This window comes from Pseudomonas sp. 21615526 (assembly GCF_013386245.1).
GTDB lineage: Bacteria > Pseudomonadota > Gammaproteobacteria > Pseudomonadales > Pseudomonadaceae > Aquipseudomonas.
In genome coordinates this window covers 1-57,671 of sequence record NZ_JACAOM010000106.1, presented here as the reverse complement: position 1 = coordinate 57,671, position 57,671 = coordinate 1, and the positions used below count along the sequence as shown (strand labels likewise).

Annotated in this window: 50 protein-coding genes and 3 pseudogenes; 13 read left to right on the top strand and 40 right to left on the bottom strand. The window is 60.0% G+C overall.

Annotation, left to right across the window (positions count from 1 at the left end; genetic code table 11):
* Positions 1-64 precede the first annotated feature (64 nt).
* Positions 65-1,165 (bottom strand): P1 family peptidase, encoded by a 1,101-nt coding sequence (locus HX786_RS26020; protein WP_178912793.1) that lies wholly within the window; start codon positions 1,163-1,165, stop codon positions 65-67.
* 9 nt (positions 1,166-1,174) lie between these two features.
* Positions 1,175-2,539: an APC family permease gene (locus HX786_RS26015; RefSeq protein ID WP_003217116.1), complete on the bottom strand. Its 1,365-nt coding sequence runs from the start codon at positions 2,537-2,539 to the stop codon at positions 1,175-1,177.
* A 197-nt stretch (positions 2,540-2,736) separates the two neighbouring features.
* On the opposite strand from HX786_RS26015, the gene HX786_RS26010 reads away from it, so the two are divergent.
* Positions 2,737-3,531, top strand: a complete 795-nt coding sequence (locus tag HX786_RS26010) for a response regulator transcription factor (RefSeq protein WP_371132459.1) — start codon at positions 2,737-2,739, stop codon at positions 3,529-3,531.
* A 104-nt stretch (positions 3,532-3,635) separates the two neighbouring features.
* On the opposite strand, the gene HX786_RS26005 is transcribed toward HX786_RS26010, so the two are convergent.
* The 4 genes from HX786_RS26005 to HX786_RS25990 are packed head-to-tail and all read right to left on the bottom strand — an operon-like array spanning position 3,636 to position 7,416.
* The gene (locus HX786_RS26005; protein ID WP_177020827.1) at positions 3,636-4,715 is read right to left on the bottom strand and encodes a polyamine ABC transporter substrate-binding protein; all 1,080 of its coding nucleotides are present in this window, start codon (positions 4,713-4,715) and stop codon (positions 3,636-3,638) included.
* A 60-nt stretch (positions 4,716-4,775) separates the two neighbouring features.
* Positions 4,776-5,117, bottom strand: coding sequence for a cupin domain-containing protein (locus HX786_RS26000; protein WP_003217122.1), 342 nt, complete (start codon positions 5,115-5,117; stop codon positions 4,776-4,778).
* Positions 5,118-5,144: 27 nt separating this feature from the next.
* Complete coding sequence (locus tag HX786_RS25995; protein WP_178912792.1) at positions 5,145-6,551, bottom strand: FAD-binding oxidoreductase; 1,407 nt, start codon at positions 6,549-6,551, stop codon at positions 5,145-5,147.
* Between the two features lie 49 nt (positions 6,552-6,600).
* Entirely contained in the window at positions 6,601-7,416 is an 816-nt protein-coding gene (locus tag HX786_RS25990; protein WP_003217127.1) for an AraC family transcriptional regulator, read from the bottom strand.
* A 261-nt stretch (positions 7,417-7,677) separates the two neighbouring features.
* Between HX786_RS25990 and HX786_RS25985 the strand changes: the two genes are divergently transcribed.
* Entirely contained in the window at positions 7,678-7,950 is a 273-nt protein-coding gene (locus HX786_RS25985) for a DUF1652 domain-containing protein (RefSeq protein WP_003217129.1), read from the top strand.
* Between the two features lie 148 nt (positions 7,951-8,098).
* On the opposite strand, the gene HX786_RS25980 is transcribed toward HX786_RS25985, so the two are convergent.
* The gene (locus HX786_RS25980) at positions 8,099-10,567 is read right to left on the bottom strand and encodes a UvrD-helicase domain-containing protein (RefSeq protein WP_178912791.1); all 2,469 of its coding nucleotides are present in this window, start codon (positions 10,565-10,567) and stop codon (positions 8,099-8,101) included.
* 218 nt (positions 10,568-10,785) lie between these two features.
* Here HX786_RS25980 and HX786_RS25975 point away from each other — a divergent pair, with 218 nt between their 5' ends.
* Positions 10,786-11,481, top strand: a complete 696-nt coding sequence (locus tag HX786_RS25975) for a pirin family protein (RefSeq protein WP_003217133.1) — start codon at positions 10,786-10,788, stop codon at positions 11,479-11,481.
* A gap of 127 nt (positions 11,482-11,608) precedes the next feature.
* Here HX786_RS25975 and pgm read toward each other — a convergent pair whose 3' ends face one another.
* The 4 genes from pgm to HX786_RS25955 form a co-directional block, all read right to left on the bottom strand.
* Entirely contained in the window at positions 11,609-13,255 is a 1,647-nt protein-coding gene (gene pgm / locus HX786_RS25970) for a phosphoglucomutase (alpha-D-glucose-1,6-bisphosphate-dependent) (protein WP_087694418.1), read from the bottom strand.
* A 99-nt stretch (positions 13,256-13,354) separates the two neighbouring features.
* A complete protein-coding gene (locus HX786_RS25965; protein WP_178912790.1) occupies positions 13,355-14,767 on the bottom strand; it encodes a PLP-dependent aminotransferase family protein in 1,413 nt (470 codons plus the stop codon).
* Positions 14,768-14,791: 24 nt separating this feature from the next.
* Positions 14,792-16,213, bottom strand: coding sequence for a hypothetical protein (locus tag HX786_RS25960; protein WP_178912789.1), 1,422 nt, complete (start codon positions 16,211-16,213; stop codon positions 14,792-14,794).
* Positions 16,214-16,864: 651 nt separating this feature from the next.
* Positions 16,865-17,887, bottom strand: coding sequence for a zinc-dependent alcohol dehydrogenase family protein (locus tag HX786_RS25955; protein WP_003217140.1), 1,023 nt, complete (start codon positions 17,885-17,887; stop codon positions 16,865-16,867).
* Positions 17,888-18,135: 248 nt separating this feature from the next.
* Here HX786_RS25955 and HX786_RS25950 point away from each other — a divergent pair, with 248 nt between their 5' ends.
* Positions 18,136-19,050 carry a LysR family transcriptional regulator gene (locus tag HX786_RS25950; protein ID WP_008433801.1) on the top strand — a complete coding sequence of 305 codons (915 nt, stop codon included), beginning with the start codon at positions 18,136-18,138 and terminating at the stop codon, positions 19,048-19,050.
* Between the two features lie 263 nt (positions 19,051-19,313).
* On the opposite strand, the gene HX786_RS25945 is transcribed toward HX786_RS25950, so the two are convergent.
* From HX786_RS25945 to HX786_RS32400, 8 genes and pseudogenes are all read right to left on the bottom strand, one after another.
* Positions 19,314-20,366 (bottom strand): hypothetical protein, encoded by a 1,053-nt coding sequence (locus HX786_RS25945; RefSeq protein ID WP_008433803.1) that lies wholly within the window; start codon positions 20,364-20,366, stop codon positions 19,314-19,316.
* The gene (locus HX786_RS25940) at positions 20,366-21,856 is read right to left on the bottom strand and encodes a hypothetical protein (RefSeq protein WP_008433805.1); all 1,491 of its coding nucleotides are present in this window, start codon (positions 21,854-21,856) and stop codon (positions 20,366-20,368) included. Before HX786_RS25940 ends, HX786_RS25945 begins: the two co-directional genes overlap by 1 nt.
* Positions 21,857-22,663, bottom strand: a complete 807-nt coding sequence (locus HX786_RS25935) for a hypothetical protein (protein WP_008433807.1) — start codon at positions 22,661-22,663, stop codon at positions 21,857-21,859. It abuts the gene before it with no gap.
* Positions 22,663-24,108, bottom strand: coding sequence for a hypothetical protein (locus HX786_RS25930; protein ID WP_178912788.1), 1,446 nt, complete (start codon positions 24,106-24,108; stop codon positions 22,663-22,665). The genes HX786_RS25935 and HX786_RS25930 overlap by 1 nt, the downstream gene beginning before the upstream one ends.
* A gap of 541 nt (positions 24,109-24,649) precedes the next feature.
* Positions 24,650-24,945: pseudogene (locus tag HX786_RS32015) on the bottom strand (type II toxin-antitoxin system HipA family toxin); the annotation flags it as partial.
* 14 nt (positions 24,946-24,959) lie between these two features.
* A protein-coding gene (locus HX786_RS25925; RefSeq protein WP_178912787.1) for an IS3 family transposase occupies positions 24,960-26,014 on the bottom strand; the annotation gives its coding sequence in 2 pieces (ribosomal slippage) (positions 24,960-25,768 and positions 25,768-26,014; 1,056 coding nt in all).
* A gap of 699 nt (positions 26,015-26,713) precedes the next feature.
* On the bottom strand, positions 26,714-28,516 hold the full coding sequence (locus HX786_RS25920) for a P-loop NTPase fold protein (protein WP_178912786.1): 1,803 nt from the start codon (positions 28,514-28,516) through the stop codon (positions 26,714-26,716).
* Positions 28,517-28,833: 317 nt separating this feature from the next.
* A pseudogene (locus tag HX786_RS32400) lies at positions 28,834-29,018 on the bottom strand (IS5/IS1182 family transposase); the annotation flags it as partial.
* A gap of 101 nt (positions 29,019-29,119) precedes the next feature.
* Here HX786_RS32400 and HX786_RS32210 point away from each other — a divergent pair.
* Positions 29,120-29,337, top strand: a pseudogene (locus tag HX786_RS32210) (type II toxin-antitoxin system RelE/ParE family toxin); the annotation flags it as partial.
* 372 nt (positions 29,338-29,709) lie between these two features.
* Here the strand turns inward: HX786_RS32210 and HX786_RS25910 are convergent.
* Genes HX786_RS25910 through HX786_RS32395 form a run of 4 tightly spaced genes read right to left on the bottom strand, consistent with a single transcriptional unit; the run spans position 29,710 to position 32,891 of the window.
* A complete protein-coding gene (locus tag HX786_RS25910; RefSeq protein ID WP_134326668.1) occupies positions 29,710-29,895 on the bottom strand; it encodes a hypothetical protein in 186 nt (61 codons plus the stop codon).
* A 20-nt stretch (positions 29,896-29,915) separates the two neighbouring features.
* Positions 29,916-31,784, bottom strand: coding sequence for an FUSC family protein (locus HX786_RS25905; RefSeq protein ID WP_178912784.1), 1,869 nt, complete (start codon positions 31,782-31,784; stop codon positions 29,916-29,918).
* Entirely contained in the window at positions 31,784-32,692 is a 909-nt protein-coding gene (locus HX786_RS25900) for an HlyD family secretion protein (RefSeq protein WP_177020820.1), read from the bottom strand. Before HX786_RS25900 ends, HX786_RS25905 begins: the two co-directional genes overlap by 1 nt.
* 10 nt (positions 32,693-32,702) lie before the next feature.
* Positions 32,703-32,891: a DUF1656 domain-containing protein gene (locus HX786_RS32395; RefSeq protein ID WP_032899212.1), complete on the bottom strand. Its 189-nt coding sequence runs from the start codon at positions 32,889-32,891 to the stop codon at positions 32,703-32,705.
* A 127-nt stretch (positions 32,892-33,018) separates the two neighbouring features.
* Between HX786_RS32395 and HX786_RS25890 the strand changes: the two genes are divergently transcribed.
* Positions 33,019-33,813, top strand: coding sequence for a helix-turn-helix domain-containing protein (locus HX786_RS25890; protein ID WP_178912782.1), 795 nt, complete (start codon positions 33,019-33,021; stop codon positions 33,811-33,813).
* A gap of 2 nt (positions 33,814-33,815) precedes the next feature.
* On the opposite strand, the gene HX786_RS25885 is transcribed toward HX786_RS25890, so the two are convergent.
* The gene (locus tag HX786_RS25885) at positions 33,816-34,733 is read right to left on the bottom strand and encodes a LysR family transcriptional regulator (protein ID WP_178912781.1); all 918 of its coding nucleotides are present in this window, start codon (positions 34,731-34,733) and stop codon (positions 33,816-33,818) included.
* 110 nt (positions 34,734-34,843) lie between these two features.
* On the opposite strand from HX786_RS25885, the gene HX786_RS25880 reads away from it, so the two are divergent.
* Positions 34,844-35,062 (top strand): DUF2790 domain-containing protein, encoded by a 219-nt coding sequence (locus HX786_RS25880; protein WP_178912780.1) that lies wholly within the window; start codon positions 34,844-34,846, stop codon positions 35,060-35,062.
* Here HX786_RS25880 and HX786_RS25875 read toward each other — a convergent pair.
* The 8 genes from HX786_RS25875 to HX786_RS25840 all read right to left on the bottom strand — a co-directional run bounded on the left by HX786_RS25875 (position 35,059) and on the right by HX786_RS25840 (position 43,956).
* The gene (locus HX786_RS25875) at positions 35,059-36,306 is read right to left on the bottom strand and encodes an OprD family porin (RefSeq protein WP_178912779.1); all 1,248 of its coding nucleotides are present in this window, start codon (positions 36,304-36,306) and stop codon (positions 35,059-35,061) included. The genes HX786_RS25880 and HX786_RS25875 overlap by 4 nt on opposite strands.
* 30 nt (positions 36,307-36,336) lie before the next feature.
* Positions 36,337-37,671, bottom strand: coding sequence for an MFS transporter (locus HX786_RS25870; RefSeq protein WP_102369133.1), 1,335 nt, complete (start codon positions 37,669-37,671; stop codon positions 36,337-36,339).
* Between the two features lie 54 nt (positions 37,672-37,725).
* Positions 37,726-38,487, bottom strand: a complete 762-nt coding sequence (locus tag HX786_RS25865) for a 1,6-dihydroxycyclohexa-2,4-diene-1-carboxylate dehydrogenase (protein WP_178912778.1) — start codon at positions 38,485-38,487, stop codon at positions 37,726-37,728.
* Positions 38,488-38,497: 10 nt separating this feature from the next.
* Positions 38,498-39,520: a benzoate 1,2-dioxygenase electron transfer component BenC gene (benC, locus tag HX786_RS25860; protein ID WP_003210837.1), complete on the bottom strand. Its 1,023-nt coding sequence runs from the start codon at positions 39,518-39,520 to the stop codon at positions 38,498-38,500.
* Between the two features lie 10 nt (positions 39,521-39,530).
* Positions 39,531-40,019: a benzoate 1,2-dioxygenase small subunit gene (gene benB / locus HX786_RS25855; protein ID WP_008433833.1), complete on the bottom strand. Its 489-nt coding sequence runs from the start codon at positions 40,017-40,019 to the stop codon at positions 39,531-39,533.
* Positions 40,016-41,392 carry a Rieske 2Fe-2S domain-containing protein gene (locus HX786_RS25850; RefSeq protein WP_003210841.1) on the bottom strand — a complete coding sequence of 459 codons (1,377 nt, stop codon included), beginning with the start codon at positions 41,390-41,392 and terminating at the stop codon, positions 40,016-40,018. The genes benB and HX786_RS25850 overlap by 4 nt, the downstream gene beginning before the upstream one ends.
* An 85-nt stretch (positions 41,393-41,477) precedes the next feature.
* Positions 41,478-42,437, bottom strand: a complete 960-nt coding sequence (locus tag HX786_RS25845; protein ID WP_008433834.1) for an AraC family transcriptional regulator — start codon at positions 42,435-42,437, stop codon at positions 41,478-41,480.
* Positions 42,438-42,555: 118 nt separating this feature from the next.
* Positions 42,556-43,956: a DHA2 family efflux MFS transporter permease subunit gene (locus tag HX786_RS25840; RefSeq protein ID WP_177054032.1), complete on the bottom strand. Its 1,401-nt coding sequence runs from the start codon at positions 43,954-43,956 to the stop codon at positions 42,556-42,558.
* 263 nt (positions 43,957-44,219) lie between these two features.
* On the opposite strand from HX786_RS25840, the gene HX786_RS25835 reads away from it, so the two are divergent.
* Genes HX786_RS25835 through HX786_RS25820 form a run of 4 tightly spaced genes read left to right on the top strand, consistent with a single transcriptional unit; the run spans position 44,220 to position 48,139 of the window.
* Positions 44,220-45,065 carry an ABC transporter substrate-binding protein gene (locus tag HX786_RS25835; protein WP_177067826.1) on the top strand — a complete coding sequence of 282 codons (846 nt, stop codon included), beginning with the start codon at positions 44,220-44,222 and terminating at the stop codon, positions 45,063-45,065.
* Positions 45,066-45,081: 16 nt separating this feature from the next.
* A complete protein-coding gene (locus HX786_RS32205; protein WP_178912777.1) occupies positions 45,082-46,611 on the top strand; it encodes an amino acid ABC transporter permease/ATP-binding protein in 1,530 nt (509 codons plus the stop codon).
* Entirely contained in the window at positions 46,608-47,273 is a 666-nt protein-coding gene (locus tag HX786_RS25825) for a GntR family transcriptional regulator (RefSeq protein WP_178912776.1), read from the top strand. The genes HX786_RS32205 and HX786_RS25825 overlap by 4 nt, the downstream gene beginning before the upstream one ends.
* Before the next feature lie 14 nt (positions 47,274-47,287).
* Entirely contained in the window at positions 47,288-48,139 is an 852-nt protein-coding gene (locus tag HX786_RS25820; protein WP_008433843.1) for a DUF1989 domain-containing protein, read from the top strand.
* 30 nt (positions 48,140-48,169) lie between these two features.
* Here the strand turns inward: HX786_RS25820 and HX786_RS25815 are convergent, their stop codons facing one another.
* The 8 genes from HX786_RS25815 to HX786_RS25780 all read right to left on the bottom strand — a co-directional run bounded on the left by HX786_RS25815 (position 48,170) and on the right by HX786_RS25780 (position 56,056).
* A complete protein-coding gene (locus HX786_RS25815; protein ID WP_178912775.1) occupies positions 48,170-49,147 on the bottom strand; it encodes an ABC transporter permease in 978 nt (325 codons plus the stop codon).
* Positions 49,144-50,136: an ABC transporter permease gene (locus tag HX786_RS25810; RefSeq protein ID WP_178912774.1), complete on the bottom strand. Its 993-nt coding sequence runs from the start codon at positions 50,134-50,136 to the stop codon at positions 49,144-49,146. The genes HX786_RS25815 and HX786_RS25810 overlap by 4 nt, the downstream gene beginning before the upstream one ends.
* Positions 50,123-51,658: a sugar ABC transporter ATP-binding protein gene (locus HX786_RS25805; RefSeq protein WP_178912773.1), complete on the bottom strand. Its 1,536-nt coding sequence runs from the start codon at positions 51,656-51,658 to the stop codon at positions 50,123-50,125. Before HX786_RS25805 ends, HX786_RS25810 begins: the two co-directional genes overlap by 14 nt.
* The gene (locus HX786_RS25800; protein WP_177021730.1) at positions 51,658-52,644 is read right to left on the bottom strand and encodes a sugar ABC transporter substrate-binding protein; all 987 of its coding nucleotides are present in this window, start codon (positions 52,642-52,644) and stop codon (positions 51,658-51,660) included. The genes HX786_RS25805 and HX786_RS25800 overlap by 1 nt, the downstream gene beginning before the upstream one ends.
* A gap of 188 nt (positions 52,645-52,832) precedes the next feature.
* A complete protein-coding gene (locus HX786_RS25795; RefSeq protein ID WP_177021731.1) occupies positions 52,833-53,243 on the bottom strand; it encodes a VOC family protein in 411 nt (136 codons plus the stop codon).
* 16 nt (positions 53,244-53,259) lie between these two features.
* Positions 53,260-53,790, bottom strand: coding sequence for an ester cyclase (locus tag HX786_RS25790; protein WP_177021732.1), 531 nt, complete (start codon positions 53,788-53,790; stop codon positions 53,260-53,262).
* Between the two features lie 34 nt (positions 53,791-53,824).
* Positions 53,825-54,841, bottom strand: coding sequence for a polysaccharide deacetylase family protein (locus HX786_RS25785; RefSeq protein ID WP_177021733.1), 1,017 nt, complete (start codon positions 54,839-54,841; stop codon positions 53,825-53,827).
* 30 nt (positions 54,842-54,871) lie between these two features.
* Positions 54,872-56,056 (bottom strand): MFS transporter, encoded by a 1,185-nt coding sequence (locus HX786_RS25780; protein ID WP_178912772.1) that lies wholly within the window; start codon positions 56,054-56,056, stop codon positions 54,872-54,874.
* Between the two features lie 101 nt (positions 56,057-56,157).
* Between HX786_RS25780 and HX786_RS25775 the strand changes: the two genes are divergently transcribed.
* Positions 56,158-57,081: a LysR family transcriptional regulator gene (locus HX786_RS25775; protein ID WP_178912771.1), complete on the top strand. Its 924-nt coding sequence runs from the start codon at positions 56,158-56,160 to the stop codon at positions 57,079-57,081.
* A 32-nt stretch (positions 57,082-57,113) separates the two neighbouring features.
* Positions 57,114-57,500 carry a cupin domain-containing protein gene (locus tag HX786_RS25770; protein WP_003210863.1) on the top strand — a complete coding sequence of 129 codons (387 nt, stop codon included), beginning with the start codon at positions 57,114-57,116 and terminating at the stop codon, positions 57,498-57,500.
* The last annotated feature ends 171 nt before the right edge of the window (positions 57,501-57,671 follow it).

Genomic DNA, 57,671 nt, shown 5'->3' with positions numbered 1-57,671 from the left:
GTTAGTATTGATTGGCCACTATTTAAGTGTTTGTCCCGTATTACCGGGACAAGACTTAGTTTACTTACTGGCCGCGCCAGCCGGTTTGGCGCAATGCCTGCAGGAGCGTGTGGGCATCCAGCGCGGGCACCCGCACACCCTGGTCGGTGGTCATGTCTTCGCCGGCCACTATGGCATTAATGATCGCCTCTTCCACGGCCTCCGCCGCCGCGCTGAACAGCGGTGAAATGTGGTCGTTATTGACCATTTGCAGGGCTGTGCTGAGGGGCGAGCCCTTGCGCCCGTAGTCGGCCACCGGCAAATCCTGATTGCCGGTGGCGAACGCCAGGAACAGGTCCCCGCTGGAGTCCTCGGTACCGCCACCCGTGCGCGCAATCCCGATGGACGCGCGTTGTGCCAGGCGCTGGCATTGATGGGGCAACAACGGCGCATCGGTGGCGATGATCACCACGATGGAGCCCATGCCGGGTGTGCCGCGATCGGCAAAGGGTGACGGGATGTCCATCAATTGCCGGCCTACCGGGTAACCATCCACGCGCAGTTCCTGGCGCTTGCCATGGTTGGCCTGCACCAGCACACCGACGGTCCAGCCACCCTGCTCCGCCGGCAAGCGCCGTGACGCGGTACCGATGCCCCCCTTGAACTCATGGCAGATCATCCCGGTGCCGCCGCCCACGGCGCCCTCCGCCACCGGCCCGGATTCGGCGTTGGCCAGCGCCTCGCGCACATGCTCCGGGCCGACGTGCTGGCCCCAGATATCGTTGAGCAAGCCGTCGTAGGTTTCCATCACCACCGGCATGCACCAGTACACGGCGGGGTCTTCGAGGCTTTCGCGCTCCAGGGCGATCAGCGTGTCGCGCACAATCCCGATGCTGTGGGTGTTGGTGATCGCCAGCGGCGTGGTCAGCAACCCCGATTCGCTGATCCACTCAAGGCCCGTGGCGTCGCCATTGCCGTTGAGCACGTGGTAGCCGGCAAAACACGGCTGATACCGCGCGGCACCGGCCCGGGGCTGGATCGCCGTCACGCCGGTACGTACGTGTTTGCCGTCGATGCGGGTCTTGATCGTACTGTGGCCGACCCGAACCCCTGGAACGTCGGTGATGGCATTCAACTCACCGGGCGTACCCAGTCCCAAGGTGATGCCCAATTGACGTGCACGCATAACCACTCCTTACAATTTTTGAAACGCCGGACTCAACCGGCCACTGATGCAATACAGGATCACCGACAGTGCCAACAGGCCGATGATAATCATGATGTCGCGAACCGAGGCGGCAATCGCCAGGGTCACCAACAGGTAGCCGGCGCCCAGCACCGCCAGCAAGGCCGGCACCGGCCACAACGGCATGCGATACGGGTGCTCGCGGTCACGCAGCAACACCCGGCTCATCAACGCGCTCAACGCCACGATCAGGTACACCAGCATGATCAGCAGTACGCTGAAAGACGTCAGGTCCGCCAGGTTGGAGCTGAAGCTGAGCAATGCCGAAGGGACCGCCAGGAACAGCGTAGCCAACCACGGGGAATCCCAGCGTGGATGAATCCGGGTGAAGAGTTTGTTGATGGTGGGTGTCCACAGCGCATCTCGGCCGCTGCTGAACACCACCCGGCCAATCTGGATGACGATGGCGACGATGGCGTTGAATACCGACAGGAAGATCCCGGCGCTGACCAGCCGCGACAGGGTTTCGTTACCGTGGCTGGTCAGCAGGTAGCCGATCGGGTCGGGGCTGCTGATCATCGCACTGAGGGATGGCGCACCGATCAGCAAGGCGGTGATCGGCACCAGCTCGATGACCACCACCAGGCCCAGGGACCACAACACCGCCTTGTGCACGCCCCTGCCGCCGCACTTCATGTCTTCGGCCAGCAAGACGGCGGGACCGTAGCCATTGAACGAGAACAGGCCGATGCCCACCGCGCCGATGACCAGCGCCCAGGGCGCCAGGTGCAGCACGCCGTTCTCGACGATTTGCGGTTGCAACAGCACGCTGACCGGCTGCACCGGATTGCCGAAGCCGATAAACACGATCACCAGCAACGCCGCCACTTCCAGCAGCAGGCAGGTGCCGGTGATCCAGGCATTCAGCTTGATATTGAGGATGCCCAGGGCGTAGCTGCACACCACAATCACCAGGGCCACGGTTTGCGAATCGAATTGGGTGCCGAGGGCGTTATTCAGGTAAGTCGCCGCCCCGGTGGCCAGTACCGGCGGGATAAACAGCAGCATCACCAGTACCGTGAGGAACGTCGCGTAGCCGGCCATGCCGCCGAACACCCGCTTGGCATACACGTATTCGCCGCCGGCGCTGTTGTGGGCACGCCCGAGTTCGGCGTAGCAAAAGGCGAACATCAGCGCCAGCAAGGCGGCCATCACAAAGGCCAGGAACACCCCGCTGCCGGCCTGCTGGATGGCAAACGGCGCAATCACGAACACTGAACTGGCCGGGGTGACCGCCGAGACGGTGATGGCCACTACATCGAATACGCTCAGGGTGGGTTTCAGCACGCCGTCGGGCGTGGAAGGAGCACTCATATCGTTATCCTCTTGATTGTTCTTGGTTTGAGGCAGAAACGAAAAGGTGAAGCGGCGCAGGGTATGTTCCCCGCTGACTGACGGCCAACTTAAACACTCTGTGTAGATCGGCCAATTCCCCTATTGGAGTACTCCCCTTGACGCCGCCGGGCAAAAGTCGAACCCTTGCGGCCTGAATCCTTAGCGTGGAGCTGCACATGAGCCTGTTCAGGGAAGTCGGCATGCACGCGGGCCTGGGGCGTACCGTCGCACAGATCGGCACCGGGCGTTTCTGGAAGCAACTGGTGCTGTTGCTGCACCAATGCCTGCCCTTCGACAATGCCCTGGCGATCTTCTACCCCGCCGATGGCCCGCCCGAAGCGCTGGAAGAATACGACGCACAACCGAGCAGCAAACCGGCGTCGATGCTGGTTTATCTGAATGGCTTGTACCTGTTGGACCCGTTTTTCCAGGCGTGTCGCGAGGGGTATGCCAGTGGCGTCTACCGCCTTGAGGAAGTGGCGCCGGATCATTTTCGCCAGAGTGAATACTTCCTCAATTACTTCCACGACAACGTGCTGGAAGACGAGGTGCAATTCATCCTGCAATTGCCGGGTGCGGGGACGTTATCGCTGTCGTTGGGAATGCAGCGGTTGTTTACCGGCGAGGAAACGGGGTTGATGACCACGCTCGCGGCCTGGGTGTTGCCATTGATGCAGCAGCATTGGCAGCAAAGCACCCAGCGAGTGGCCGCGCCGGCGGAAATGGCCAGCCAGATACGGGACGCGTTGAGTCATTTCGGCTGTGGCGTGTTGTCGGAACGGGAGCTGGAAATAGCGCGATTGGTGTTGCGCGGGTTTTCGTCAAAAGCCATGGCCGAACGGCTGAATATCTCGCCGGATACGGTCAAGGTTCACCGCCGGCACCTGTATGCCAAGCTGGATATCTCATCGCAGCCGGAGCTGTTTTCGTTGTTTATCCAGTCGTTGGGGCATGACTTGGAGAATCCTTGATTCCGCGGCGCGGGAACGCCGCCCTGGACGCTCCGCATGCGCTTTTGAAGTCGTGACGCGGAGCGTCACAGGATGCATTCCCACGCGGAGCGTGGGAACGATCATCAACGCCCGGTACGAATGGTGTTCCACACCCGCGTACGAATCCGGTCGATGTTCAGCGGCATTGCTTCCAGTGCGAACAACTTGCCCATCATTTCCGGACTTGGGTACACCTTGGTGTCGCTCTTGATTGCCGGGTCCACCAGGCTGTCCGCCGCGGCATTGCCGTTGGCGTAGTGCACGTAGTTGGTGATGCTGGCCATCACTTCCGGGCGTAGCAGGTAGTTCATGAAGGCATAGCCGGCTTTTTCATCCGGGGCATCGGCGGGCATGGCGACCATGTCGAACCAGATGGCGGCGCCTTCCTTGGGAATGTTGTAGCCGATGTTCACGCCATTCCTGGCTTCCTTGGCGCGGCTTTCGGCCTGGAGGATGTCGCCGGAGAAGCCGACGGCCACGCAGATGTCGCCGTTGGCCAGGTCGGCGGTGTATTTCGAGGAGTGGAAATACGCCACGTACGGCCGCACTTTCATCAGCAGGTCCTCGGCCTTTTTGTAGTCTTCCGCCTTTTTGCTGTGGTGCGGCAGGCCCAGGTAGTTGAGGGCCGCGGGCAGCAGTTCCGGGCCGTTGTCGAGGATGGCGACGCCACACTTCTGCAGTTTTTGCATGTTCTCGGGCTTGAAGATCAGGTCCCAGGAATCCACTGGGGCGTTGTCGCCGAGTACCGCCTTGACCTTGTCGATGTTGTAGCCGATACCGGTGCTGCCCCACAGGTACGGGAAGCCGTGGGCGTTGCCCGGGTCGTTGTTTTCCAGGGCCTTGAGCAGCACCGGGTTGAGATTCTTCCAGTTGGGCAACTGGCTCTTGTCGAGTTTCTTCAGCGCCCCGCCCTGGATCTGCCGGGCCATGAAGTGGTTGGAGGGGAACACCACGTCATAGCCGGATTTGCCGGTCATCAACTTGCCGTCGAGGGTTTCGTTGCTGTCGTACACGTCGTAGGTGAAACCGATGCCGGTTTCTTTCTGGAAGTTCCTGGTGGTGTCGGGGGCGATATAGTCCGACCAGTTGTAGATCTTCACCGTCTCGGCGGCTTGGCTGAGGGTGGCGACGAATACCAGCGGCAACAGGGCAATGGGTCTCATGGTTCGATTTCCTGGCGGTTTTAGGGCTGTTTTTATGGCAGGCGATCAAAGATCAAAGAATCAGAGAATCAGTACATAGGTCTTGCGCACGGTTTCCTGGATGTCCCAGATACCGGTGCTGTTGGCCGGCAACATCAGTGCGTCGCCGGCTTCTATGTGGAGCATTTCCCCGTTGTCGGGGGTGAAGGTGCAGCGTCCCTGGATAAAGTGGCAAAACTCCTGGGCTTTGATCTGCCGGCGCCAGCGCCCGGGCGTGCATTCCCAGATGCCGGTTTCGACGCCGTCGCTACGTTCCACGCTCAAGGTCGAGGCCACCGCCACCGGTGTGCCCAGTGGCACGGCGACGGGCGAGGAGTCCGGCAAATGGGCGCTGAGTGTGTCTTTGAACTGGGTAATGCTCATGTTCATACCTGTGGTGATTGAAACGACTTAGTGCATGAAACCTTCCATGAACCCGGCAACCCCGCTGGCCAGTTTGCGGCGCCACGGGGCGGTATTGGGGTTGGCCAACACCTGGTCCTCATGCACAAAACTGCGGATGATCGCGTTGTAGCCCAGCCAGCGGCAGGGTTCCGGTTCCCAGGCCTTGAGCCCGTCCAGCCGGCCCGGCTGAATCACCCATGGCTGGCGAACCAACGGCGTATCGAGCCCCAGGATCAGGTCCGCCAGGGTGCGGCCACCGAGGTTGCTGGCGCCTACGCCCTCGCCGCCGTAACCACCGGCCAGGGCGATGCCTGCCGCGTGATCGCAGAGCATGTGCGGCTTGAAGCGCCGGGACATGCCCAGGTTGCCGCCCCAGGCGTGGGTGATCCGGACTTTCTTGAGCTGCGGGAACAGTTCGCCGAACAGGTAGCGACGCAGCTCGACTTCGCTGTCGGTGAGATCGAAGTTGTGCCGCAACTTGCCGGCAAACTGATAACCCCCGCGAGCGCCGAACACCAGGCGGTTGTCCGCCGAACGCTGGCCGTAAGTCACTTGCCGGCTGCTCTCGCCGAACGCCTGGCCACGATTCAGGCCGATCTCGTCCCAAGTGCTGGCCGGCAACGGCTCGGTGGCAACGATCAGGCTTTGCACCGGCAACTGATAGCGCCCCAGCGGAGCCAGCGTGGTGGCATACCCTTCCACTGCCGGCACCACCCAGGAGGCGCGCACCGAGGCTTTGTCCGTGCGCAGGCTGCCGGACTGCCAATGGGTGACGGGACTGTTTTCGTAGATCTTGACGCCCATCCGCTCCACCAACCGCGCCAGGCCGCGCACCAGCTTGGCCGGGTGAATCGTGGCAACGTGGGGTGCATAGATGCCGCCATAAGGCTTGGCGATACGGATCTGCTCGGCCAGTTGTTGCGGGCCAAGCCAACGGTAATCGTCGTCGGTCAGGCCCTGGCTGTGAAGTTTGGCCAGGTACGCACGCAGGGTGGCTTCCTGTTCGGGGTAGCGCGCGGCGCAATACAGCACACCACCCTTGCGGTAGTCGCAGTCGATGCCTTCGCGCTCGATCACTTGCGCGACTTCGTCGGGGATGGCGTGCAGCAGGTCGAACGAGGCCCGGCGCTGTTCCGGGGTCAGGCCGGCCAACAGGCGGTCCTCTCCCAGCAGGTTGCCCATCAGCCAGCCGCCGTTACGGCCCGAGGCACCGAACCCGGCGGTTTGCGCCTCGATGATTGCGATTTTCAGCTCGGGCGCCTGGCGCTTCAGGTAATACGCGGTCCAGAGCCCGGTGTAGCCGGCGCCGATGATGGCCACGTTGACGTCCAGGTCCTGCTCCAGGGACGCGCGTGCCAGCAGCGACTCGTCCAACTGGTCCATCCATAAACTGATATTGCGCCATGCAGGCATGCCAGGCTCCACCACCACACTTCGATGGCAGTGATCCTAGAGCCTGGCCTCAGGGGCTGTCTTGCGCGCGTGCACGCAGGGAAATTTGTTTGACGTAGGCCTTTGGCGACTGGCCGGTGTGCTGGCGGAAGCTGCTGTAGAACGCCGACGTCGAATTGAAGCCGGCGGCAAACGCCAGTTCGTCGATGCGGATCGGCGGCGCGGCCATTTCCAGTGCAGCCAGCAAATGCTGGAGGCGTGCCTGGTTGACGTAGCGATAAAAACTTTGCCCCAGCACCTGGTTCAACAGGTAGGAAATCTGGTTGCGGCTGTACCCGCACTCCTTCGCCACCCGTTGCAGGTCCAGTTCGGGGTCCAGATAGGGTTGCTGGCGCTCGAAGTACTGTTGCAGGTCGTTGGCCATGTAGCTCAGTTGCTGCGGCGACAGGCCCAGGCGGCTGACGGTCGGGCGTGTGGTCTCGCGGCGGCTGGCAGACTGCTCGTGGACCAGGGAGGCGTACTCGTTGACCCGCCAGATCAAGCCATCGCGCACGGTAATCGCTTCGCTGGTGCGAAACGACACCAGGCCCTGGCCGCCACGCAAGGTGATGCGGTATTGGATGAACGCGGTGTCGCCGTCGGCGCGGATGCGGTCGGTGTGTTCGATCGCTTCGTCGGCGCCACGGGGCATGCTGGCTTGCAGGTATTCGCGCAGCTCGCCGGCACCCACCACGCGGTTCTGGAAGAAATCGTGGTACTGGATGTCCGGATGGTAGTACGACATCACTCCATCCAGGTCCCGATCCCGCCAGCACAGATGGTGACGCAGTACCAGCTTGGCCGTAGCTTGGGTTTTCTGGGAGTCATCCGGAATGATGTCTTGCATTGAGCGCTCTACGCCGGTGAAAAAAGAGGCAGCTTGCCCAACTGCCCGTACCCGCTCAACGGCCATTTGATATTTCCGACTAATGGCCTTTCGCTTGATACCACGCAGCACGTGACCCATATCAACGTTATTGAAAACAACTGCCGGACGGGACGAAAAAACTCCCATGCCCGATGCGAACGAATGCTATTTTTAATGCTCACGACGGCCAGGACCAGTGACGGTCATGGCGCCCCTGCAGCGAGCTAAAGGAAGCGCTCAATGAACAAGGTGGGCAACATGAACAAAGTGACATTCCCCAATGCCTGCCAGTTGATGCGCTGGCACTTTCATCCCATGGGCTTTGAGGCGAGCATGGATGCTCCCGGCAGTATGATCGCCCGCCTGTTCGACCGCGCCAGCGGGGAAACCCTGATTGCAATTGCCGGTATCCCTTGCGCCACGGTGATGAACGCTGCTGACGTGGAGCGGATCATCGAGGCGGTTGAGGATGAACTGGAGTCGTTTGTGCCGCCGCTGTCGCTGCGGGCTTGATCTGGCAACGCAGGTATCCTGTGGCGAGGGAGCTTGCTCCCGCTGGGTTGCGTAGCAGCCCCAAAATCCTGGGAGCGCTGCGCACTCCAGCGGGAGCAAGCTCCCTCGCCACAGCAAGCTCCCTCGCCACAGGATTCAACGTCATCCCTTATGATTTGCTGATGCGCTGGTCGTCAAAAAACGGTTTGTCCCCGGCAACCCGGTCCGAAGCCTTTGGCACATTCACCCCTTGGCCATCCTGGGCGTCGACATACCAATAGCAATGGCTCACCGCCCGGGTAATGCCCACGTAGGCCAGGCGCAGCACTTCGTCTTTCTGCGCGCTGTCGTAAGCTTCGGTATCGCCGTCCTTGCCCAGTCCTGCCATGCGGTAGACCTGGTTCTTGTACGGCGAACTGGTCAAGTGCTGGCAGTCGCCCAGCAGGAATACCGCATCCGCTTGCAGGCCCTTGGCGCTGTGATAAGTCAGTTGCTTGAGCCGGCGGCTGCCGTACGGCAAACTAGAATCCACATTAACTACCGACTGAATATGCTCTTGCATCAATGACTTATCGCTGCTTTTTCGATACAGCATTAATACCGAGTCACCCTTTTGATAGTGCGCCAGCAGTTGTTGGCCCAGCGCCGCATCGTCACGGTCACGCACCGTGACCGGCACCAACTCCTTCGCGGTTCCACTGGCCTTGGCTTTCTTACCGCTGATGGCCGGGGCCGCCCGCACAATGTGCTCGGCAGCATCGATCACGTGCTGATGGCTGCGGTAGTTCTCGCCCAGCATCACCCGGGTGGTCGTGGGTGACGGGAACTCCTTGTTGAACTCCATGAAATACTTGGGCGAACTGCCACGCCAGCCATAGATCGACTGCCAGTCATCGCCCACGCACAACAGCGAAGAGCGCTGGGCCCCACGCCCCACGTGCATGGCCGGCCCGCGGCTGCGGATCTCCCGCAAGCTGGCCCGGATCCACGAGACGATCTGCGGCGATACGTCCTGGAATTCGTCGATCATCAGGTGCGACATCGGCCGTAGCAGCGGGTCGCTGAGCAACTTCAGGTTCTCCGGGGTGTTTTCGCCAAAAAGCGAGAACATCCGGTTGTAGGTCATGACCGGTGGCGACTGGTCCAGCAAGTGATCTTCGAGGGCCTTCCAGAAAATGCTCAGTGCCTCGAAGTAAAAACGGTCTGGATCATCCTTGGCAAAACTCATCTTGCCCACGGCGGTGGGCACATCCAGCCCGAGGTTCTCGATGAACCCGGCGGCGGCAACAAAGCTGTCCAGCAACGGTGCCGAACCCAGCTCGCCCTTGACCTTGTAATCGAAGCCCGGACCCGCTGTTGCGTCACCTGCCAGGCTGCTTAAAAGCCGCCTGGAAGACTCGTAGCTTTCTAACCATATCAATGGTTTACGGCAGAAAGCTTGAAACAGGGTTCGCTTTACCGCCCATTCGGCGCGTACTGACAGCTTGGACCCGGGTCGACTGACCTGGGCATTTTCCCGCGGGTCGAAGCCCAGTACGATCCAGGCATCCAGTTCGGCAATGTAGCCATGGCAGTGAAACTTCGCGCCGTTGATATCGAACGTCTGGCGATTGGGCTCGATGCCCTTGATCGGCCAGGCGCCGGCACGAAACCACAGGTCTTCGATCACATCGCAGAGTTCTTCATCGCGCTTGGCCGCCAGTTCGGTCACCGCGACGCGTTTTTGCACGTCCGGGTGATCGCGCTCCAGCTCCTTGAGTTGCAGGGCATGGCGCGCCAGCGGGGCGATCAGTTCGCGGAAGCGTTCATGGCGGCCATGCAGCCGGTGATAGCAGGCATTCAGTTGCTGGCGCTGGGCGTCGTTGATCCGCAATTCGAAGGGGTTGCTGTCGGCCTCATCAAAGCCCGCTTCGGTCCGCGCATTGAGGTTCTCGAACGCCTGCAGCCGTTCAAGGCCCGGCAGGCTGCGCACTATTGGCAGGATGCGTGAGTGAAAGGTCCGCACCACCGCTTGCGCGTCTTTCATACCAAGGGGTTGGCCCCACAAGGCGAGAATTTCCATGAGCTTGTTGATAAAGTCCTTGCGCGACTCACGGGTGAAGGTCACCACCGTCATCGAGCTCAGCTCGAAGCCCAGGTAATGGGTCAGCAGCAGGATACGCAGCACCAGCGAGGTGGATTTACCCGCGCCGGCGCCGGCGATCACCGAGGTGGACGGCGTGTCGCTGAAGATCATCTTCCATTGCGCCGCACTCGGCTGGGCATGGGCCGGCAGCAGGCGCGCCACATCAGCCTTGATGCGTTTTTTCAACTCGGCGGTCAGCGGCAGGCGCCAATCATCGAACAGATTGTCGTCAACACCCGGCGCAGTGTGCTCATCCGGCCGGAAGTCACGAATCAGCAGGACCTGGCGGCCTTCTTCGATACCATCCGCCTTGCCTTCCTTATAGCCATACTCCACGCCGGCCGTGTGGCCACTGCGAAAGCCGTCGGCCTGGCCATGCAGCCATGAGAAACGGTGCTGTGCCCGCAGGCGCGTCAGGCCGTGACCGAATAATCGGGCGGCGAGCCGTTTCAACAGGGGCATTTCGGCCAGTGGCCGCAGTTCGGGAGGCAGATCGGGGGTGTGTTGCGGCACGCGGACTCCTGCGATGCTTTAACTCGGACAAGAGCCCTATGGTCGCCGCAAATGCCCCACAGTTCCAGCCAATTGCTTTGCGCTCATGCAGTTAGGCGATGAAGTGAAGACAAGTCCTGAGCATCGGCATCGAAGCATTCGATAGGAATCCAGCATTTTTTACGCTTTTTATCGATCTGGCGCTGCTGGATGATAGCTCCCATCCACAGGAGACGATCATGCTTGAACTTCGACCTTTCAACACCCTGGGCGGCGCCAATCACGGTTGGCTGGACGCTCACCACCACTTCTCGTTTGCCGAATACCATGACCCCAAGCGCATGCACTGGGGCAACCTGCGGGTGTGGAACGATGACCTCATCGCACCGGGCACCGGCTTCCCGCAGCACCCGCACCGGGACATGGAAATCATCACCTATGTGCGTGAAGGCGCCATCAGCCATGCCGATAACCTGGGCAACCAGGGCCGCACCGAGGCCGGCGACGTCCAGGTAATGAGCGCCGGCACCGGGATCGCCCACAGCGAGTACAACCTGGAAGCTACGCCGACCAAGATTTTCCAGATCTGGATCATTCCCAATGAGGCCGGTTTGCCACCGTCGTGGGGCGCTAAGCCGTTTCCGAAGGGTGACCGCGAAGGGTTTGTGACCCTGGCCAGTGGCAAGGCCGGAGACAGCGAAAGCCTGCGGATTCGGGCCGATGCACGCTTGGTAGCGGCAAACCTGAAAGCCGGTGAAAGTGCCGAGTATCGGCTGGACAACGGACGCCGGGCGTACCTGGTACCGGCCACCGGGGTGATTGAAGTCAATGGCTTGCGTGCACAAGCTCGAGACGGTGTGGCGGTTGAGGATGAGCAGGTACTGCGGGTGACAGCGGTTGAGGACAGCGAGATCGTGTTGGTCGACCTCGCCTGACCGAGCTTGAATGTGGCAAGGGAGCTTGCTCCCGCTGGGGTGCGAAGCGCGCCCAAAAATGGGACTGCTGCGCAGTCCGGCGGGAGCAAGCTCCCTCGCCACAGGTTAATCAGTCATAGGCTGGGTATCAGTTAGCCGAGATCGCCCCGTCTACCAACACCTGGGCCTCTTCCACCAGTTGCTTGAGGTGATCTTCGCCGATAAAGCTCTCGGCGTAGATCTTGTAGATGTCCTCGGTGCCCGATGGCCGTGCGGCAAACCAACCGTTTTCAGTCATGACTTTCAGCCCGCCGATCGCCTGGTCATTGCCCGGCGCGTGGCTGAGGATCTGCTGGATGCTTTCCCCCGCCAACTGCGTGGACGTCACCTGGTCTGGCGACAGCTTGCCCAACAAGGCCTTCTGCGCCGGAGTCGCCTTGGCATCCACCCGAATGGCGAACGGCTCGCCCAGTGCATCGGTCAGCCCGCGATAAATCTGGCTTGGGTCCTGGCCTTTGCGCGAGGTCATTTCCGCCGCCAGCAGCGCCGGGATCAAACCGTCCTTGTCAGTGCTCCACACGCTGCCGTCCTTGCGCAGGAACGAGGCGCCGGCACTTTCTTCGCCACCAAAACCCAGCGAACCGTCAAACAGGCCATCGGCAAACCACTTGAAGCCCACCGGCACTTCGTACAGGCGACGGCCAATGCGCTTGGCCACGCGATCAATCAAGCCACTGCTGACCACGGTCTTGCCCACCGCAGCATCAGCGCGCCACTCGGGGCGGTTCTGGAACAGGTAGTCGATGGACACGGCCAGGTAGTTGTTCGGCGCCAGCAAGCCACCGGACGGCGTCACGATGCCATGGCGGTCGTGGTCCGGGTCGCAGGCGAAGGCCACGTCATAACGGTCCTTGAGGCCGATCAACCCCTGCATGGCGTAGCTGGAGGACGGGTCCATGCGGATCTGGCCGTCCCAGTCGACGCTCATGAAGCGGAAGGTCGAATCCACTTCGGTGTTCACCACGTCGAGGTTCAGGCGGTGATGCTCGGCGATGGCCGACCAGTAGCGCACCCCTGCTCCGCCCAGCGGATCGACGCCCAGGCGCAAGCCAGCGTTGCGGATGGCATCGAAGTCGATGACGTTGACCAGATCGGCCACGTAGGTGTTGAGGTAGTCGTGGCGATGAGTGGTGTCGGCCTTCAGCGCCTGGGCATGGGTGATGCGCTTGACCCCGGCCAGCTTATTGGCCAGCAGTTCGTTAGCCTTGGCTTCGATCCACTTGGTGATGTGGGTGTCGGCCGGGCCGCCGTTGGGCGGGTTGTACTTGTAGCCGCCGCTTTGTGGCGGGTTGTGGGACGGCGTGATCACGATGCCGTCGGCCAAACCACTGGTGCGGCCGCGGTTGTAGCAAATGATGGCGTGGGAAATCGCCGGTGTCGGGGTGTACTCATCGCCTTCGGCGAGCATCACGTGCACGCCATTGGCGGCCAGCACTTCCAGGGCGCTGGCGCCGGCAGGCGTCGACAGGGCGTGGGTGTCCAGGCCGACAAACAGCGGGCCGTTGATGCCTTGGGCTTCACGGTAAAGGCAAATGGCCTGGCTGATGGCAAGCACGTGCCATTCGTTGAAGCTGAGGTCGAACGAGCTGCCGCGGTGCCCGGAGGTACCAAAGGCGACGCGCTGGGTGGAGATCGCTGCATCAGGCTGGCCGGTGTAATAGGCCGTTACCAGTCGCGGGATGTCTACCAGCAATTGAGCTGGTGCCGGCTTGCCCGCAAAAGGACTGAGAGTCATGCATAAACCTCTGAAAGAGAAGGATTCGGAAAGAAGTGCAGTTTACTGGGACTTGGACTGCTCCGCGACGTTATAAATCCTACAGCAATCAGCGAAATTTCATTCAGCGCCGGTCTGTGCCTGCCTGAGCGCCAGAGCCAGCTCATCCAGGGCATTCTCCAGGTTATGGGCGCCGTCAACGGCATGGCTCAGCCGCAGATGCTGGCAGTGCAGGCCACTGAGGCTGAACAACTCCCCCGGCGCAATCACCACCTGCCGGGTGAGCAGGCGCTGGAACACCTGGCGCATATCCACCGGGGCCTCTGAGCGCAACCAGAAGGTCGCGCCAGCGGCAGGCATTCGGTAGCTCACCTGGTTGCCCAGATGCGTGTCCAGCCGCAGGCCCATGAGCCGGGCCTGCTCTTTGAGTTGCGGGCGCAACTCCCGCAGATGCTGGTCTATGCGCCCGCTTTGATAGAGCCGCGCAATCGCGCGCTGGCGGATAGAGGACAACCGGAATGCGCGCAACAGGAACTGGCGCTGCAGCTCGCCGCTGAGGTCGCGCGACAGCAAATAGCCAAACGGCGCTTCCGGCCCGAGCATCTTCTCGAACGTGGAAAACACCATCAGCCGCTCGGGATTGGCCAGGTCCCGTAACGCGGTGATTGGCTGCCCGAAGCCGAGGTCACCATGGCTGTCATTTTCTAACAACCAACAGCCATGCTGGTCCAGCAATCGCACTAGCTGCAGGCGATCATGGGTGGACAGGACTACGCCGGACGGCAGGCTGACACCGGATGACAGCAACGCCAGCTGCACCGGCTCGGTGCTGAGCAAGTGCTCGAACAACGCCAGGTCCAGGCCGTCGTCCGCCGTGAATGGCAATTCGAGAACCCTCACGCCTGCCCCCTGCAACAACCGCAGGATCAGCCAGTCACACGGGGATTCGACGATGATCGCAGCGCCCTTGAGACCCAGCACCTCAATCAGGATCTCCAGTACCCCGCGCAAGTCGGCGCCGATGTATACCTCGTCCGCCTGCCAGCAACGGGTCGGCGACGATGTATAGCGCGCCGCGAGCGTCGCCCGCAGTTCCCACACACCACAGGGCTGCGACCATGGCTGCAGATGATGCGGGTAATGCCGCAACAGTTCGCGCTCGAGCAGCAACAGCGCTGCGTCCAGTGACGCCGCAAGTGCCGGCTCATCGGCGCTGAGCACGCGCATTCCCGGGCGTCGCGCACTGGCATAGAGGCGCTCCAGCAGGTCGCCACCGCTGCTGCCTGGCGGTCTATTCAATACCGGCCAGGCGTAGTAGCCCGACTTGGGCACCGAGTACACCCGGCCCTCCTTCTCGAGCAACGAGTAAGCGTATTGAATGGTCGAGATCGACACATTCAGGCGCTCCGCCAGCTGCCGCAATGATGGCAGTTTTACCCGGGCATCCGTGCCCACCTCGCCGATGAGGTTGATCATGTAGCGATACACCGCCTGGTAGGCGAAGTCGGTTTGCCGGTCGTCCCTGAGGTTCATCGCTGGTCACCCGCCGCCACCCGCTTAACGCCCCGCCAGTTGGTAGGCTGCCAGGGCGGGAGCATCTTGCTGTGGCGTCTCGGCCATGCCCGGCACGCCGGTGGCTGGCCGCTTGCGATAGAGATGTTGCAGCAGGTCGATCGGCAACCCGCTGATGTCGATGGCCCATTGCACCAGCATCTCGGCCACCGGCTTGCCTTGCAGCGCCTTGTGCAGCTCGGGAAGTGCCACCAGCATGCCGGGGTGGCATTGGCGCAAAAAGCTTTCGAGGCGCTCGCCGTGACGGATAAACGGCGAAAACATCAGGCAGTTCAGTTGGCTTTCATCCAATCCGAACAGCGCCTGGGCGTAGTCGGCCGCCAGCGCTCGACCATCCTGGGTCGCTGCCTGGGCAATCAGGTGTTCGGGAATCTGCTTGCGCCGCATGAACAGCGCGGCCTGCTGCATGAAGCCCTGTGCGCCCTCCTCGTAATCCAGTTCCCGCAGGCACTCGGCCTGCAGGCCCCGCAGATGGGCCATCAGCAACGGGTTCGCATCGCTCGCGTGGCTGAAATGAAAGCCAAACTCGTCCGGTTCATAGCCCATGAACTGACGCAACAGCGGCCCGGAGGAGTATTCGGCCGCGTCCTTAAGGTCGGCAGCGCCGATATAGGCCAAGTGGCGATGGTTGTCCGTGTCGGACTTATCGGCGACGGCGTAACGCTCGCCGTAAAGGTCGCAGTAATAGGCGTTGCTCCACTCATCCATGCGCGCGAACAGCCCGCTGAGCACCAGGGGCTGGCGCGGCGGGATCTCTGCACCGCTCGCCAGCGCAGCCTTCTTCAGCCACGCCAGGTACTCCCGCTGCTTGCGCGCGGAGTCACCGCTGACCAGCGCGTGCACGCCGCCATTGCAGGTGGTGACGCGCTGGTAAAAGTCACCGAGGGCCAGGTAGGCGTCGTTGCACAGGGTTTGGCGAAGATCTCCCGAAGTCAGGTGCCCCACCATCAGCATATTGCGCCGGCTGGTGTCGCGCGCCGCACTGGAGGCCGGCCGCAGGTGGTTGAACGGCAAGACTTCCTGATTCTCGACCATCAGCAATTCGACACGCGCATCGTCATGCAGGAACAGCGCGCTGTAGCCGCGATGCAGCGTGTCCAGGGCATTTTGCGACATGCCGGCATGGCGCAAGGTCGCGACCCGCAGTTGAAACGTCCGCGGCGCCCGGCCTGCAAGCGTCAGCTGGGCTGCCCGCAACAACGCCAGGACATAGCTGCTGCCGGCGCCTGCGCCGTGAGCGACCAGCACCTTGTATTCACCGATCCGCTCCATGCCGCCTGCCGCTACCACGATTCGTTGAATCAATAACTGGAGCGAGGTACGTTCTGTTCGAGAGAAATGCCCTATCAAGCGTTGCAATACTTGTTGATAGACATAGTTCATGGCTTGTTCGTGAATAGCGCTCATAGTTCTACTACCTGAGTTGAAATATCAGTTTCGGGCAATCGTTGACGGCATTTGCCTGACCTGTTGTTTCTGTAGGGGCGTTACAACATGTGACATTCAATGGAGATTAGCACCGGGCCCTACCTGCCAAGCCTGCCTTTGGGGGCTTCCAGTCCCGAAAAGGCGCCAAGCCAAGGGGCACGCAGCCCAAACCGAAAGTCTTAGGAACGCTCTGACAACTTCCTACGCTGCTTTAACTTACAAACTAGAGAAGCATCCGACATAACCCACTTCAATATTGATGTTCCGGCAAAACAGCCATGGGAAACATTATTGGGCTTGACGGATGTACGGGGTGATTTCATATATTCAATCATTGCTCAATCCTTGAGATAAAAGTGACGGGGCAATTATCGGCACTTGAATAATGATTAACAGATACAGAACGCCGGCTAAAACCGGTTCAGATGGGGGCTTGCATGGGGTATCGAGTGTGCAGACACGACAACGCCGCGCTGGGATTCAGGGCGGCGTCAGGGGCATACATCTGGTTTATCGGGCTGAAGTGCTGAAATCCCGATTCAAGCGGTGGGCAGGTTAAGTCCTGTCAAATGGCGCATTTGCCCCATGCGCCCGGGGGCAGGAATACTCGCTTGAGAATATTCCCACAGATCAAACAGTTTCTACCTGCAAGGCAACCCGTTCACGGCACGGACATTCGTCCATATAGCGGTGCGCTTCAACGAACTGGCTGAACGGAAATACCGTGGTTTTCAGCGGTACCAGCACCTTGTCGGCGGTCAGTTGGTTGATGTCACGCAAGGCTCGCTGCAAGGCCACCTGGTCCTGGATGATGCCCAGTTCCGGTTTGCCGGTGAAGTTGCCGATGCAGTGCACAAAGAACTGAATGTTCTTCTGGAACGCCGCACAGGCCGGGAATGGCGTCTGGTTGCCACCTTGCAGGCCGTACAGCACCAGGCTGCCACGCGGCGCCAGCACATCACCCAGCAACGACATCTGCGGGCCACCCAAGCCATCGAACACCACGTCTACGCCGCGGTTGTCGGTGAACTTGTTGACTTGCATCAGCAGGTCCTGCTCTTCGGTGACGATGACCTTCTCGGCCCCGAGGGACAGTAGGTATTCGCGCTCATCACTGGTCTTGGTCGCAGCAATCACCCGCACACCCAGGGCTTTGCCCAGTTGCACGAACGATGGGCCGGCACAGTGGCTGGCGTCCGTTACCAGGGCGAATTGCCCGGGTTTGACCCGCGCCAGGTCCATGTACGCAAAGTAGGCAATCAGCAGCGGCGTGTAGTGCACGCTGGCTTCGATCGGGCTCAGGACATCCGGGTAGCGGGTCAGCGCCGAGCGCGGCAGGACGATCTGTTCGCCGTACACCGGGTAGTCATTCGGGCTCTCGGCCGGGAAGCTGGCGACCTTGTCACCCACCGCCAGGTCGTCGACACCCTCGCCAACGGCCACAACCACGCCGGCCATTTCATGGCCAAGGCCGGAAGGCAAGCGGGCATGGGACGACGCCAGGTTCTGGCGCCACAGAATGTCGTACCAGCTGATGCCAATCGCCTCGACGCGCACCTGCACTTCGCCCGGTGCGGGCTTAGCGGCTGCATGCTCTTCGCATTTGAGCACCTCGGCCGGACCAAACTTGTGAAAACGGATCGTGCGGGACATCGCAAACCTCGTCAAAGTAACCTCTATTGCCATGAACTCTATCTGGGCTTTCGGGGCAAGACCACCGGTCGCCGTTAATAGTCGACATGCCTGTCATTGATTCCGCACATACGGAAAAGGTGCCAAGCCATGTAGGAAAACTGAATTAGCCGGTGCAGAGTACCAGCCTTTCCCCGTAAGATTCATGCCGGTCATTGTTCTTATATGACCGCTCCCGTCAAGTTTACTGACGCCGCCTGGGACACAAGATGAACCGTAACGACCTGCGTCGTGTCGACCTCAACCTGTTGATCGTATTCGAAACCTTGATGCATGAGCGCAGTGTGACCCGCGCTGCCGAGAAACTGTTCCTTGGCCAGCCGGCCATCAGCGCAGCCCTGTCACGCCTGCGCGGCCTGTTCGACGACCCGTTGTTCGTGCGTACCGGACGCAGCATGGAGCCCTCGGCCCGTGCGGTAGAAATCTTCGCCCTGCTCTCCCCGGCCCTGGACTCGATTTCCACGGCCGTCAGCCGCGCCTCCGAATTCGACCCGGCCACCAGCACCGCGGTATTCCGCATCGGCCTGTCGGACGACGTCGAATTCGCCCTGCTGCCGCTGCTGCTCAAGCGCCTGCGGGCCGAAGCCCCCGGCATCGTGCTGGTAGTGCGCCGCGTCAACTACATCCTGATGCCCGGCCTGCTGGCCTCCGGCGAAATCTCCATCGGCGTGAGCTACACCACCGATTTGCCGGCCAACGCCAAGCGCAAGGTATTGCGCCGCAGCAAGCCGATGCTGTTGCGGGCCGACAGCATGCCGGGCTCCATGAGCCTGGATGACTTCTGCGCGCGGCCCCATGCCCTGGTGTCATTCGCCGGGGATTTGAGCGGGTTTCTGGATGAAGAACTGGAAAAACTGGGCCGCAAGCGCCATGTCGTGCTGGCTGTGCCGCAGTTCAATGGGCTGGGGACATTGCTGGCGGGCACCGATATTGTCGCGACCGTGCCGGACTATGCCGCTGAAGCGTTGACTTCAGCGGGTGGCTTGCGGGCTGAGGAGCCGCCACTGCCGGTGCGCACCTTTGAATTGCACATGGCGTGGCGTGGGTCACAGGACAATGATCCGGGGGAACGGTGGTTAAGGTCGCGGATTCAGATGTTCTTTGGCGACCCTGAGAGCCTTTAGGCGTCGTCGGGAAGCTGTTCAGCCTGATCATTTCCGGCTTTTCATAGGCCATGGAAATCTACCCATTGCCAGAGTACGAGGCATTTGGGGGCATATCTGAGGGCATGCTATGGATGGTTTGAAAAGGATGCCCCCAGGTCTAAAACAGGCGGACACCATCGACCTTAATTCTGGCGTTCAGTAGGCGTATCTACCGTTTGCTCAGGTAACGCCTACGTAGATACCTGCGCGGACGCACACCCCCTTACTTCGCCAACACGCCCCTATCGCCTGACTTCAACCTTGTAAAACAAATTCTCAACCATAAGTCGGCGCCGATCAGAGGTAACGGCATCTTGAATCTGGCTCACCAATCGCACGTAGTACTTGCACTCTTTTTGTGTGCCCAAATCGGACACCGGCTTGGCCGCTTGAGAAAAGCTTTCATACGTACGCGTGGTATTGGCCATCAGTTCTGTAATACCTGGCAACGCCATCGCATCCTCCTGACGCGCTGGCGGCCATGCGGGTTCGAATGAGAGATTGTTTTCACTCAGTTTTACCGTGAGAAACATCTCCGCTTTACCGGTGACTTCATTCACCCAACACGGCGGAAGGTCACCTCCCCGGCCCTTATTCAAGCGGTTCTGCAAGAACTGAACCTGGCCTCGTAAGTCTTTATTGGCCTTCTGTAATTCAATTGGACTCGTACCGCTTTTTTCCGCCTGTGCGATGGCAACGGCGTGCTTGATCGCCTCTTGGAGCTGGTCCTTCGTTTGGTCGACGTTTGTCCCGAATGCAGCCGCTAGCATGTCGTCCTGAGCCTTGAGCGCCGCGACGCGTTTCACCACATCCGTAGGCTGTACGTCGCTTTCATCAGCAGGATCGACGACCAGCTTTTTTAGCTGCTCAAACGACATCATCGTTTCTAAAATGAGCTGTTTGGCGTCGGCGCCTTTTTTCTGCCCAGCAACCTCTATCAAGGCCTTTTCGATTGCCGCGAGTGCAGTCAGCTCCTGATCTTTTTGGGTCATGAGTACTTTCAAGCGATCCAGCTCTGCAGTTGCTTTCGATGCGTCCACCAGCTTGCTGATGATCTCATCGGGCTTACGCACGCCTAACGCAGTCATCCGCGCTTTCAGTGCCTCGGCCGCCTTGTTGATCGCATTCTCACGTACATCCAGATCCTGGAAGGCCAACATTTTTTCATTCAACGCCTGATTTTTATGGGTTAACTTAAAAATCTGGTACCCCATCAGCAGCAGCAATATGAAGCAGACGATGATAAAGATCTCGGTAAGCGAGAGCTGAAACACTTGATCATTCTTTCCGCTCATCAGGCGGATCTCGCTTCAGCCAGGCTCTCTGGCTCAACGTAGTGAGTGGATGAGCCCTGCTCTACCGCAGTGAGATCATCAATCTTGTTAATCAGCGCATCCAACTGGCTGTGAGCGGCTTGGACTGAACGATTACTCTCCTCCATCCTCGCTGCAACCCCCTGGTGTTTCTCGTTACTTTCAACCAGAGCCCGAACCAGCGGCGCCAAACTCTGCTCAAGACTCTCCGCCAAAATCTCCCGATTGGTTTGACTGACTTCGCGCACACCTTTCAGAGCATCGGCGATGTCCCTGCCCAGGCGCTCTACAGTATCGGCGCTTTCAATACGGATATTCAAAGCATCCAGCTTATCTGCAATGCGTTCTACCGATTGCTGACGAACCTTGATTTCGTTGAGGTAATCCTCTTGCTGGTCGTCCAGCGAGTCCAGGTACTCTTTCTGTACGCGCTCAACACTTTCCATAACCTCTTTGCTCTGTAGTCTCATCGCATCCACCAGGCGCTCCTGGCTCGTCACAATGGCACCGACGGCTACCAGGTTCTCATCGAGTGTTTGAGTCTTAGCATTCAAGCTACGAATGGCGGTGGTGACTTGACGCGTAGCGGTTTTAACATCTTCTGCCAAGGACGCAACGCCTTCATTCACGCTGTCCGTTGTGCCTGCCAATGTTTCGATTGAACCACCCAGTTTGCGGGTGAACAGGTCATCAGGAAAGATCATTTGCTCCACACGATCACGTGCCATCGTGCCAAAATCCAATGCGTTATCTTCCATCTGCCGTAGCGTAATCGCGCTCTTTTCGGTCAGCTCATTGATCGTGCTCAACAAGTTGTCGCTGGATTGCCGGGTGTTTTCAAGTATCAGAGCAAAGGCTTCATTGCTCTGCTGCGTAGCATTGGCAAAGTAAGCGTCGGTGGCACTGATGTTGTGTTCGTAAAGTGCCTTGACCTGCTCCTTCACACTCTGCGCTGCTTCGCGAGAAGCGACGTCTACCTTGTCCCGGAAGACTTCAAGCTGTTGAAAAGTGTTGTCAAAGGAGATAGCCAGGTTTTCGGCCGCGTGAATCGCACGTTCTTCGACACTTCGGACCGCATCATTAGCGTCGATACGAAACCCTGTGTGAATAATCCGCGCCAGCATACCCAACGCGGTACTAACCATCGCCGCACCGAATCGCGTTGCCATACCATTCAGGTTGTCACCCATGCTCTCAATGTCGAGCAAGCAGATAATGATGCTGGCGACAGTGAACAGGAAGCCCAAGTAGTAAACCGAATCGGCAAACTTAGCTACGGTGAGTTGCTTGTCCCATTTTTCTCGAACGAGATAGCCGACAATCCAATATGCAATCATTACCGCCAGAGGAAAGACCAACCCTAGCCAAAAGGGGTCATTTAACTTCAGGCTGGCGACGGACAAACTGATTTTCAGCAGCACCGCGAGCGCAAAGTAGGTGCTGACGCGCTTGATCGATTTATTGACGTCCACTTATAGCCCCTCGACCCGGGAAAAACCTTCCACAGATACGCCGTTATCTTGAAAGTATTGCTCCCAGAACATGGAGAGCTTGGTGTTCTGTAGGGCTTTCTGATCAGCTGCCAGCAGGTTGATGGCTACACTGCTGCCTTGCAGGCCCGGTGCCACTGCATTTTGCCCATAAGCGGTCTTACGAAAATCCGCGTACGGCGGCAGGTTGGCCTTATACATGCTGAACTCCGGCATGTTCGCCAGCATGTCAGAGTAAATCACCAGCCTGCGCTCGCCCGACACATGCGCGCGCTCAAACCCATTGATGCCAACTAGCTGCAGCATCTGGAAAATGGGGGAGTTCTTGCTACGTTCTTCGAGCGAGATTTTGTGCACGATGTCGTCAAACGGCTTTACGAATTTCTGGTTGAAGTCGCGCTCGACAAATTTCTTGTTGCTCATCTGCTGATTCCTGTCCTTCCACTGACCAGGATTGCAGCGCTCAAATAACGGCTTCTCATTGCTCTTAAAATCTTCACCGAGAAGAAACACGGAGAGCAGGTAGCCTTCGGGGAGTTCCTCATTGACCATCGTTTTAAGCCGTTGGCCTAAAGCGATTTTCTGAGTAAACGGGAAAGGTGAGGTGTTATCAATAAGCACCACGTATTGCCCTTTGGGACCTGTGGACGGGCAAAGCGTCTCCTTATCGAAGGTTTCACGCGTGGCATTGAAATAAAACATCAAGGCAGCCGCAGCTACAGCGACACCACCAACCAGCAACCCGAAAGTTTTACCGGAAAGCCCTTTTTTCTGGGCATAAATTGCCATCATGCTCTCCCTAAAACGATTTGCTGCAGCGGCTGTACTTGATCGTATTTCTGATTAAACGACGATTGAATTCGCGCCCTTATCGTCTCCAGGCTGGCGATCATTTCGTTCATTAAGCGTTCCTGCTCAGCGAGCTTGATCTCATCCTTCTCGGTGCCGAAGTCAGGCATGGTGACCTCAACAAATGTCACCGGCTCGTCGAAATAGGCCGGCGGCGGATTATCGCGAGGGCGGGCCATTTCGTTTTCAATCCGATACTTACGGACCAAGTTAGTGAGCGTTTCGTCGGCCAGTACCATCCGCTCATCCACGACTTTCTTGATGACCGTTTTCTGGCTCATGCTGCGCTTGAAATTCTGGATGGCTGCCGCTGCACGATCAACGTTCTGATCGATCAGGAGCAGGGATTCAAGCTTGCGCTGTTCCAGCACATGCCGCAGCGCCTCAATAGCAAAGACATAGCGGCGTTGAGCGTCTTCGTAAGCCAGGTAAACCCTCGCGTACCCTGGATAACGATCAGTCCAGGTGTAGCCCTTATAGACTGCTGCCACTCCAAAAATGACCGTCAGCGCAAATAAGCCGCATGAGCTGATGTCCTGAAATGGAAGGATCGAATCATGTAAATAAGCACGAATCAACTCGACAGCTGATTGCGATTCATCTTCAAGTTGAGGCAGGACAAAACGGAAATAGGCAGTTCCTAAGCCAACAGTGACCATGCTGAGAACAGCCGCACTGAACGCAAAATAGCCTGCGAACATCCGGGACGGTTTGACATGGTTTTTATAGGCGCTGGCTCTGCCCAGAAAGAAGCATACAAGCACGTTGAGCGCTGACAGCATTAATGCGGTGACAAACCCACCCACATATCCGCTGGCCATACCCTCAGAAAACAAAAAGGCGTTTCCAAAGCCTTCGGCCACCGTCATCGCAAACAGCAAGCCACCGCTCTTCCATTTGGCATCCCCATCAGCAGCATCAGCAGTCCTGTGCTGCAACTTGTTTTGCTCACGAAAGGTTTCGAGCGCATGGGCCTTGTCTTCGGCGGCTTGCTGAAGCTCCGTCAACTCGCCATCCATTTTGGAAATGTCCTGATCGGCGTTTCGCTCAAACTCCTCGCCAAGTGCGATAGTGCGTTTGATGTCGCGGGTCACGTCAATGGAGTCCAAGCGGTTGTCGGCGCTTTTTAGGGATCGCTCACCGTACTTGAGTATCTGTTCACGCATTCCGCCCAATTTGCCCCGAATGCTGTGCTCGACATCTGAAAGCTGCGTCGCAGTACTGGAGGGGACTCCGGCAGCTCCGCGAAGCCGCGCCAGCTCGACGACGCGCAGCTCTTTTTGGATTTTCTCAGGATCAATTTTCGGCAATACATCGCTATCAGGCTCATCCTTCCGACTAAATAGTTGGACAATGAAAGCCAAGAGCTTTCGAAAGAAACTCATTTATAGAACCGCAAAAGGTTAGACATTGGGGGGTATGCAGAGATAGATGAGCACTAGGCTGGCGCCAAATTAGGCGCACAGAAATAGGCAGCGTGTCGCGGCCATCCCTGCGCCGGCATCGAGTGATGGCTAAATAATGCCAATGCGCACAGGTAAGGGCAACAAGTCAGTACAAAATTGTATTATTTTGGACAAATGGTCAGCGCCGCGATTGGCACATTGGGATAGCCACCCTAGCGTGGCTACCCAAAGATGCAGGAACATACTATGTCGCAAGGCGTGTTTGAGGTTCGCTTCCGATCCAACATTCGTGACTTCGGATCAGAGCTGGTGTTAGCCAAGGAATGAAGCGTCAACGGTAGCGGCGACGCTCACTGTGTGTACCAAGGCGATATCCCAACCCAATCAGGTGAGTTTAATGCTCAAATCAATACCAAGCCTTGGTCATCCGGCAACACCCACGTCTTCGGCGGCACAGGACCCTAGGTGCTTGAAGCACACGGCAGCATTGATTATGGGAGTCGCCCGTTCCTCCCGATCTTCAGCGGCGACTGCTGCCCGCATGACCGTGGTGTAACTGAGCTACGTTCTGATCGATGCGGCCTTGGATCGTGCGCAAGGTGTCTCGAGTAATAACCTGTGGGTATAGGTTCTCGGCGATGCTTGCAAGCGGCTCGCCACATCGCAAATGCCGTCAATCATTCTGCCGGCAACGTCCGGGGGCACCTCGGCTTCCTCGGCAAGCCGAAACATTTGCGCGCGAGAAATCGACAGGGCTTCCCCCACCACATCCATCTGGTGATATCCACTCGGCCCGTCGCAGAAGGTCACGTTGAATCGCCCCGGATTCTCTAGACACCTTGCAAGCTCATTGCGTAACGCTTTTCAAACTCTACCGGTGACAGCTGATTGTTGAAACCATGGCGGCGTTTTACGTTGTAGAACATCTCGATGTAATCAAACACATCACTCCGAGCATCTTCCCGCGTGGTGTAGATTTTTCGCTTGATCCGTTCCCGTTTCAGAAGCTGGAAAAAACTCTCGGCCACGGCGTTGTCATGACAGTTGCCTCGGCGACTCATGCTGGCAACCAAATTGTTTGCCTTCAAAAAGCTGCGCCAATCGGAGCTGCTGTACTGGCTGCCTTGGTCGGAATGAACCATCACCTCTTGCTTCGGTTTACGCCTCCAAACCGCCATCAATAACGCATCAATGGCCAAATCACTGGTCATTTGCGACTTCATTGACCAGCCAATGACCTGACGAAAAAACAGATCCAGCACCACGGCCAAATACAGCCAGCCTTCATACGTACGAATGTAGGTGATGTCGGTGACCCAAACCTTGTTGGGTTCCACAACATCGAGACGCATCAGCCTCGCAACACGATGACGACCACAATCCTCACCGACCTCGCGCAGATCGTCATGAATTTTGCGATAGCCATAAACGCCGCCGCTCTCCAGCCACGAATGCTTGATCAAGCCCAGCAATCGCTGGTCGTCTTTAGCGCGTGCAGATTGCGGTTCAGACAGCCAGGCGTAATAACCGCTGGGATGGACTTTAAGCGTCAGGCAAAGCCGTCGAATCGAATAGTCGCCCGCGCGCTGCTTGATAAATGCGTACTTCAGCCGCACTCCTTGGCAAAGTACGCGGCGGCCTTTTTTAATATGTCTCGCTCTTCAGTGACGCGCTTGAGTTCCGCTGGCAGACGACGCAGTTCAGCATGCTGATCTTCATCCTGCTGCCGTTCTTCTTGAGGTTTGCTGTAGCGCCTTATCCAGGCATAGAGGCTATGCGTCGACACGCCAAGACGGGCCGCTACCTCAGCGACAGGCAGCTTCTTTTCGGTCACTTGATTGACTGCTTGAATTTTAAATTCTTCGGGGTAACGCGGGTTGCTCATAGCACCTCCTAATTGGCTTCAGTTTAAGGCAAAGAGGTGTCTACGAAACCCGGGGCGATTCACCCGATTAGCGTTGCGGCTATGCAGGTGGCCGCACCAAATCTTCAACTGCGCTTAGCATTACTAAACACGTGCTTCTCTGGTTCAAGGTCATCGCGCAATTTCTAAAAGAGGTTTCGTACGAGTGACTCTGCTGCATTACCTAACCTCTTTTTGCTCAATCGAAAAGCCATCGCGCTGGCTGGAACCTGGAAGATATCTGACACTGCATGTTTCACACTTACATACCTGGTAGGCGAAGGGCTCAAGCTCGGGCTTGAGCCCTCCATTGCGGTGGCGAGGGCGGTTGCGAAAGTTCGTATGAGCACGCTTACATCTGTGACCAGTATCCTAATAAATAACCTCCCTGCATCGCTTCATGCTGAGGCTCTCAAGCGGATATCAGGCGCTCCAGAGGTTGGAATGCTCTCCAGCCCTTATGTCACAGCAGGTTTCACCATACACGGCCTCCTATGACAGCGTTCACGGTTGCCGAGCGCATGCTTGTCGTTTGGAAGCATCCAGCCGTTAGACATCGGATACCAACGCCAACCGGGTACACTAGACACCGTCAAAAAAGAACGTATTTCCGGGACAGGCCACTAGTGAGAACTGGCTGTAACCGCGGCCTGCCATGGATATTTCAGAGTGTGTATAGGGTTACTTCAGGTCCTCAAGCAGATTGATCAGGCGGGAAAGTGTTTGCCTGCTGAACTCATGGCGAATATATTTCTGGAAGCGACAGTCGATCGACTCTAAGTGAGCTTCAAATGCCACAGAAACGTCGATCCAAAGAGGCAATTCGCCGATCAAGTTTTCTGCGTAGCTTTGCCTGTCAATAAAATGATTGAGTGCGTACCGCTCGAACAGAATGGTTGAAACGTCTTGCAGCGTGGCGTTTTTTGAGGACAGCAGTGCATTGGCTAAGTCTTCGGGGTTGAAAGTTGTAAAGAAATGCTTGTGCGCGTGCTTTTTATGAAGCTCATGCCGGACGTAGGGGATGTCGCCTTCTATCAATGCGTTGTAGAAATCGCGCTCGCGGGTTTGTATTAGCTCGGCGGCTCGGTCTTGCTGTGCACGCTCGTACACGACTTGATTGGCTTGGATCAACTGGCTTTTGATTTTGTTGAACATCTCGCTTTTCAGGTCAAGCCGTGAGCCGTAGTAACTGCTATCCGAAGTGAGGTGAGTTTTCCAGTATTCGGAGTTTTTGTGAGTCTCTGTGTACTCATTTGCAAAATTCGTGATCTGGCTGTTTCTGATGCTTATGATGTTTTTTTCAGCCAGGAAGCAAAGCAGCAGCAGTTTGTCTAGGTAAACGGGAAGTCGTTTTTCATGGTGGTTTGTAATGTCGTCAATGAGCTTTGGGAGCTCTGCGTTGAGCTGTGTATGTTCCAGCCTTTTAAAGTCGCTAAGCCTTTCCCAGTAATCTGGGGTATCGTCAGATGAGTCTCGGAAGTAATTAAGTTCCAATGTGCGCTCATTGAGATTCGCGGTGATATTCCTGAACAAGATGTCTGCCCAAAGCGCACCATCAAAGATGAGGCTGTGTTTAACGAAGTATTTTTTCTCGAGCCAAGACTCCTTGCCCTTGCTGTACAGCGTTTCGGAGCGAAGCTGCTCTTCTTTTAGGTTGCCTGAAAGTTGTTCCAGGCTAAGGGCAAAGTAGCTACGAATAAATATAGGAATAAACTGTGAGTTGTTTAGTATCCTGTTTTCTAAAGTGCGACTCAGAGGTTCGAAGCTCTCGATGGCGGATCGTATGTTTCGAATATTCTGCTGGCCGGAGGTCAGGTATACATCATGAACATGCTGGTGGTGATCGCGGAGTTGACTTGCAGAGGTTTTGCCCAGTAATTCTTGGACGATGGTGTCGCTGTCGTGGGTAATGTCAAATGTCTTGCCAATTACCTTTTCCTTGAAGGTTATATACGTTTCTTTTTCGGTCAGTTTTTCTTCGTTGGCAATGACGATCGTTTTGATCTTTGAAATTTCAACAGCATGGCTGATATAGCCAAGAATATCCTCGAGTGGTATGCGTGTTCGTTCAAGGTCATCCAGTATCAGGCAGATGTCATTGTCGTTTTTGAAAAGAAATTCCTGAAGACTGAAGCCATTCGCGCTGATCTTGAATTCGGTTTCTCGGTCGCCGTCTCCGAAAATATCAACTTTCAGAGTGGAGCTAAGTGCGCCTTTGACTGTTGCAGTCAATAGCCTGGCGGCTTTCGAACCGAGCACTGGATGAAGCTCCTGAAAGATGGATTCTTCAATGTCCGAGACTTTTGAAAGGCCAAAAAGGCTGACTTTTACGAGTGTGCGACCCTTGCCGGAACGATGTTCAATGTACTGGTTGATAAAGTGTGTTTTCCCACAACCCCACCTCCCTCTCAGTAGTACAGCGTAGTCGGGCTCCGAACGTTTCAGGTAAAGGTCCAGGTTTTGGGTGACGTGTCCGTTTGTCATACTCTCAACTTACAGATGTGATGATTTTTTTGGGGGGGGGGACAGCCTCAATGGCGTCGCAATTTAGTGTCCTGTCTAGGAAATACGTTCTCTCTTGGCTAGTGGCTTGGGTGTTCGGCCAGGGCGACACGACGAGTCATAGCAGGGCTATGGCGAGAAGTGGCGACGCTGGCCGGGCCCCCAAGAGGCCAACAAAATTGAACAGCTTATTTCCGAGACAGGATACTAGAAACTACAGGCCGATACATGAATGCATCAAGTGATGCGAGACGAGCCTGCCCTGTTTCGCTGGTTGATAGAGGTTTACAGACTGATGTCTAGGCTCTGTACGAAAAGTAATGTCGTAAACACCGCATAGCACAGCCAGCGAAACCATCGCCCCGTAAATTTTCGCGAGCTTGTCTAAGCACGTTACGATGCGGCGGTTCTCCTTTAGCCGGCCAAACATACGTTCGATGTTATTGCGCTGCCGGTACTTGGGACGGCCAAACAGCCTCGGCACCAGAAGAGACTCGGGTTGCTCTTACGGCAGTGGAATCAGTCATCCAGGTTTCCAGATCGTATAACCCTTGCCCGTTGAGCTTGCTGTGAAGGCGCTTAAGCATCGGCAGCCACGACCGTGATGACCTCAAACCTCGTCTTCGCAGCTATCACCTCATCTATTCACGTCAGCAAGCGAGCCCCCCCCTGGAATGGTCAAAAGCCCACGCCATATCGTGTTTTATCGCGTGGCAAGCGACGACGTGATTGAGGTCATCAGACTCCCTCATGACGCAATGGACGTGCATCGGCACTTGCCAAACGACTGGCCAGCGACCTAGCCAAAACGCTAACTGACCAGCGAAAGCAAAGGTAATACGCCTCCTCGCCTACGGTATCGACACATACCCATGCCCTTTTCTGAACGGCTAAGGATTTGCCAGATACGGGTTGTCTCTAGCATGAGGAGGCTCGCTGAATACCAGCCACCCCCCCCCAAAAAAAATCGCCATCCGCGATCGCTCGTCTAAGGCGCGCGAGTGGGGACAAAACTGGGGGCACATTTGAATTTTCTGCGCTTGAAAACACGGTGCTAGAGCCAAGTCAAAATGTTCTTCGGCGACCCGGACAGCCTATAAAGCAACAGCACCGCCGGGCATCACACCGAACTCGTCACTTCGCTCCGAATAGATTGCAATCGACCGGGAACCGGCTCATCGCTGGCGATCGGCCTTGGGCCTTGAATCGCGGCCAGCCGCCCGGTGCTCAGCGAGCTTTTTTTGCTCTTGTTTGAATTGCTGTTGCCAGCGGGCCAGCGCCTCAGCCCCGTCCGATGCCTGCACCGCCATTGGCACAGACACAATCATCCCGAAAAGCGTCCAGATAAGGAGTTGCTTCATTTCATCTCACCTTCGTTGTTTTAGCTGAAACGGGTTCGGATATCGGCACGCTGGTATTGGTCGAGCAACCCCGCCAAATCCCGGTAACAAGCAGCCAGGTCGCGGGCACCAAGGCGGATCAGTGATCTCGACGTACGCCGGGCCTGGGCCGCGCTGATCGCTGAATCGAAGGCATATCTGGCAATACGCCGATCGCCCGCTTGCACACACCTGGCGATTGACGAATCAGGCTCCAGGTCGCGTGTCTTGCGGTGCAGCAACCTTAACTGTCGACCCAGTTGAAGCGAGACGGCACCGGCCTCATCGGCGCCCGACAGCGCTTGCAGGGCAACCATCCGGTGCTGTTGCGTGGCCTGCCACTTCAGAAGATCCATGCGGTGCCCGTGACGCAGTAACCGGCGTGTGTCCTTGTGCAGCGCGGTCCTCAGGACGTCGGCGTGGCTGGCGGGTTTCCCCGGCAGCAACTGGAAGGCCAGCAGGCAGATAGCAGGCGTCACCATCCAGGCCAGGGCTTGATTCGCGAAGTCAGCGAAGTCGTATTGGGCGGTCCCGGCGGTGCCGACCAGGGTATTGAACGTAATTAGGTAGGCGACGCCTTGCAGGGCATGGCGCGGCCGGGTCGTGGCATGAATCCCGACCGCCCAGAACGCAACCAGCACCACCGTGAGCAACCCGAACCCGCTGATGTGCGGCAACAGCAGGAACTTGCACCCCGCCGCTGCCAGGATTGCGTAGAAGGTTCCCCTGGCAAGGCTCGCAATGCCTTGCTCGGGCGCCGCGCTGGTGGCCAACAAGGTGCAGAACGGACCCAGTACGGCCAGCAAGGTTGGCCCCTGGTCCCAGCCGGTGAGGTACCAGACAGCACCGGTCGCCAGCGTGGCCAGCAACGCTCGCACACCGTTACGCAGTGCAGCGCCGTAGTGTCGGTGAAACCCCACGGCGCGGGCCGGCGGCAGGGGCGCGCGCTCAAGGCAGGCAAAACTCGACAAGGCGCTGGCCAGTTCGGCCAATGGTTCATTCAGACGCCGCTGGCTCGCGCCTGGTTCAAGGCTGGCTTGCAGCTCCCGGACACGATCGGCCGCCACGCAAAACCCGGGCATGGCTTCAGCCAGCTGGCGCAACTGTGCGCCGATTCCAGCGTGCGAAGGTATCGCGCATTCGTCGAGCACCACGGCATGCAGATACGCAAGTCCTGCCTGCAGGGTCGCCAGCCTGGCGCGGATCAGCACCGACTCGCCCCGACCAATCCCGAGAAGGTCGTCCACTTTGCTGATATCGATGGCCAGCGGGTCCTGCGCACGCGCCGGCCCGCCGTCAAACCGCACGGCCAATAACCGCAGGGTGCGCGACGAGACGTCGCGAAGTGCCATGGTCAGTGTGCGCTCGACGGTCTTGCGGCTGAATAATGTGGCCACCAGGCTCAGGCTCAACACCCCCAGAACAACGGCCGTGCCCCGCCCGACGATATGTTCGAAACCTTGCTGTGGCGCGACGATGGCGGGCCCCAGGGCCAGGCAAACGGTGTAGCCGGCGACCACCGCCGCCGTGGCCTGGTAGTGCCGAAGCACGGTCATGGCGCCGACACAAAGGCCCAGCCATACCCCGATCCCGAGGATAAACAGCAGCATTTGCTGGGCGAACAGGCTGGTCAGGACCAATGCCACAGCCAACCCCACCAGGGTGCCCAGTGCCCGGTGGAAGCCCTTGCCAACCACTGCCCCCTGCAGCGGATGGATCAGCAACAACACGGTTGAGGCGGCCGAGAACGGCGAATCCAGGTGTAATTGGAACCCCAGCCACAGGGCCAATGAGGCCGCCAAAAGACTACGCAGCACATAGCCCGAGGTAGCAGCTTCCCATGCCCCCAGCATGCGCAGTGCACGGAGCATCACATGAACGCCTGAAGCCATTGCACCAGCCTCCAGCGCGGCGCCGTGCCCTCCTCGGCAACCTCGATGCTGGCGGTCATCCCCGCCGCCAACTCCACACCGGGCGGCACCTTGTCCAGTTCAATCCGCACGGGCACGCGCTGGGCCAGGCGTATCCAGCTGAACGTAGGCGCCACCTGGGGCAAACCACTGTTACTGCGCAGCTCGTTACCGTCGGCAATGCCCCGACCAATGCTCGCCACATGCCCTTCGAGCAGCGGTGAAAAACCCATCAGCTTGATGGACGTCACAGCCCCCACCCGAACACCAGCCAGCTTGGTCTCCTCGAAGTAACCGGTGACCCAGAAGCTATGGCTATCGACCACAAAGATATTGGTCTCGCCCGCTGCCGCGTAGTCACCCGGCTGCAGCCGCAACTGGGTCACATAGCCGTCGACCGGCGAACGAATCGTCGTGCGATCCAGATCCAGCCGCGCATGGGCCAGTTGGCTGCGGGCCGCATCCAGGCGCGCCCTGGCCACCGCCAGGTCCCGGGCTGCATTGTCGGTTTCCTCCCGCGCAATCGCATCGCCGAGCTGGTTGCGGCGTTTGAGCTGTGCACTGCGCTGCTCGAAAACACTGCGCGCCTCGGCAAGCTCGGCCGTGCGCTGTTGCTGGGCAAGCAAGTAGCTGCTGCGATCGATCTGGTACAGCAACGCGCCCTTGGCGACCCACTGGTTGTCACCCACCAGCAGGTGTTCGACCTGGCCGGACACCTCGGGGGCAATACGGATGACTTGCGCGCTGACACGCCCGTCCCGCGTCCAGGGGGCCAACTCATAGGCACGCCACAGTTGCGTGCAGAACAGCAATGCGGCCAGCCCGAGCACCAGGGTGACGAGGGTCTTGAGGATGTGTTTGATGATCATCGCGCTGCCCTCAAAAGCTCAGAACCAAGGTCGAGAGCACGATCAGCGACACAAAGAAACGCGCCAGGCTGGGGTGCCAGGCCCAATCCAGCCAGCGCCGCAGGGCCCGCTCCAGTAGCCCGTACACCAGGGCTGCAACGCCGACGTAGAGCAAGAACGGAGGAATGTAGAGGTGGGCAATCGTGATTTCGCTGAGCATCGGTTGAATCTCGCAGTCGGCAATCACCTTGATCGCCTTGATGAAGATGGTAGGGACTGCAAGGTCGTGCCGATATTGAGTATGCTGCCAGGATATAATCAATTTCAGACAATTGAGGCGGTGCAACATGGGCGAGATGAAGCTCCAGGGCGTTGATCAATTCGAACTGGACAGTTTTGATCAGCCCGCCGTCGCGTTGATGCTCGGCAGCCAGCGCAACGACACCGAATTCCCCGTGCACAGCCACCGCAAAGGCCAACTGGTGGTGGCATATCACGGCGGTATCGTGTGTACCGTAGAGGATGGCGTGTGGATGGTGCCGTCGGGCTTCGGCGTGTGGATTCCGGGCGGTATCGCCCACAGCAACCGGGTGACCGCCAACGGCAGGATCGGCTATCTGTTTGTCGAGCCCGGCGCCGCCGCGCTACCGGAAAAATGCTGCACGCTGGTGCTTTCGCCGCTGGCCCTGGCGTTGATCCTGCACCTGAGCGCCCAGCCCCAGGATTATCCGCCTGCCTCTGCCAATTCGCGCGTGGCGAGCGTGCTTCTTGAACAACTGGAACTGGCTCCCTCGGAGCAGTTGTACCTGCCGCTCCCCGCTGCTACGCAGTTGCGCTTCATCGCCCGCGGCCTGGCCCAGGACCCGTCAAACCGTTGCACCATGGCCCAGTGGGCACGCCAGGTGGCCATGAGCGAGCGCTCCCTGGCCCGCCTGGTCAAGAGCGAAACAGGCCTGACTTTTGGCCAATGGCGCAAACAATGGCAAATCATCGTGGCCTTGCAGAGCCTGGCCGAGGGCGAGTCGGTGCAACGAACCGCCGAGGCGCTGGGGTACGAGTCGGTCAGTTCCTTCATCAGCATGTTTCGCAAGACACTGGGCTCGTCGCCGGCGCGCTACATTCGCCGTACGGCAACGCGCTAGCCTCAAGGTGCCTCAATCACTGCCAACTGCTCCGCCAACAACCCCGGCAATCGCGCCTGCAAAAACCCGACCCACGTCCGCACCTTGGCATCCAGAAAGCGCCTTGATGGATACACCGCGAAAATGCTCCGCTCCCGTAGCCGATATCCGGGCAACAGCCGCACCAACGAGCCCTCGCGCAGCGCCGGGTTGGCGCTGAAGAACGGCAACAAGCTGATGCCCATTCCTTCCTGCGTCGCCTTGACCATCGCATCCGCGACATTGGTCCTGAAGGTGTCACCCGGCGAAATCGCAATCTCGCCCTCTTGCCCCTTGAACAACCACGCATCCTCCTGGAAATCCTGCAGATGCAACCGTCGATGCTGCATCAACTGCTGCGGATGCTCGGGCACGCCGTACCGGGCCAGATACCCCGGTGCCGCACAGGGCACACTGAACAACTGCCCGATCGTCTGGCTGACCAGCGCCGAATCCGGCAACGAATGGGCGATGGAGATCACTACGTCGTGGCCCTCTTCAAGCGGGTCCGGGTTGTGCTGGGACAGGGTCAACTCGATGGACACGTCCGGGTACTGCTCGCTGTAGCGGGCAATCAATGGTGTGATCAGCACGCCAAGCCCGCTCATGCAATGCAACCGCAACCGCCCACGCGGCTTGAGGTGGGCGCCGCTGGCTTCGGCGGTGGCGTCCCTCACGTCCTCAAGAATGTCGCGACAGCGCAACAGGAAACGCTCGCCCGAATCAGTAAGGCTCAGGCGCCGAGTGGTGCGCTGCAAAAGTCGGGTCTCAAGGTGTTTTTCCAGTTCGGCGATCAACCGCGACACGTGTGCGCCGGACATGTCCAAGGCCGCAGCCGCCGCAGCAAAGCTGCCTGTGTCGACAACTCGGGCGAACACCTGCATGCCATTGAGCAGATCCATCAGCGTTGCCCCTCGATTGCTACCTGATACGTACGAGTCATTCACCTGTTCCTGTCTTTATCCCGCTGCGGCAATCACTAAAATGAACCCTACTCACAGAAGGACTCATCATGAATATCAAATGGCTCGGCCTGATCCTGCTCATCACCGCTACCGGCACCCTGGCGGCCGGTAGCGCTGGAGCACCGGATATCCAGCACATCGTTTCAATCACACCCGTGCCCGGCAGTTGCCAGGTAGAACCGGCGACGATGGTTTACCTCGACAGCCAGGGCGTCAGCCACACCCTCAACTACCAGGTCATGGGCACGTGCCAGGGCGGGGTTTAAAGCAGCTTCCAGGTGTAACTGAGGATCAGCCGGTTCTCGTCGATGTCGCTGCGGTAGTTTGAACGGGCCATGACATTGCGCACCCGAATGCCCAGGCCGCTCAATGTGCCGCTTTGCACCACATAGCCGATATCCAGGTCGCGCTCGCGATCCTTGCCTTCATAACCCGCGCCGGTGGTCACGTTGTTGCCGGTGATATAACGCACGGTGGTGGTCAGCCCCGGAATGCCCAGCGCCACGAAGTCATAGTCGTACCGCACTTGCCAGGAGCGCTCGTCGGTGTAGGCAAACTCGTAGGTGGGTACTTCGTTGCCCAGCGGCGTGATGTTGGCGAAGACCCGCGGGAAGGCACTGTCGCCATACATGGCTTGATAACCGACGTAGAAGATATGGCCGCCATGCTTGGCCGACAGCAGCGAGAAAAACGCCTGGTTGTCGATCTTGCCGAGCAGTTTGTCGCCGTCTTCCCGGGCATCGTAGTAGCCGAGGTTGGCGCCGAGCGTCCACTCGCCCATTGGCTGGCTATGCTTGAGGCCGACAAAGTCCTGGCGGTAGATGTCCTTGAGTTGGCCATGCCAGTAGCTGACGCTGGTGCGGTTGGTGTTGAAGGCGTAGTCGCCGCCGACGTAGTTGAACCCATCACTTTCAGCGCCGCGTTGCGGCACATGGCCGAGCATGGCGATCATTTTCTCGTCGCCGGCTTCGTTGCGCAGGCGGGAGGTGGTCAAGTGCCCGGCCTGCAGCGCAAGGCCGGCGATTTCGCCGGAGCTGACACTCACGCCCTGATAGCTCGGCGGCAGCAAGCGGATATCGCTGAAGGCCAGCACCGGCAGGTTCGGTTGCAGTTCGCCGACCTTCAATTCGGTCCTGGAAAACCTGGCCTTGAAGGTCAGGCCCAAACGGCTGTAATCATTCGGGGCGCTGCCGTCGCCCTTGACCGGGAGCAGGCCGGTATTGGTGCGGTCCGGGCTGCTGTCGAGCTTGAGGCCGAGGGTGCCCAGGGCATCCAGGCCAAAGCCCACGGGCCCCGGGGTGTAGCCGGATTTATAGGTCAGGATAAAACCCTGGCCCCACTCCTCTGCCTTTGATTGCTTGTTGGCGCCGACGATGTCCGAGAAATCGCGGCTGAAGTAATAGTTGCGCGCCTGCAAGGTGGCGGTGGATTCCTCGAAAAACCCGCCTTCGGCCGCCGTCGCCGCAAGGGGCACGCCCAACAGGGATAGCCAGATACGTTGTGTGTTCATGTCGTTGCTCTTAGTTATTGTTATCGACAGTTACTGCGCCGGGGCGGCGATCACCTCCTGCCGGCCCCGACGTTCATTCAGCGCATACGCCGTCATTGCCAGCACGGCGATGGCCCCGGGGATGGCAAAGGCCATGAAGTTCAGGTGCAGCGGCAGTTCAATCCCCATCAGCGCGCCGCCCAGCAGCGGGCCGACGATGGCGCCGGTACGACCGATACCGGAAGCCCAGCCCAGGCCGGTGGCTCGAATGTTCAAGCCATAGAGTTGTGCGGCGCCGGCGTACAGCAGGATTTGCGTGCCGATGGTGGTGGCGCCGGCAAAAAAGATCAGCAGGTACAGGACCGGCATCGGGCTCTTGATACCCAGCAGGCTGATGGAGAGCAGCGCGGCGATAAAGAAACCGATCACCACCTTCACCAGGTTAAGCCGGTCACACAGCCAGCCACCGACAAGCGCCCCGGCGATGCCGCCAAAATTCAGCGCCAGCAGGAACGACAGGCTCGATCCCAGGCTGTAACCGGCACCCGCCATCAGTTTGGGCAGCCAGGAACTCAGGGCGTAGACCATCAACAGGCAGCAGAAAAACGCGATCCAGATCGCCGCCGTCCTCAAGGCCAGGCCGTGGCGGAACAACTCCAGCACCGAAGCGCCCTTGCCTTTACCGGCGCTGACGAGCAGTTGGTCTTGCGGGTCGATCCGGGTCTGCGGCGACAGGCGCTTCAGCAGCTCACGCGCCTGTTCATTGCGGCCCTGGCGAATCAGGAACCCGATGGACTCAGGCAGCCAGTACACAATCAAAGGCATCAGCAGCAGCGGGATCGCCGCGGCGAAGAACATGGACGACCAGCCAAAACGCGGCAGCATGAAAATCCCCACGCCGGCCGACAGCATGCCGCCCAGCGAGTACCCGCCAAACATCACCGCCATCAGGATGCTGCGCATTTTCTTCGGTGCGTATTCGGTAATCAGTGCGGCCGCATTGGGCATCAGGCCGCCACAGCCGAGCCCGGCAATAAACCGGCAGATTCCGAACTCAGTCGGGTTGCTGGCAAAACCGTTAATCACCGTGGCGACGCTGAACAAGGCAAAGCAGATGGCGATGCCTTTGCGGCGACCGAACTTGTCGGCCAGGCTGCCGAAGACTAGCGCGCCGAACATCATCCCGAACAGCGCATAACTGCCCAGAGCGCCGGCCTGCAGGGGCGATAGTCCCCATTCCTTCATGATCGACGGCAAGACCACGCCGTAGATGAACAAGTCATAACCGTCAAAGATCAACAGCACAGCACACAGGCTGACCACCAGCCAGTGGAAACGATTGAAATGGGCATTATCGATAATCGAATTGACGTCATGGGTACGCATGGCAGTGCTCTCATTATTGTTGTTGTGAGTAGTGTCTGCAGGTACGGCGCTGGGTCAGCCGAGGTCGCCGCCTCCTACCGGCAAGGTGACGCCCGTGATGTAGGAGGCCTCATCAGAGGCGAGAAACAGAATCGCGCCGGATTGTTCGTCGATGCTGCCGTAGCGCTTCATCGGGCTGCTGTCGAGGGTCTGGTCGACGATCTGCTGGTACCAGACGCGCTCCTGGTCGCTCTGGGGCTGGCTGTTGCGCGGGATCCGCCGCGGTGGCGCCTCGGTGCCACCGGGTGCGGTGGCGTTGACCCGAATGCCGCTGCCGGCGGTCTCCAGGGCCAGGCACGCGGTCAAGGCGTTGACGCCGCCCTTGGCCGCGCCATACGGCACACGGTTCACTCCGCGCGTGGCCACGGACGAGACATTGACGATGGCACCGCTGCCCTGCTCCAGCATGTAGGGCAATACGCAATGGCAGCACCACAGGGTCGGGAACAGCGAGCGGCGCACCTCGGCTTCGATTTCGTTATCGGCGTAGTGCTCGAAGGGCTTGGCCCAGATGGTCCCGCCGACGTTGTTGACCAGGATGTCGATACGCCCGAACCGTGCCTTGGCAGCGGCCATCACACGGGCACATTCGGCATGCTGCTCCAGGTCGGCGGTGAGGATCAGCGCCCGCTCATGCTGCAATTCATGCACGAGTTCCGAGCGATCGACGGCCACCAGCCAGGCGCCCTCTTCCAGCAAACGCTCGGCAACCCGCCGGCCGATGCCCTGGGCGGCGCCTGTCACCAGCGCAACCTGGGTGTTGAAACGTGGAGTCATGGGGGATTCCTCAGGCGGCGTCGCCGGTGACGATGGCGTTGGGGGTGAACTTCTCGTAGTGGAAGCTGGCGGGGGTGACGCCCTGGTTCTTGAAGTGCTGGCGTACCGCGTCGACCATCGGTGGCGGCCCGCACAGGTACACATCCACGTCGCCATCGTTCAGCACGTCAGCGGCCATGTGCTGGGTGACATACCCCTGCCGGGGGTGCGCGGTCTGGGGGTCAGCCACGCAGGTGACAAAACCGAAGTTGGGCAGGCGTTGGGCGAACGCCTCCAGCGCCTCGACCATCACCAGGTCCTGGTCCCGCGTCACGCCGTAGACCAGCGTGACCGGCCGGGTTTCCTCGCGCTCGGCCAACACTTCAAGCATCGACAGGAACGGCGCCAGCCCCGTACCACCTGCCAGCAACAGCAGTGGCCGCGCCACTTCGCGCAGGTAGAAACTGCCCAGCGGCCCGGTCATCGGCACCGCGTCGCCCGGCTGGGCACGCTCCAGCCAGCCACTCATCAACCCGCCGGGCACATGCTTGATCAGGAAGCTCGCGCGTTTGTCGCCGGGGCGACTGCTGAAGGAATACGCGCGGGTCTGCCCACTGTCGGGCACGCCGATATTCACGTATTGCCCCGGCAGGAACACCGGCGCCTGATCCAGTTCGAAGCTGACTTCCAACGCTGCATCGGCATGCCGGGTAATACTCGCCACCGTCGCGGCAAATTGCGCGGTGCCGGTCTTGCAGGCACCGGACGGCACCGGCACGGCAATCACGCAGTCCGACTGCGGCACCATCTGGCAGGTGAGCACCTGGCGCTCAGCGGCTTCATCCTCGCTCAGGGCGTCTTCGATGTAGTCGTCGCCCAAATCATAGGCGCCGGTTTCACAGCGGCATTTGCAGGTGCCGCACACACCGTCGGAGCAGTCCATGGGCAGGTTGATACGTTGGCGAAAGGCCGCGTCGAGGACCTTTTCACCCACCTTGCAGTCGATGAAACGGGTTACCCCGTCCTCGAAGTTCAGGGCAATGGAGTACGTCATGGGCGTGTCCTCAGATGTGGTAGATATCGATGACCTGATGGATGTAGTCGTTTTTCAGCACCACCTTCTTGCGCGTGATCAGCGGCTGTTCGGCGCGGATGTCGAGGCGATAGAACGAGGTACCGAAGTACGTATCCGTGGTCTTGTAGCGATGGCTGAGGGTTTGCCAGTTGAAACGCAACTCCACGTGCTGCCCGTCGTCGGCCAGCACTTCGAGGTTGGTGATCAGGTGCGCGGTGCGCGGCTCCGGGGTGCTGGCGCTGGAGCGCTCGGTCTTGATCCGGAACACCCGGTCTTCCAGGCCGTCGCGGCTGGGGTAATAGATCAGCGAGATTTCGCTCTGGGGGTCTTCGGTCAGCGTGTCGTGGTCGTCCCAGGCCGGCATCCAGTACTCGACCTTGGGTGAATAGCATTCGAGCCACTCATCCCACTGGCGGTCATCCAGCAGGCGGGCTTCGCGGTACAGAAAGTCCAGCAGGCGGTCACGGGAAGCACTCATGCCAGCACCTCCTTGTCCGTCGCGATCAAACCTTGCTGCTCCCGTTCGATAGCGCGTTGCAGGCTCTGGGCCCAGTGGGCGTGCTGGCGCACGAACAGGCCTTCGTCCTCGGTCTTGACGCCACTGAGCTGCGGATTCATGCCCATGGCCCGGGCGTTTTCGTCAGGGCCTTCGACCCACTGTTTGGCGCCGCGGCTGAGGTCATTCCACAAGGTGGTCGCGCCCTGGTAGCCGGTCTGGCAGGCGCGGAATTCTTCCAGGTCGTCCGGTGTACCCATGCCGCTGACGTTGAAGAAATCTTCGTACTGGCGGATGCGCGTGGTGCGTTCCTCGGCACTTTCGCCCTTGGGCGCCATGCAGTAGATCGTGACTTCGGTCTTGTCGACCGCGATTGGCCGTACCACGCGGATCTGCGTGGAGAACTGGTCCATCAGGTACACATTCGGGTAGAGGCACAGGTTGCGGGTTTGGTCGACGATAAAATCGGCGCGTTCCTGGCCCAGGCGCTCGGCCAGCGCCTCGCGATGGGCATGCACCGGACGCACTTCGGGGTTGAGCAGGCGCGTCCACAGCAGGATATGGCCATGCTCGTAGGCGTACACGCCGCCCAGGCTTTTCGACCAGCCATTGGCATCCACGGTGCGCGTGCCTTCGGCTTCGTAATTGCGCCGGCCCATGGTCGCCGAGTAGTTCCAGTGCACGGAGCTGACGTGATAACCGTCGGCGCCGTTTTCGATCTGCAGCTTCCAGTTGCCGTCATACACATATGACGAACTGCCCCGCAGCACCTCCAGCCCCAGCGGGGCCTGGTCGACCATCTGGTCGATGATCACCCGGGTCTCACCCAGGTAGTCGCTCAGCTCCGGCACCGTCTCGCTGAGGCTGCCGAACAGGAAGCCGCGATAGTTTTCGAAGCGGCCAAGGCGTTTCAAGTCGTGGGAGCCGTCACAGTCGAAGCTGTCGGGGTAGGCGCCGGTCTTGGCGTCCTTCACTTTGAGCAGCTTGCCGGCGTTGCTGAAGGTCCAGCCGTGGAAAGGGCAGGTAAACGAGCCTTTGTTGCCTTGTTTACGGCGGCAGAGCATCGCGCCACGGTGGGCGCAGGCGTTGACCAGGCCGTGCAGCGTGCCGTGTTTGTCACGGGTGATGACCACGGGCTGGCGGCCGATCCAGGTGGTGAAGTAGTCGTTGATCTCCGGCACCTGGCTTTCGTGTGCCAGGTAGACCCAACCGCCTTCGAAAATGTGCTTCATTTCCAGGGCAAACAGGTCGGGGTCGGTAAAGATGTCGCGGCGGCAGCGGAACACCCCAGTGGCGGGATCTTCCTGGACGGAGTCGCGCAATTGTCGGGCGAGTCGGTCGAATGTGCTGATCATGGGGTAGGCCCTCGGTTGTTCTTGTATCAGGCCCCCCCACCTTATGTGCTTGCCCTACCCCTCAATATCCGCTGACTGCAATTCGTTATCCGCCTGGCGCGAGCCGGCGCTTCCACGTTTGCGAAGGCAGCTCGCCAAAGCGTTTGCGATAGGCCTCGGAGAACCGCCCCAAATGCACAAACCCATGATCCAGCGCCACCTCCGTCACGCTGCGCGCCGTGGCCAGTTGCAGCATGGCGTGCACCCGCTCCAGCTTGCGCTGGCGCATGTAGTCACGGGGTGACAGGCCGACCTGGCGTTCAAACAAGGTATACAACGAACGCTCGCTGACCCTGGCGATGGCCATCAGTTGTTCGACGCTGATGTCGTCGGCCAGGTGCTCCTCGATGAACTGACGCACGGCTTCAAAGCCCCCACCCTGATCCGGTCGCGGAATCACCCGCAGGACGTTGCTGGCCAGCAGCGCCAACAGCTTGTTCGCCACAATGCGCTCGTACAGGCCCTGCACTTCGGGTTCGGCGGCGTTTTCGGCCTCATGGCAGATCAGCCCCAGCAATTGCAGGAACCCACCCATTTCGGCAAGTGCGTGGCGCGGAGCCGCAAAACGGATGCCCGGCTGCGGCAACGTCCAGTGCTGCTCAAGGCAGGCGTTTTCCAGCAGGCGCACGGGCACCTTGACGATGAATTTTTCGCAGTCGGCGGAATAGGTCAGGTCTACCGGGTCATCCGGGTTGATCAGCAGCACTTCGCCGGGGCCCAACACCTGTTCTTCGCCACGGGAGCTCGAGCGGCAGTGGCCGTGCAGCAGGATCTGCAGGTGGTAGATGGTTTCCAGCGCCACCGAGGTCACCCGCACCGGCGCGCCGTAGCTGATGCGGCACAGGTCCAGGCTGGAAAAGGTCCGGTGGCTGATGCTCGCCTGCGGGCGGCCCTTGGGCGGCAGGCGGATGCAGTGGCTGCCGACATGCTGGTTGACGTAGTCGGACACGGCATAGGCATCTGCACGGTCGAAAATCTGGCTGCGCTCACTCAATAGCACGGTCATGGTTGCGCCTTTTATTGTTATGGGCCCTGCGTATGTACTTCACCGCAGAGTGATGCGGGGGACGCAAGCCGTCCAATATTCAATAGGTGTTGCTTCATACCCCGAAGGTATCGTGGGTTCACTTTCGCTGCAAAACCGACTCACCGGCCTGGGGCGGCAGCCGCAGGTTATCCAGCAGCGCCACGCCGGCGATCACCGCCACTAGAAGAAACGTCAGCTGGAAATCGGCGGTGGCGGCCTGCCCGGTATTGCCGTGAAAATTCATGGCAAAACGTAACAACAGCGCGCCAATCGCCACGCCCATGGCCATGCTCAGCTGGAAGAACATGCTGAACAAGGTTGAGGCGTCGCTCATCTGCGCCTTGGGTATATCAGCGAACCCCAGGGTGTTGAACAAGGTGAACTGCATGGAGCGTGACAGGCCACCCACGAACAGAATGAACAGGATCAGCGCCCAGCTCATGCGCTCGTCCAGCAGCGCACAGGCCGCAATCGCGAGCACGCCAAGGATGCCGTTGATCATCAGCACCGGACGAAAGCCCCAGCGCTGCATCACCGCCGTGGTGAACGGCTTCATCGCCAGGTTGCCGGCAAATACCGCGAGCACCAGCAACCCCGCATCGAATGCAGAAAGGCCGAACGCCAGTTGAAACATCAGCGGCAGCAGGAACGGCAAGGTGCTGATGGCCACCCGGAAAATCGACCCGCCGCACAGGCACACACTGAACGTGCGCACACTCACCACACCCAGCGCCAGCAATGGTTGGGCATGCCGGCGCATATGGCGCCAGGCAAAGGCACCGAGCATCACGCCTGCAGCGCTGAGTAACAGGCCCTGCAACAAGCTGCCACGGCTTTGCCCGAGCAGTTCCACGCCGTACAACAGCGCCGCGCTGGCGACACCCACCAGCAGGAAGCCGCTGAAATCGAATGAGCGGGACGTGACCTCGTCGTGTTTGGGGATCAGTACCAGCGTGGCAATCAGCGCCAGCAGGCCCAGCGGCAGGTTGAGGTAGAAAATCCACGGCCAGGACGCGTGGGTAACGATAAACCCGCCCACCGGCGGCCCGAGTATCGGCGCCACCAGGCCGGGCCAGGTGATGAATGAAATCGCCCGCACCAGGTCTTTTTTCTCGGTAGCCCGCAGCACCGCCAGGCGCCCCACCGGCACCATCATCGCGCCGCTGATGCCCTGCAACACGCGCGCGGCGACGAAGGTCTGCAGGCTGTCGCTCCACCCGCACAGCAGTGACGACAGGCTGAACAGCACGATTGCCCAACCGAATACCCGCCGCGAGCCAAAGCGGTCGGCCAGCCAGCCGCTGATGGGAATGAACACCGCGACGGCGAGCATGTAGGCGCTCATACCGATGTTCACGTCCACCGCGCCCACGCCGAAGGTTTTGGCGATGTCCGGCAACGCGGTCGCGATCACGGTGGCATCGAGGTTCTCCATGAAGAAGGTGACGGCGACCAACAAGGCAATCAGGGTTGAGCGGCGTTGGGAGGTCGACGTCATTGCTGTTCACTCATGGTTTCGAATCGGCACTTTATCAATAAGTGCGTCCTTTATGGTCCGCGAAATGCCTGCCTCACAACGTGGCGCCCGGTAACGAATTGCCCCGAATTGGGGTGCGCGCTTGCAAAAAACGGCTGTCTCACGCGTCAAAACCCATCAAAAACCTGAAAAAGTCATTAGTTGGCACGATAACCGCTTACTAGCTAATACAGGATTGTTGAACAATCCAAATCTCCCTGCATCCAGCAACCGAGGCGACGAATATGCAAAAAGGTCTGACGGGCAAGAACACCCTGCGCACATTGGCGCTAGCGATCACCCTGGCGTGCGTGACGCCGCTGCTGTCGGCTGCCGAAATCAAGGGCACCCTGAAACCGGGCGAGCTGTCCATCGGCTCCGACCTCACCTACCCGCCTTACACCTACCTTGAGCAAAAGACCCCGGCCGGTTTCGACCCGGAGTTCATGCAACTGATGGGCAAGCAACTGGGGCTCAAACCACGTTTTCTCGACACCCGTTTCGCCAACCTGATCCTCGGCGTCAACGCCCGGCGTTTCGACGTGGTGGCCTCGGCGCTGTACGTCACCCCCGAGCGCGCCAAACAGGTGGATTTCCTCAGCTACTTGAAGACCGGTTCTTCGCTGATGGTGCTCAGTGCCGGCGACTTCAAGCCCCAGCGCCCGGAAGACCTGTGCGGCAAGCGCGTCGGGTCGATCAAGGGCGCGTCGTGGGTGCCAAAGCTGAACAAGGTTTCGGCGGACTACTGCCTCCCTGCGGGCAAGCCGGCGATCGAGTCGCGTGAGTTCCCGACGTCTCCGGAAGCCGCCCAGGCCCTGCTCGCCCAGGCGGTGGACGTGCAGATGGAAGACGCGGCGGTCGCCAAGATCACCGTGGAAAAACTGCAAGGCAAAACCGTGATCAGCTCCAGCGAGTTGATCTACCCGGTGGTGGTCGGCCTGGCCGTGCGCAAGGAAAACCCGGCACTGCTCCAGGCGCTGACCGGCGCCCTGAGCCAGATCAAGCAGGACGGCAGCTACGGCAAGCTGCTGGCGCGCTACAACCTGGCCGAGCCGAACGCCGCCGAGATCAGTGCGGCACTGGGTAACTGAAACGCGGAGCACCTTTATGCAATTCGATTGGCACTACACCCTGGGCTTGTTATGGAACGGCGACTTCTGGCGAGCCGTCGGCACCGTGGTCGAACTGAGCCTGGAAACCTGGCTGCTGGGCATTGTGCTGGGGTTTTTCCTGGCCCTGGCGCGGCAGTCGGAGCGCCGCTGGCTGCGGGACTCCGCTGGCGTCTACATCTGGTTCTTCCGCAGCCTGCCGTTGCTGGTGCTGTTGATCTTCGTCTACAACCTGCCGCAGGTGTTTCCGTCCACCAGCGTGGTGCTGTCCAACCCCTACTCCGCGGGCCTGATCGCCCTGGTGCTGAGTGAGGCGGCCTACATCGCCGAGATCCATCGGGGCGGCCTGCTGGCGGTGGTCAAGGGGCAGCGCGAAGCCGGCAAGGCGCTGGGCGTGGGTTATCGCGGCGTGCAGCGCTTGATTGTGGTGCCGCAGGCGCTGCGGGTTGCGTTGCCCACACTGGCCAACGAATACATCACCATCGTCAAGCTCACCTCGCTGGTGTCGGTGATTTCGCTTTCGGAAATCCTGCTGGTGGGCCAACAACTCTACACCCAGAACTTCCTGGTAATGGAGACCATGCTGGCCGTGGCGTTTTATTACGTGTTCATCGTGACGGTGTTCAGTTGGCTGTTGCGGGTGCTGGAGAACCACCTGGACGTGACCCGGCGCAAACCCAAGGCCATCGCCCCCGCCGTGCTCGACCAGGTGGCCACGCGTCGTGCCCCCGGCCAGGCCGAGCCCGGTGAGTTTGCCTTGCAGGCTCGCGGGGTGCGCAAGGCCTATGGCGAGCTGGAAGTGCTCAAGGGCGTCGAACTGAATGTGCGCTGGGGCGAGGTGGTGTCGATCATCGGCCCGTCAGGCTCTGGCAAGACCACGCTGATTCGTACCATGAACGGCCTCGAAAGCCTCGACCGTGGCGAAATCACCCTGCAAGGCCAGCCGTTCCTGCGTGGCAGCCAGGAGCCGCAAGGCGCGCTGGGGCACAAGGTGCATATGCGCGGCATCGTGCATGTCGGCATGGTGTTCCAGGGGTTCAACCTGTTCCCGCATAAAACCGCCCTTGAGAACGTGATGCTCGCGCCGGTCTACCATGCCCATGGTAGCGGCGAAGAACTGCGCCTGTTGAGCCTGGCCCTGTTGCGCAAGGTCGGCATGCTGGAGCACGCCGGCAAATACCCGCACCAGCTATCCGGCGGGCAACAGCAACGGGTGGCGATTGCCCGCGCCCTGGCGATGCGGCCTTCGGTGATGCTGTTCGATGAACCCACCTCGGCCCTCGACCCGGAACTGGTGGGCGACGTACTGGCGGTAATCGAGGAATTGGCTCGCGAGGGCATGACCATGGTCATCGTCACCCATGAAATGAACTTCGCGTTCAAGCTTTCCGATCGTGTGGTGTTCATGGAAGGCGGCGAGATTATCCAGGACGCCCCGCCGCGTGACATGCTCGAGCAACGCAGTGAACGCATGACCAAGTTCCTCAAAGACGTCCAACTGGCGCGAGCCCAAGGAGCCCCGACGTGAGCCAAGCCAAGGAACCCAGCCTGTCGCTGGCCGACCAGGTTGCCATCGAACTGCGCGAAGACATCATCGGCGGCCGCCTGCTGCCCGGCATGCCGCTGGTGGAAAGCGAACTGGTGAAGGCCTACAACGCCTCGCGCAACACGGTGCGTGAAGCCTTGCACCACCTGGGCCGCGAAGGCCTGACCAGCTACGTGCGCAACAAAGGCGTGATCGTGCGCCGCCTGGGGGTGGAGGAAGTGCGTGACATCTTCAAGGTGCGACGCACCCTGGAACTGCAGGCCATCGCCGCCAGCAAGCCGCTGCGCGAATACCAGTCCGACCTGATGCTGGAGTCCATCGAGGCTGCGCAACTGGCCCAGGACCGCGAGAACTGGCAAGCCTTCGGCACCCACAGCCTGCGCTTTCACCAACATATTGTCGGGCTGATGCGCAGCCCGTTGCTGGACGAGTTTTTTACCCATATTGCAGCCCAGATGCGCCTGGTGTTTTCCAACGCGCCCAGCGAGGAAACCTTCCAGAAGCCCTGGCTGGAGCGCGACCGGCAGATTCACGACTTGCTGGTTGACGGCCACAAGCAAGCCGCCGGCGAAGCCCTGGCCAGCTACCTCAATGACTCCGAATCGCTGCTGCTGGACATCCTGAGCAGCATTCCAAAACCCTGAAGCGAGGACCCACCATGTACAAGGACTACCCAGCGGCCTACCAAGTCAGCAAAGGCGCTGCCTTGCAGGTCGACAAAGCCTTCTATGACCGCGTGCGCGAGTCCCGGGACGGGCGCACCCTGATCGAGCAATTCGAAGTGCCGATCCGCACCGGCCGAGCCTGGAAAGTACCGGCAGGCCATGTGTTCCGCGTGACCACGCCGGTTGGCCCGCAGGTTGGCGACTTCAACGTGTGGAGCGCCAACGACCCCCGCGAACGCATGTGGGCGGCACGCACCCGCCAGCTGCAAGGCGCGCACGTCACCACCTACGACCGCCTGTGGTCGAACCTGCCGTTTTTGCGGCCGATGGTCACCATCACCGACGACAGCCTGGCCGACTATGGCATCGACGAACACGGCGGGCGCCTGCACGACTTGCTGGGCACGCGCTGCGACCCTTACGTGAACAAGATGCTCACGGGCGAAGACTTCCACCACCACTGCCACTCCAACCTGACCCGCGCCGTGCTGCCCCATGGCCTGACCGAGTTCGACGTGCATGACGTGCTGAACATTTTCCAGTGCACCGGCCTCAATCACGACGACATGTACTTCATGAAAGCCTGCCCGGCCAAGCAGGGCGACTATCTGGAGTTCTTCGCCGAAATCGACCTGCTGTGTGCCCTCTCCACCTGCCCCGGTGGCGACCTGTCGCTGCCGATGTGGGGCCCGGATGCGGAAGACCCGTTGAAGGTCTGCCGTCCGCTGGGGGTGGAAATCTACCGCCTCGACGACGCGCTTCTGGAGGGCTGGAAACAACCCGAGCGCGCCGCCTATAACGGTAACCATGGCCTGTTGATTGCCAAGGCCGACTGGGAAAAGTAAAGGGCAGGCCCACACCTGGGGCGCCGCGCCTCAGGTGTTCTGCGCAATCCTGCGGCTGACAAAACTGAAGGCCAGCACGATAAAAATCAGCACGCCGGTTGCCACCTGCTGCCAGTAGAAGTTCCAGCCGATCAACAGCAAGCCATTGGCGATGACGTTGATGAACAGCACCCCCAGCAATGTGCCCGGAATATTCGCCCGGCCCTGGCGGTTCAATGTGGTGCCGATAAACACCGCACCAATCGCATTCAGCAGGAACGCATTGCCCGACAGCGGCACATAGGCACTCACCGTCGAACTGAGCAGGATCCCCGCCACCGCGCACGCCAGCGCCGCCGCCAGCACCGTGGTGGTGACGATGCGCCGCACCGACAAGCCCGAGTAATAAGCCAGCAGCGGCTGGGTACCCTGGGCCAGCAGTTCGCGCCCCAGGCGTCCACGGGCCAGCAACAGGCCGTAGACCACGGCCAATACCAGCACGATCAACAGCGGCAAGGGCACGCCCAACGGGCTGAAGCTCGCCAGTTCCGGCTTGAAACCCTGGGCGATATAAATTGGCTGGCCGCCGTCCGAGAGCAGTTGCTGGGCACTGGTGCCGATAAACAAGGTGCCGAGGGTGGCCAGGAACGGGCTGATCCGCAGCCCCGCGATCAAGCCGGCATTGAACAGCCCTACCAGCAGCCCGGCGGCCAACGCACCGGCAATCGCCACACCCAGCCCGTGCCCGGCGTTAAGCAACACCACGAAGCTGAAGCTGGCGAAATCCAGCGCGGTGCCTACCGACAGATCGATGCCACCGGCCGCCACCGCATAGGTCATGCCGATCGCAACAATCGCCAGCAGCACGAAGTTATTCAGCACCAGGCTTTTCAGGTTGCCGCCACTGAGAAACCCCGGCGCCTGCCAGGCAAACACTACGACGATCGCCACAAATACCAGCGGTAACGTCAGTGGCAAAAGCGAACGCCAAGCGCCGTCCTGCTGTTGCAGGGTTGATACGCGACTCATGACTGCTCTCCCCGGTTCAATGCGCTGGAAGCGGCGACCACCAGCAGAATCAGCACGCCCTGGACACCGTTGACCCAGAAGCTCGATACGTTGAGCAACTGAAACCCGTTGATCAAAAAGCCGATCAACAGCGTCGCGAGCAAGGTGCCGGGGATGCTTGCCACCAGTCGCCGGGAAAACACCACGCCAAGAAAGGCTATGGCGACCACCGACAACAGCATGTCACCGGAGCCGGTGGTGCTGCCGCTGAAAAATGCCGCTGAACACAACGCCGCCACCGCGGCACACAGCCCAGAGAGCAAATAACTGGAGAGTACGTAGGCCGGCACTCGAATCCCGGCGGCCTCGGCGGCGTGCGGGTACTCGCCGACGGCATGCAGGCGCAGCCCATAGGCGGTGTGCTGGATCAGCAGCGTCAACACAAAGGCCGTCACCAGCAACACCCAGGCGAGTGCCGGCACGCCCAGCCAGGTCCCGCCACTGAGCAGGTCGAGCAACGGTGAGTCGGTCGAGACGACGGTGTTTTCGGTGAGGACCAGCTCCAGCCCGGCCAGTACATTCATGCTTGCCAGCGTTGCGAGCAACGGTGGCAAGCGCAGCACCACCACGGCCAGGCCATTGAGCAGGCCCACCGCCAGGCCGCAACCCAAGGTCAGCAGCAGGCTTGCCCACAGGTCGAGGCCTGCGTTGTTGAGTCGACTGAACACCGCCGCGCACAAGCCCAAATTGGCCGCCAGCGACAGGTCGAGCCCGCCGGCCACCACGTTGGAGCCGCCGCCGATAATCACGCAGGTCAGGCCGAAGGCAAGTACGCCGAGGATCGCCGACTGGCTGAACACATTCGCGATATTGCCGACTGAAAAGAAGTTCGGCGCGGCGACGGCAAAGCCCAGCAAAATCGCGAGGAATACGCCCACCGAGCCGCGCCGCAACAGCAGTACCCATAACCGTTGGGACAAGCCAGGAGTAGCAGCTTCAAGCAGGGACATGCGCCACCTCCTGTTTCACCTGCACAGCCACTGTGGACTGCACCGCACCCGTGGCACACGCCAACAGTTGATCACTGTCCGCCTCACCGGCATGGAACTCCCCGGCTATTTCGCCGCGATGCAACACCAGGATGCGGTCGCAGATCCCCAGCAGCTCGGGCAAATCCGAAGACAGCACCAGCACCGCTGCGCCCTCTTCCACCAGCCGCCCGATCACGCGATAAATCTCGACCTTGGCGCCGACGTCCACACCTACGCACGGCTCGTCCAACAAGTACACCGCCGAACGGCGACTCAGCCATTTGCCCAGGGCGACTTTCTGCTGGTTGCCGCCGCTGAGCTGGCTGACGGCAGCCTGCGGGCCCGGCGTCTTGATCGCCAACTCGTCGATCAGCCGCAGGCTTTCGGCCTGCTCCTTACGCTGGCTCAGTAACCCCCAGCGACTGAAACGCCCAAGCCCGGCGAGCGTGAGGTTTTCCAGCACCGACAGCAGCGGTGAAATCCCCTGGCTGCGGCGTTCTTCCGGCACCAGTGCAATCCCTTGGGCAATGGCTTCTCCGGGTGAACGCAGGCGCAACAAACGCCCCTCCAGATGAATGCTGCCGCTGTCGGCGCGCACCACACCGAACAGGGTCTTGAGCAGGTCCTTGGCGCCCGACCCGACCAGCCCGGTGAGGCCGACGATCTCGCCCCGACGCAATTCCAGGTCGATCTGCCGGTAGCGCCGGGCCAGGCTCAGCCCACGCACCTGCAGCAATGGTTCGCCGAGCTCGACCTGCGCCTTGGGGTACATCTCCTGGACCTCGCGGTTGACCATCAACCGCGCAATCTGCGCGCTGGAGGTGTGCCGTGGCTCAACCACGGCCACATCTCGACCATTGCGCAACACCGTCACTTCATCGCACAGGCTGTCGATTTCCTGCAGGTAATGGGAGATGTAGAGAATCGACAAACCCTGGTCCCGCAGGCGCTTGACGATCCGCAGCAGCTGGTCGACTTCGCGCTTGACCAGCGCCACGCTGGGCTCGTCGAACACCAGGATCTTCGGCTGGCGAGTCAACGCCCGGGTGATTTGCAGCACCTGGCGCTCGGCGCTGTTCAGCTCGCCTACCAACGCGTCGGCGGGCAGTTGCAGCTCAAAATATTCCGCCAGCAAGCGCTCGGCCTCGCGCTGCTGCCGGCGCCGGTCGACAAACGGACCACGGCGTAATTCATGGCCGAAAAACAACGCCTCGCCCACGGTAAAACTCGCCGGCAACAGCCGCTCCTGATGGATGAACTGCACGCCCAGCGCGTCCACCTGGCGCGGCGACAGTGCGGCATACGGCTGGCCGTCAATGCTCACCTGCCCCGAGTCCGCTTTGTGGATCCCCGCCAGGACCTTGATCAAGGTCGACTTGCCGGCACCGTTCTCGCCCACCAGGCCGTGAATGGTGCCGCGCTCGACTTTCAGGCTCGCATCCTCCAGCGCCAGGGTGGCGCCGAAGCGTTTGCGCAGGTGCTGCAAGTGCAACGCGGCCATCAATCACCCCGCAGTTGCTGGACCTGCGCCAGGTTGGCGGCGGTGGTCAGCAGCGTCGGCACATGGGTTTCCTTGGGCAGGTCACGCTGCCCGGCCAGGTAGCGGGCCACGTTCTGCACAGCAGTCTTGCCGATCAGCGCCGGTTGCTGGGCGACTACCGCGCCCACCGGCGAATTGGCCTGGCCGAGCAGCTCCAGCACCTCCGGCGTACCGTCCACGCCGTAGGTCTTGATCTCGGTGCGCTTGGCGTCGATCAACGCCTTGCTTGCCCCCAGTTGCGGAATGTCCCACGCCGCCCAGATCGCCGAGACACTGCCGGCCGGGTACTTGTTGAGCAATGCGGACACCTGGGAATAGGCATCCTGCACGGTGTTGGGGATCACATCCCGCAGCTGCGGCTCGATGATTTCCAGTTGCGGGTGATCCTTGAGCGCCAGCTTCAACTGGTCGTAGCGAATCGCGCACACCGGCACGCCGTAGAAGCCGTTGAACACCAGGATCTTGCCCTTGCCGCCGGCATCCTTGATCAACTGATCGGCCAGGGCCTTGCCGGTGGCGACGTTATCCGAGGTGGTGTTGTTGAGGCTGTACTGCGACGGCGCGTCGATGGTGAACAGCGGGATGCCGGCCTTGCTGATGCGCTTGAGCCACGGGTCGATCACGCTCAGGGTGCCGAGGGTCTGGATCACCGCATCGGGTTTCTGGGTGACCACGGTTTGCAGTTGGGTCACCAGGTTCTTGTCGTTGCGCCCTGCATCCAGGGTGATCGGCGTGCCGCCGAGGCGCTTGATCTCGTCGACCTGGGCCTGGAAGGCCTTGATATCGAAGTAGTGACTGGTGCCGGTCATGCTCACGGCAATGCGCTTGCCGGCCAGGGACGGCACCGCGTCATCGCCCTCGGCGGCCTGGGACACGGCGGCGTGGCCCAGCAACAACGCTGCGCCGAGCAAGATGTAACGTGAACGCGAGAAAAAGGTGCAAGGCATACAGGGCTCCGCTGAGCAACGGGTGAAAGGGTTCACCTGTGTGCATTGCAGAGCCCATGCCATAAATTATTTCGAATAAAATCAAGCAGATGAAAACATTGGATGACGTTGCGCTGTCCCGCCCAAACCACAACTGTCCGACTGCTGTTGCCCAGCCAACAGTTGGCCGGGAAATCCGGCCAGCCACCTCAGGCCGCCGGGTAAGCAAAGATCAGCTCGACCCTGATCCCGTTGGGGTCTTCGACAAACAATTGGTGCTCGAACAGCTCCGGCACCACCCGCTCGGTAAAAGGCAGCCCTAGCGTGTGCAGGCGTTGCCGGTGAGTTTCAAGGTCATTGCAGCGCAATGCAATGTGATCGAGCGCACTTGAGCCGTCGCCGGCAGCACGCACCCCAAGATACGTTTCAAGCTGCGCGGCGCTGCCCTGCAGGCTGGCGATATGCAGCAGCGGGCGACCTGCTGAATAAAGCCAACTGCCCGGAAAAGGAAACGCCGGGCGCCAGCCCTCCTCCAGGCCGAGGGCGTCACGATAGAAACTCACCGTCGCGTCGACATGCTCCGTGCGGAGCGTGAAGTGATCAAGGTAGTGAACGGTCATGTGCAGAGCCCTCCCGTCAGAGCGCACCCAACTGCTTCATCAGCGTCAGGTTGTCTTCGATGTGCCAGTTGGCGACGATCTTGCCCTTGCCGATCTGGTAAATGTCGGTGGCAATAAAGTCTACGACCTGCCCAGTGCCCTTGATCTGACCAAAGGAACCGGTGAAGTGCCCGCGAAAATGCAAATGTGCCACCACGCGGTCGCCGGCAATGATCATTTGCTCTACTTCACAGCTCAGGTCCGGCACCGCGCCGCGAAACGCACGGGAGGCCAGCAGCGGTCCCTCCGGCCCTTGTTTGCGCCCGGCGGGCGGTGTTTTATCGATGAAGTTGAGCGCCAGCGCTTCACGGGCCAGGCTCTCGTCACCGGTATTCCAGAAAGTGTCGTAACGCCGGGCGACAGTTTCCATGATCTTCAGTTGCGCGGCGGTCAGGCTCTTGTCCACCACCAGGACACCCGGCGTCACCAGTTCGGTGGTGGCAAACGCCACGCCGGAGAGGGTCAGGGCCAGGAATCCGGCGGCGATAAGGGGAATGGAACGTTGCATACGGGCACATCCTTTAAAGGCGAAGAGAACGAACTCAGATGGTTTCGCTTTCCCTGAGGCTGAGGGGGCTTTTCAAGGTGTATTGAGCGATGGCGTCCTTGCGCATGAACGCCACGCCGGGATGGCTGTTGGCGTACCGCAGAAACTCGTCCCAGACCCTGACCATTTGCGGCGTACCGCTGATGCGGTCGTGGGCACTGATCGCCATCATGCGGCGTCGGCTCCCGGCTTCCAGGTAGAGCTGGTCGAACTCCAGCTTGACCTGTTGAAGGAATTTCGAGGGCGAGTAATTGCGCCCCTCAATCAAGACGATGTCGTTGTTGCGCAGGGTATACGGGACCACGACAAAGTCCTTGCCATTGACCTGCTCAATAAACGGCTCATCGCGACTCACATCATCAATGTGATAGACGTAGCCCAGCTCCTGCAACAACGACAAGGTATTGGGCCCGCGCCGCAGCCAGTTGCAGTTGTAGCCGGTGACCGGCTGGCCAGTGACGTCCTGCAACATGCTCGCGGCCTGGCGCAGGAAAGTGCGCTCTTCATCGCGGCTCATGGCAAATTGCGAGCTCCAGTGCGGGCCATGCCCCGAGGCTTCGTGCCCACGGGCGACGATCTCCCGGGCCAGCGCCGGGTTGCGCTTTACGGCGTCGCCGATCATGTGGCAGGTGACTTTCACCCCATGCCGGTCCCAGAGATCAAGCATCCGCGGAATACCTTCACGGTAGCCATAGGCAAACCAGGTATTGGTGGCCACATCCTCTGGAACACTGTCGGGAAAATCCACGTGGGGAAACGGACTATCAGTGCCCTTGAGCGGTTGGCCGCCTGCCTCGAATTGCATGGAAATGGACACTACCAGCCGGGTGTCCCCTGGCCAGAAACGCCCGATTGCCTTGCCGGCAGTCGCCGCGGGGGCAGCGTTGCCCGGCCCTGTCACCGCAGCTTTGGCAGCGGCCGGGCCGAGCAGCGATCCTGCGGCCAGAACAGCAGCACCTGCGCCGGCCTGGGCGAGGAAAGTACGACGATGCGGGTTATCGGTTTTGTCCATGTTGGTTCACCTCATACTGAATTCAGGGGATCAGGCAATCGCGGCAGGCCGGGTGGCTTTACCCGCGGCTTCCTGGGAAACAATGAACAGCACACCGAGCAATGGAATCGCCGCAGCCGCAAACGGAATCGCCGCCGCGCCCCAGTGGCTGTCCACAACGATGCCGCCGATGACGCCGCCCAGGGCATTGGCCAGGTTGAAGGCCGAGATATTCGCCGTGGCAGCCAGCTCCGGGGCCTTGCCGCCGTGCTTCATCACGCGCATTTGCATGGATGGCACGTTGGCGAACGAGGCGATACCGAAGAGGAACGCGGTCACCAGGAACGGCCACTTGTAGGGCGCCACAAGGCCTGCGGCGATCAGTGTCACGATCATCGCCGCCGGCCAGAACATCAGCGAAAAGCGCAAGTTGGCGTCTGCGGTACGCGCCCCGAGACTGTTGCCGACTACCAGGCCAATGCCGACCACGACCAGCACAGCGGTCAGCATCGTCGAATCAAACCCGGCCACCTGTTCGGCGATCGGCGCGATATAGCCATAAAAGGCCATGAACCCGGCCCAGCCGAGCACCGTGAACATCAGACTGGCCAGCAGGTTGCGGTTACGGAACACCGCCAACTGGTTGATCAACGACACTGACTGCTCGGTGCCCTGGCGCTTGATCGACACAATGATTGCCAGCAACGCGAGCACGCCCAACGCGGCGACTATCAGGAATGCGGTGCTCCAGCCATATTGATTGCCAATCCACGAGCCGGCGGGTACGCCCAGCACGTTGGCCAACGTCAGCCCGGCAAACATCTGGCCGACGGCGCGGCCTTCCATGCCGCTGGCCACCAGGCGCGTCGCGACCACCGCGCCGATCCCGTAGAACGGCCCCTGGGTCAGCCCGGCAATCGCCCGGCTGACCAGCAACACGCTGTAGTCGCTGCTGAGGGCAGTCATTACGTTGGCGCCGACGAACACCGCCATCAACAACCACAGCACCGTGCGTTTTTCGTAGCGCGAGAGCCAGATGGTCAGCACCGGGCCTCCGATCACGATGGCCAGCGCGTAGGCGGTAATCAGGCTGCCAGCCTGCCCTTCGCTGATGTTCAAGCTGTGGGAGACCTGGGTCAGTAATCCGGCAATCACGAACTCGGCGGTGCCGATGGCGAAAGCCGCCAGGGTCAGCACCCAGACCTGGATGGGCATTTTCGAAGAATTGGATGACATGTCAGTCACTCCGATGGTTAACGATGGATGCAAAACTAGTTCTTTTGGCTTAACTTGATAATTGAGTCGAAATCAAAAACCACTTTCGGAAATACCGAACAATGCTGCTGAAGAACCTTGAGTTGTTTTTGCTGATTGTGGAAAAAGGCGGGCTGTCGGCAGCGGGTAGAGAGCTGGGACTGTCACCCGCCTCCGTCTCGGAAAGGCTCGCGCAGTTGGAGGGTTTCTATGGCGCCAGCCTGCTCAACCGCACCACCCGGGCGATCAACCTGACGGACGAAGGCCGCTTGCTGGTGGAAGGCGCCCGCCGCTTGCTGGCAGAGGCCAACGAGCTGCACAGCAGCATTCGCCATGGCACCCACACCCTGTCCGGGCCGATTCGCCTCAGCGCCCCGGAAGACCTCGGGCGCCAATACATCGAACCGATCCTCGCCGCATTCATGCTGGAGCATCCCGAGATCAGCATTGACCTGAACCTGAGCGACGGCTACGCCGATCCGGTGAGCCAGGGCATCGATTTCGCGGTGCGCTACGGCGAGCTGGCGGACAGCACCCTGCATGCCAGGCCGATTGGCGAAAACCGTCGCGTGCTGTGTGCGTCACCCCACTACCTGGCGCTCAATGGTACGCCCCGACACCCCGAGGATCTGGCGCGCCACGAGTGCCTGGTGATGCGCTTCGGCATCAATATTTCGCGGGAATGGACCTTCAAGCGGTACGGGCACGCCCATCGGGTGCTGGTCCAGGGCCGGCGGGTGGCGAACGACGGTGCGCTGGTACGCCAGTGGTGCCTGGCGGGCCATGGCATTTGCCTGAAATCGGTGTGGGACGTGCGCGCCGACCTTGAGGCCGGGCGATTGGTCGAGCTGCTGGCTGACTATGATTTGGGCAGTACCGCGCTGAACATCATCTATCCGCCGACACGGGTTCAACCGCGCCGTGTCAGGGTGTTGATCGAGCGGATAGTGGATGAGCTGTCGCTGCACGATCATTCAATATCCGGCCGGCCGTTAGGCCTAACTTAAGGCTCCAATGTCCTGCAACCCTGGAACCTACAATGCCCGTCTCCCACGCTTCGACGAATTACGCCTCGATCAACTTCGCCCAGAAATACGCCCTGTTCAGCGAGCAATGGGCGCCCAAGGTCGTCGCGCAGATGAACGACTACCAGTTCAAGGTGGTGAAGATCGAAGGTGACTTCATCTGGCACGACCATGCCGACACCGATGAAACCTTTATCGTCCTCGAAGGCACCCTGCGCATCGACTTCCGCGACGGCGCGGTGACCATCGGCCAAGGGGAAATGTACGTGGTGCCCAAGGGCGTCGAGCACAAGCCGCACGCATTGGGTGAGGTGAAGTTGCTGTTGATCGAACCCTGCGGCGTGCTGAACACCGGCAGTGAGGGTGGCGAGCGTACGGCAATCAACGACGTGTGGATTTAGCACCTTCCGGCGTTGCCTGTTTGGGCTAGTCTTTACCTCACAGTTACTCCAGGCCAGGAGCACGCGTGATGAACAGGCAGCTCAGGAAAACCTCAGCCCTCGTGATTGCCCTGATGGCGTTGATGGGCAACGTCTACGCTGGCACTGGTGCCTGCCCGCCCACCCATGCCC

Coding starts and splice junctions, on each gene's coding strand:
- HX786_RS26020 (WP_178912793.1), bottom strand. CDS start 1,165: ATGCGTGCACGTCAATTGGGCATCACCTTGGGACTGGGTACGCCCGGT.
- HX786_RS26015 (WP_003217116.1), bottom strand. CDS start 2,539: ATGAGTGCTCCTTCCACGCCCGACGGCGTGCTGAAACCCACCCTGAGC.
- HX786_RS26010 (WP_371132459.1), top strand. CDS start 2,737: ATGAGCCTGTTCAGGGAAGTCGGCATGCACGCGGGCCTGGGGCGTACC.
- HX786_RS26005 (WP_177020827.1), bottom strand. CDS start 4,715: ATGAGACCCATTGCCCTGTTGCCGCTGGTATTCGTCGCCACCCTCAGC.
- HX786_RS26000 (WP_003217122.1), bottom strand. CDS start 5,117: ATGAGCATTACCCAGTTCAAAGACACACTCAGCGCCCATTTGCCGGAC.
- HX786_RS25995 (WP_178912792.1), bottom strand. CDS start 6,551: ATGCCTGCATGGCGCAATATCAGTTTATGGATGGACCAGTTGGACGAG.
- HX786_RS25990 (WP_003217127.1), bottom strand. CDS start 7,416: ATGCAAGACATCATTCCGGATGACTCCCAGAAAACCCAAGCTACGGCC.
- HX786_RS25985 (WP_003217129.1), top strand. CDS start 7,678: ATGAACAAGGTGGGCAACATGAACAAAGTGACATTCCCCAATGCCTGC.
- HX786_RS25975 (WP_003217133.1), top strand. CDS start 10,786: ATGCTTGAACTTCGACCTTTCAACACCCTGGGCGGCGCCAATCACGGT.
- pgm (WP_087694418.1), bottom strand. CDS start 13,255: ATGACTCTCAGTCCTTTTGCGGGCAAGCCGGCACCAGCTCAATTGCTG.
- HX786_RS25965 (WP_178912790.1), bottom strand. CDS start 14,767: ATGAACCTCAGGGACGACCGGCAAACCGACTTCGCCTACCAGGCGGTG.
- HX786_RS25960 (WP_178912789.1), bottom strand. CDS start 16,213: ATGAGCGCTATTCACGAACAAGCCATGAACTATGTCTATCAACAAGTA.
- HX786_RS25955 (WP_003217140.1), bottom strand. CDS start 17,887: ATGTCCCGCACGATCCGTTTTCACAAGTTTGGTCCGGCCGAGGTGCTC.
- HX786_RS25950 (WP_008433801.1), top strand. CDS start 18,136: ATGAACCGTAACGACCTGCGTCGTGTCGACCTCAACCTGTTGATCGTA.
- HX786_RS25945 (WP_008433803.1), bottom strand. CDS start 20,366: ATGAGCGGAAAGAATGATCAAGTGTTTCAGCTCTCGCTTACCGAGATC.
- HX786_RS25935 (WP_008433807.1), bottom strand. CDS start 22,663: ATGGCAATTTATGCCCAGAAAAAAGGGCTTTCCGGTAAAACTTTCGGG.
- HX786_RS25930 (WP_178912788.1), bottom strand. CDS start 24,108: ATGAGTTTCTTTCGAAAGCTCTTGGCTTTCATTGTCCAACTATTTAGT.
- HX786_RS25920 (WP_178912786.1), bottom strand. CDS start 28,516: ATGACAAACGGACACGTCACCCAAAACCTGGACCTTTACCTGAAACGT.
- HX786_RS25910 (WP_134326668.1), bottom strand. CDS start 29,895: ATGAAGCAACTCCTTATCTGGACGCTTTTCGGGATGATTGTGTCTGTG.
- HX786_RS25905 (WP_178912784.1), bottom strand. CDS start 31,784: ATGCTCCGTGCACTGCGCATGCTGGGGGCATGGGAAGCTGCTACCTCG.
- HX786_RS25900 (WP_177020820.1), bottom strand. CDS start 32,692: ATGATCATCAAACACATCCTCAAGACCCTCGTCACCCTGGTGCTCGGG.
- HX786_RS32395 (WP_032899212.1), bottom strand. CDS start 32,891: ATGCTCAGCGAAATCACGATTGCCCACCTCTACATTCCTCCGTTCTTG.
- HX786_RS25890 (WP_178912782.1), top strand. CDS start 33,019: ATGGGCGAGATGAAGCTCCAGGGCGTTGATCAATTCGAACTGGACAGT.
- HX786_RS25885 (WP_178912781.1), bottom strand. CDS start 34,733: ATGGATCTGCTCAATGGCATGCAGGTGTTCGCCCGAGTTGTCGACACA.
- HX786_RS25880 (WP_178912780.1), top strand. CDS start 34,844: ATGAATATCAAATGGCTCGGCCTGATCCTGCTCATCACCGCTACCGGC.
- HX786_RS25875 (WP_178912779.1), bottom strand. CDS start 36,306: ATGAACACACAACGTATCTGGCTATCCCTGTTGGGCGTGCCCCTTGCG.
- HX786_RS25870 (WP_102369133.1), bottom strand. CDS start 37,671: ATGCGTACCCATGACGTCAATTCGATTATCGATAATGCCCATTTCAAT.
- HX786_RS25865 (WP_178912778.1), bottom strand. CDS start 38,487: ATGACTCCACGTTTCAACACCCAGGTTGCGCTGGTGACAGGCGCCGCC.
- benC (WP_003210837.1), bottom strand. CDS start 39,520: ATGACGTACTCCATTGCCCTGAACTTCGAGGACGGGGTAACCCGTTTC.
- benB (WP_008433833.1), bottom strand. CDS start 40,019: ATGAGTGCTTCCCGTGACCGCCTGCTGGACTTTCTGTACCGCGAAGCC.
- HX786_RS25850 (WP_003210841.1), bottom strand. CDS start 41,392: ATGATCAGCACATTCGACCGACTCGCCCGACAATTGCGCGACTCCGTC.
- HX786_RS25845 (WP_008433834.1), bottom strand. CDS start 42,437: ATGACCGTGCTATTGAGTGAGCGCAGCCAGATTTTCGACCGTGCAGAT.
- HX786_RS25840 (WP_177054032.1), bottom strand. CDS start 43,956: ATGACGTCGACCTCCCAACGCCGCTCAACCCTGATTGCCTTGTTGGTC.
- HX786_RS25835 (WP_177067826.1), top strand. CDS start 44,220: ATGCAAAAAGGTCTGACGGGCAAGAACACCCTGCGCACATTGGCGCTA.
- HX786_RS32205 (WP_178912777.1), top strand. CDS start 45,082: ATGCAATTCGATTGGCACTACACCCTGGGCTTGTTATGGAACGGCGAC.
- HX786_RS25820 (WP_008433843.1), top strand. CDS start 47,288: ATGTACAAGGACTACCCAGCGGCCTACCAAGTCAGCAAAGGCGCTGCC.
- HX786_RS25815 (WP_178912775.1), bottom strand. CDS start 49,147: ATGAGTCGCGTATCAACCCTGCAACAGCAGGACGGCGCTTGGCGTTCG.
- HX786_RS25810 (WP_178912774.1), bottom strand. CDS start 50,136: ATGTCCCTGCTTGAAGCTGCTACTCCTGGCTTGTCCCAACGGTTATGG.
- HX786_RS25805 (WP_178912773.1), bottom strand. CDS start 51,658: ATGGCCGCGTTGCACTTGCAGCACCTGCGCAAACGCTTCGGCGCCACC.
- HX786_RS25800 (WP_177021730.1), bottom strand. CDS start 52,644: ATGCCTTGCACCTTTTTCTCGCGTTCACGTTACATCTTGCTCGGCGCA.
- HX786_RS25795 (WP_177021731.1), bottom strand. CDS start 53,243: ATGACCGTTCACTACCTTGATCACTTCACGCTCCGCACGGAGCATGTC.
- HX786_RS25790 (WP_177021732.1), bottom strand. CDS start 53,790: ATGCAACGTTCCATTCCCCTTATCGCCGCCGGATTCCTGGCCCTGACC.
- HX786_RS25785 (WP_177021733.1), bottom strand. CDS start 54,841: ATGGACAAAACCGATAACCCGCATCGTCGTACTTTCCTCGCCCAGGCC.
- HX786_RS25780 (WP_178912772.1), bottom strand. CDS start 56,056: ATGTCATCCAATTCTTCGAAAATGCCCATCCAGGTCTGGGTGCTGACC.
- HX786_RS25775 (WP_178912771.1), top strand. CDS start 56,158: ATGCTGCTGAAGAACCTTGAGTTGTTTTTGCTGATTGTGGAAAAAGGC.
- HX786_RS25770 (WP_003210863.1), top strand. CDS start 57,114: ATGCCCGTCTCCCACGCTTCGACGAATTACGCCTCGATCAACTTCGCC.